Genomic DNA, 56269 nt, shown 5'->3' on the forward strand with positions numbered 1-56269 from the left:
GTCGGACTTGAGCTTGGAGAGATCGAGAGGCTTGTAGATGCCGAATTCCGTCTGCGGGCCGGCGATACGGTCCTGGCTCGGCTGCACGATGTCGAAGCCCGCGCCTTGAGTCGCGCGCAGCTTGGAGATCATCTCTTCGTTGTTGGAGGTCGTGACCTCCACCTCGATGCCGGTTTCCTTCGTGAACTCCGCGATCACGTCTGCCGGTGCGTAACCCGACCAGGTCAGGAGCCGCAGCTTCTCGGCGGCCTGGGCCGTACCGGCGATCATCAGAGCGGCGAAGGCCGTAGCCAGCTTCAGGCTGGCGCGCTTGGTCAACATTGTTCATCCTCCATGTGGACGGGCTCTTACCCTGTTCCCCAGTTGCAAAGTTATATGACAGTCAAACGACACGCTAGGGGGTCTGAAGCCGGCTCATCAACCCTTCACAGGTGACAGGGCCGGACCCCGTCGGTAAAGATAAGCTCCGCTGTTCCGGAGCCTTTTTTGCCATGCGCACCTTCTATCCCGAAATCGAACCTTACGATCACGGCATGCTCGATGTGGGGGATGGACACCAAGTCTATTGGGAGCTGTGCGGCAATCCCAATGGCAAACCCGTGGTCTTCCTGCATGGCGGCCCCGGCGGCGGCTGTTCGCCGACCCAGCGCAGGCTGTTCGACCCGAAAGAATACCGTATCCTGCTTTTCGATCAGCGTGGCTGCGGACGCTCGACGCCCTATGCGAGCCTGGAGGCCAATACCACCTGGCATCTGGTGGCCGATATCGAGCGTCTGCGGGCCATGATCGGTGTGGACAAGTGGATGGTGTTCGGCGGGTCCTGGGGGTCGACGCTCGCCCTTGCCTATGCGGAAACTCACCCCGAATGCGTGACCGAGCTCGTGCTGCGTGGCATCTTCACGCTGCGCCGCTCGGAGCTGCTCTGGTATTATCAGGAAGGCGCATCCTGGATCTTCCCCGACAAGTGGGAAGGCTTCCTCGCTCCGATCCCGGAGGAGGAGCGAGGCGACCTGATGGCCGCCTATCGCAAGCGCCTGATCGATCCCGATCCCGCCGTTCGCGCCAAGGCGGCGCGGGCCTGGAGCCTGTGGGAGGGCGAGACGATCACGCTGCTCCACAATCAGGATTACAGCGACCAGTTCGGCGACGAGCACTACGCCATCGCCTTCGCACGCATCGAGAACCATTACTTCGTCAACGAGGGATGGTTCGAGGAAGGCCAGTTGCTCCGCGATGCCCATAAGCTGAAGGGCATCCCTGGCGTCATTATCCAGGGCCGCTACGACATCGCCACTCCGGCCAAGAGCGCATGGGACCTGCACAGGGCCTGGCCGGAAGCGCAATTCATCATGGTGCCCGATGCCGGCCACGCGGTGAGCGAGCCGGGCATCACGCATCATCTCATCGAAGCGACGGATCGTTTTGCGAACCAATAAGCGTCATCCCGGGGCTGCGTCGGCAGAACCCGGGATCATTTTCAGAGTAAGGCGCTTTAATCGTCTTACGATCCCGGATCGCCTCGCGGCGTCCGGGATGACGGTGATCCGGCTTACTTCGCCGTCCAGCCGCCATCCATGGAGATGTTCGCGCCGGACATCTGGCTCGCCGCGTCCGAGCACAGGAACACGGCCATCGCCGCCACCTGATCGACCGTCACGAACTGCTTGGTGGGCTGGGCTTCCAGCAGCACGTCATTGATGACCTGCTCCTTGGTGAGGCCGCGTGCCTTCATGGTGTCGGGAATCTGCCTCTCGACCAGCGGCGTCCAAACGTAGCCGGGGCTGATGCAGTTCACCGTGACGCCATGAGCCGCGACTTCGAGCGCCACGGTCTTCGTGAGGCCTGCGATGCCGTGCTTGGCGGCCACATAGGCCGACTTGAAGGGCGACGCCACGAGGGAGTGAGCCGAGGCCGTGTTGATGATGCGGCCCCATCCGCGCGCCTTCATGCCGGGCACTGCCGCGCGGATGCCATGGAAGGCCGATGTGAGGTTGATTGCGATGATCTGGTCCCACTTCTCGACCGGGAATTCCTCGACCGGCGAGACGAACTGGATGCCCGCGTTATTGACGAGAATATCCACGCTGCCGAAGGTCTTCTCAGCCTGATGAATCATGTCGGCAATCTCGTCGCCCTTCAGCATGTTGGCCGGCGAATAAACCGCCTTCACGCCGAATTCGCTCTCGATCCCTGCGCGGGTCTTTTCGATCTCCGCCGCATCGCCGAGGCCGTTGATGACCACATTCGTCCCTTCCTTGGCGAGGGCCCGGGCGATAGCCAGCCCGATTCCGCTGGTGGAACCCGTGACGACGGCGGTCTTGGATGTCAAAGTCATGGTCTGCTCCGCATGGGCCCTCAAGGCCCGTCATGTGAGGGTGGCATAGCACGAAGCGAGAACCAGAGTTTAGTCCATAAAAAGAGGATGGGTCGCCAGGCCTACGCAGCCCGGCATGGCTGCATCCGGTGCATGGCAGGCACTCGTTCGGTACTTGCCATTGTTGCGTCACCGCTGATGTGGGATGAATGGGCCTATCTTATCGTCACTGCCACTGATGGGTGAATGGTGCAGCCCCCAAGATTCCTCCCCTGCGGCGACAGCGCCCTGACCATCGAGTTCGGAAGCACGGTGGATCCTGAGCTCAACGCCAAGGTCCTCGCTCTCGACGAAGCACTCCGTTCCCAGCCGGTTAAAGGCCTGCTGGAGACGGTGCCGACCTATCGTTCGCTGACGGTCCAATTCGACCCTGCGGTTCTGGATTATGACGCCCTCATCCGCTTTCTGACCGAGACGAGCGCAGAGCTGAAGCCCCGTGAGAGCACGGGCAAGCGCTGGCGGGTGCCGGTGGTCTATGGCGGCGAGTTTGGCGTCGATCTCGAAAGCGTCGCGGAATCGAAAGGCCTGACGCCTCACGAGGTGATCGAGATCTTTTCGAGTGCCGTCTACAGGATCTATCTGATCGGATTTATGCCAGGCTATGCCTATCTTGGAGGCCTCGATCCCCGTCTCGTGACCTCGCGCAGAACCCACCCGCGGCCGAAAGTGCCGAGCGGCGTGATTATGATCGGCGGCGAGCAGGCGGGTATCGTGCCCATGGAGATGCCGAGCGGCTGGCATCTTCTGGGACGCACGCCCGTGCGCAGTTACGCCCCGGAGCGGGACCCGACATTTCTTTTCGAAGCCGGCGACGAGATCGTGTTCGAGCCCATCGATGCCTCGCGCTGGGATGCGCTGGAAAAAGCGGCGCTCGCAGGCGAGCCCGTTGCCGAACAGGTGCGCTCATGACGAGCCTCATCGTGAAAACCTGCGGGCCGATGACGAGCCTTCAGGATTGGGGCCGCCTCGGCTATCAGCGCTTCGGCGTATCACCTTCCGGGGCCATGGACCGGCGCTGTCTTGCGGTAGCGAATGCGCTTGTCGGCAACGGACCGGAGACGGCCGCCATCGAGTTCGTCAATCTCGGCGGCACCTTCACGGTTGAGGGTGGCGAGCTGCATGTGGCGCTCATTGGCGCCGATTGCACGATGCATATCGATGATGTGCCGGTCGAGCCTCAGATATCGGCCATTCTGAAGGAAGGCCAGACGCTGCGGATCGGCCATGCGCGCACGGGGACGTTTGCTTACCTTGCAGTTGCGGGCGGTTTCGCTATCGAGCCCCAATTGGGCAGCTTGTCGTTCCATCTGCGCTCGCAACTCGGCGGCCTGAACGGGTCCGCGCTGAAAGCAGGCGACCACCTTCCCTGCGGCGATGGTGTGGGCGACCCCATGCCGATGCATCTGCCTCTTTCCATCCCCGAGGAGACAGGCCCCATCCGCGTGATGCTGGGACCGCAGGACGATTACTTCACCGAAGATGCCATCAGCACATTCCTGAACGCGGAGTTCACGATCAGCCCCCAGGCCGACCGCATGGGATTTCAGCTCAACGGCCCGCAGCTCGAACACGCGAAGGGCTTCAACATCGTCTCCGACGGCATCGTCGACGGGCATATCCAGGTGCCGGGCAGCGGCCTGCCGATCGTGCTCATGCGCGACCGGCAGACGGCAGGCGGCTATCCGAAGATCGCGACGATCATCAGCACCGATCTCGCGCGTTTCGCACAGCTGCGCCCCGGCTCGCCGGTTCGTTTTCGCGCTGTTTCACGCGAGGAGGCCGTTGCCGCCGCACGCCAGTTCAAGGATTGGATCGCCGCATTGCCGTCAGCGCTCAAGCCTCTGCGCTTCGACCTGACGACCGAGCATCTGCTCAGCACCAATCTCATCGGCGGCATGGTGGATGCGCTGGCGCAGAAGGCGCACGACCACACATCGTGAAAAAGTTTGGGGCGCTGATCCCAGCGCCCCGTTCCCTCTTACTTGGTCTTGACGCCGCTCTCATCTGAGCGATCCGCCGCGCCCGCAGCTTTCGCCTCGCGGCGGCGTTCGTGCAGGACGTATTCGGTGTAGCCGTTGGGCTGCTCGACGCCCTTGAAGATCAGGTCGCTCGCCGCCTGAAAGGCGGGGCCGTCGAAGCTCGGCGCCATTGGCTTGTAGAGCGGATCGCCCGCATTCTGCCGGTCCACCACTTCCGCCATGCGGCGCAGGGTCTGCATCACTTGGTCCTGCGTGGCGATACCGTGGCGCAGCCAGTTGGCGAGGTGCTGGCTCGAGATGCGCAGGGTCGCGCGGTCTTCCATGAGGCCGACATCGTGGATGTCCGGCACCTTSGAGCAGCCSACGCCCTGGTCGACCCAGCGCACCACRTARCCGAGAATGCCCTGSCAGTTGTTGTCSAGCTCCTGCTGCACGGCGTCAGGTGCCCAGTTGGATTGCGAGACTGGAATGGTGAGAATGTCGGAGAGTTTGGCGCGCGGGCGCTTCTTCAACTCCTCCTGACGCGCCGGCACGTTCACCTGATGATAGTGCAGCGCGTGCAGCGTCGCGGCTGTGGGCGACGGCACCCAGGCGGTGTTCGCGCCCGCCTGCGGATGGCCGATCTTCTGCGCCATCATATCCGCCATCTTGTCCGGCGCGGCCCACATGCCCTTGCCGATCTGCGCCTTGCCCGGCAGACCACAGAGCAGGCCCACATCGACATTGTTGTCCTCGTAAGCCTTGATCCACGCGGTCGACTTCATGTCGTTCTTGCGGATCATGGGGCCGGCTTCCATGGAGGTATGGATCTCATCGCCGGTGCGGTCCAGGAAGCCGGTGTTAATGAACACGATGCGCTCGGCCGCCGCCTTGATGCAGGCCTTGAGGTTGACGCTGGTGCGCCGTTCCTCGTCCATGATGCCCATCTTCAGCGTGTTGCGGGACATTCCCAGCATGTCCTCGACCGCGCCGAACAGTTCGTTGGCGAACGTCACTTCGTCCGGTCCATGCATCTTGGGTTTCACGATATAGACCGAACCCGCGCGGCTGTTGCGCGTCGGGCTCTTGCCCTTCAGGTCGTGGATCGCGATCAGCGACGTGACGGCGGCATCGAGAATGGTCTCGGGAATTTCCTGACCGGATTCATCCAGCACCGCATCGGTGAACATGTGGTGGCCCACATTGCGCACGAGCATGAGGCTGCGGCCATGCAGGCGCACCTCGCCGCCGTTTGGCGCGGTATAAATCCGATCTGGGTTGAGCTTGCGCTCGACAATGCGTCCACCCTTCTCGAATTTCTCGACCAGATCGCCCTTCATGAGGCCTAGCCAGGTGCGGTAGATCTCGACCTTGTCGTCCGCATCCACCGCCGCGACGGAATCCTCCAGGTCCATGATGGTGGAGACAGCCGATTCGATGACGAGATCGGCAATGCCGGCGGCATCGTCCGCGCCGATGGGGCTGGAGCGGTCGATCCTGATCTCGATATGTAGGTTGTTATGCCGGATCAGCACGGCGGAGGGGTTGGCCGCATCGCCCTGATAGCCCACGAACTGCGCCTGATCCTTGAGCCCGGTCTCGCTGCCATCCTGAAGCTTGACCTTCAGGGCGCCACCCTGAACGGAATAGCCGGTGGCGCTCGTGTGGCTTCCTCCAGCGAGCGGTGCCGCTTGGTCGAGCAGATCACGGGCACGGGCGACCACTTTCGCGCCGCGCACCTTGTTGTAGCCACCCGAGCGCGTGGCGCCCTCGTCCTCGGAGATCGCATCCGTGCCGTAAAGGGCATCGTAGAGGCTGCCCCAGCGGGCATTGGCGGCGTTCAGCGCATAACGGGCATTGGAGGTCGGCACCACGAGCTGGGGACCGGCGATGCGGGCGATCTCATCGTCCACGTTCTGCGTGTTGACCGAGAAATCCCCGGGCTCCGGCAGCACATAGCCGATGTCGCGCAGGAACCGCTCATACTCGGCCTGATCGAGAGGCCGCCCGGCACGGGCGCGATGATAATCGTCGATCTGGCCCTGAATCTTGTCGCGGACAGCCAGAAGCTCGCGGTCACGTGGACCAAAGTCCCGCACCAAGCCCGCAAGGCCCTTCCAGAAGGCATCGGCGGATACGCCCGTGCCATTCAGGGCCTCCCGCTCGATGAATTCGTGAAGGACCGGTGCAACCTGGAGGCCGTTCGTCTGGACGCGCGTCATTGTTCCCGCTTTCTTGGAGTGGACATTCCGAGCCTTAGCTTAAGGCGCAGCGACTAGAAATGAAGATAGTCACCCTTTCCATGAGACAAAGGACTGATGCACCGCACAAATGAAAGCAGACAACAAAAAAGCCGCCCGAAGGCGGCCTTTTGAAAATTTGGTGGAGCCAGGCGGGATCGAACCGCCGACCTCTTGCATGCCATGCAAGCGCTCTCCCAGCTGAGCTATGGCCCCATTTGAACCGCGGTGTTTGGGGCACCGCGGCCAGGCGCTGCTTCAAGCAGCGGCGTCTCTATAGTCGGGTCCGGCGCGAGGTTCAAGTCTCTTCGTCGTCTTCGAGATCACTATCGATCAGGTCCGCCACATCGTCGTCGCCCTCTTCCTCGTCCTCGAGGAAAGTGTCGTCGGTGTCGTCACCCACGTCGATATCGTCCTCGGTCGAGACGTCCTTCTCGTTCTCGCCAGCCTCAACCTCGTCGAGGGAGACCATCTCAGGGCCCGCTGCCTCGATTTCGGTATCCTCTTCCTCGACTTGCTTGCGGGCGATTGCGGGCGCAGCGACGCGGGTCAGGGCAACGGCCTGGAAAACGGTGCCGCATTTCGGGCAGACCGCAGGGTCCCTGTTGAGATCATAGAATTTCGCGCCGCAGCTCATGCACTGGCGCTTCAAGCCGAGTTCCGGTTTGGCCACGGGTGATTGCCTTCATAGAGTGAATCGTTTGGGAAGGCACCCGTTAGTCATGAGGGGAGACCTTGTCAAATAGGAAATTGCACGAGACACCCCATCAGGGCGAGCTTGCGCGTGACGGAGAGAAACCGGCGTGTTAGGAGCCCGCCTTTGGGGGAGACACCTCAAGGGTCCAAGGCCAAAGGTTCAAGGCCAAAGCTCGAAGGCAAGGAATACAAGAATGTCGCACGCGCATGGCATGGCATCGCCGGTCACCAGCAAGTCGGGAACGGCCCTGAAGGGGCGCATCCGGGTTCCCGGCGACAAATCCATTTCCCACCGCTCCATGATCTTCGGGCTCCTGTCCATCGGCGAAACCCGCGTGGAAGGCCTCCTCGAGGGCGATGACGTGCTGCGCACCGCGGAAGCCTGCCGGGCGCTCGGCGCCACCATCACCCGCGAGGCCCCGGGCCGCTGGCGCATCCAGGGCGTGGGCATCGGCGGCCTGACCGAGCCCGCAGGCATTCTCGATTTCGGCAATGCGGGCACCGGCTCGCGCCTCATGATGGGCGTGGCGGGCAGCCATCCGATCACCTCGACCTTCGACGGCGATGCCTCGCTCCGCAAGCGCCCCATGCGCCGCATCCTCGACCCGCTGGTGCAGATGGGCGTGAGCGTGGTGAGCGAGGCCGAGGGCGGGCGCGTGCCTCTGACCCTGCGCGGCCCGAAGGAAACGCTGCCCATTACCTACGAAACCCCGGCCGCCTCGGCGCAGATCAAGTCGGCGATCCTGCTCGCAGGCCTCAACTCTCCTGGCAAGACCACCGTGATCGAGCGCGAGGCGACCCGCGACCACACGGAGCGGATGCTGCGCCATTTCGGCGCCAAGGTGGACGTGGTGCCGCACGGCGAGGACGGCCGCGCCATCACCCTCCAGGGCCAGCCCGAACTGCGCGGCACGGATATCGTGGTTCCCACCGATCCCTCCTCCGCCGCCTTCCCGCTCGTGGCGGCGCTCATCACCCCCGGCTCGGACATCGTGATCGAGGGCGTAATGATGAACCCCCTGCGCACGGGCCTCATCACCACGCTTCTGGAAATGGGCGCTTCCATCGAGCGCCTGAACGAGCGCGACGAGGGCGGCGAGACCGTGGCCGACCTGCGCGTCCGGCACAGCAGCCTCAAGGGCGTGACGGTTCCCCATGGCCGGGCCCCGGCCATGATCGACGAATACCCGATCCTCGCCGTTGCCGCATCCCTCGCGGAAGGCACCACCCGCATGCAGGGCCTGCACGAGCTGCGTGTGAAGGAATCCGACCGCCTCGCCGCCGTGGCGGCGGGCCTGGCGGAGGCCGGCGCCAGCCATGAGATCGAAGGCGACGACCTGATCGTTCATGGCTCCAAGACGGTCCGAGGCGGCGGCAATCCGGTCAAGACCCATCTCGACCACCGCATCGCCATGGCCTTCCTGGTGTTGGGCCTCGCCACAAGTGAGCCGGTGACGGTCGATGACGGTGGGATGATCGTGACGAGCTTCCCCTCCTTCATCCCGCTCATGCGCGAACTCGGCGCCACGATTCAGGACTGAGGCCTTCATGATCATCGCGATTGACGGCCCTGCCGCATCGGGCAAGGGAACCCTGGGCAAGCGCCTCTCGGAGCATTTCGGCTTCGCGCATCTCGATACCGGCCTGCTCTACCGGGCGGTGGCCCGCGTTCTGCTGGACCGGGACGTCGCCCTGACGGACGAGGCTGCGGCCCACGACGTCGCCCTCAATCTCGATGTGACCCATCTCGACGATCCCCGCCTGCGCGGGGCCGAAATGGGCGAGGCCGCTTCCGTGATTTCCGGCTACCAGCCCGTGCGCGATGCCCTGCTCGCCTTCCAGCGCCAGTTCGCCGAACAGCCCCCAGGGGCCGTGCTCGACGGCCGGGATATCGGGACCGTGGTCTGCCCTCACGCGGATGTGAAGCTGTTCATCACGGCCGCCCCCGAGGAGCGGGCGCGCCGCCGCCACCTCGAACTGGTGAAGCGGGGTGAGACGACGGAATATGAGATTATTCTCAAGGACATCCGCCGCAGAGACGAGCGCGACATGAACCGCTCCACGGCGCCCCTGAAGCCCGCCGCAGATGCCATTACGCTCGATACGACTCACCTCGATGCCGACGAAGCCTTCCAGGCTGCACTCGATCTGGTGTTGGCGAAGAGGACTTAGTTGCAACTTGACCTTGCGTCAGGTTGAGAAGCTGGCACACTGACCGAACGTCCGCCTCCCGCAAGGAGATTACGATGGTTCGCTCAGTGCCTACCCATCTGGCCGCAGGACTAGCCTTGCTGTGGACTTTCCTGGTCCTGCCGCAACAGGCGCGGGCTCAAACCGAGGTCGACCTTGCCCTCGTGATCGCCGTCGACATCTCCTTCTCCATGGACACCGACGAGCAGGCGCTCCAGCGCGAGGGCTTCGCCCAGGCCTTCCGGTCTCCTCAGGTCCATGAAGCCATCCGCAGCGGCATGTTGGGCAGAATCGCCGTCACCTACATGGAATGGGCCGGATCGCCCGACCAGAAGGTGATCGTGCCCTGGACCGTGCTCGACAATCCCGAGGGCCTAATGGCCTTCGCGGACAAGATCTCCTCTACCCCCTTACGACGGGCGCAGCGCACCTCGATCTCCAGCGCTATCGATTTCAGCGTGAAACTTCTGGAAGAGAGCGGCCTTGAGGCCACGCGGCAGGTGATCGACGTATCCGGCGACGGGCCCAACAACCAGGGCCGCAACGTGGTGGAAGCGCGGGATGCAGCCCTTGCCAAGGACATCACGATCAACGGCCTGCCGATCATGCTGCGCAAGCCCGGCTATCTCGACATCCCGGAGCTCGATGTCTATTACAAGGATTGCGTGATCGGCGGGCAAGGCGCCTTCACGGTTCCGGTGAGAGATCGTGACCAGTTCATCGCGGCCATCAAGACCAAGATCCTGCTCGAGATCGCCAGTCTCACGCCCGGACAATCCCTCATCAACCGCATCCAGATCGCGCCCCGCACCAATTGCCTTGCCGGTGAGATGCAATGGCGTGACCGCTGGAGCAACTGAGCCTGATTCATGACGCAGATGACGTTGGCGCTCGTGGCCCACGACGCCAAGAAGGACGACATGGCCGATTTCGTCGCCATGTACGAAGACGACATTCGCCCCTTCACCCTCTTCGCCACCGGCACCACCGGCGGACGCATCATGGAGCGATGCCCTTCCCTTGTCGTCACGCGGCTGAAAAGCGGCCCGCTCGGCGGCGACCAGCAGATCGGCGCGATGATCGCGGAAGGCAGGATCGACGCCCTCTTCTTCTTCGTCGATCCCCTGTCACCACACCCGCACGACGTGGACGTGAAGGCCCTGATGCGCCTGGCCCTGGTCTACGACATCCCCATGGCCCTCAACCGCGCGACGGCAGGACGGCTGATCGAGTCGTTTCGAGATTAAAAGCTCAATCACAGCTACACTGAGGTGCCGCGCAAGTATCTTCCACTCGTCATCACCGGCCTTGTGCCGGTGATCCCGATGCTTTCAAGCATTGTACTCTTCCAATCGGGATGGCCGGGACAAGCCCGGCCATGACGGAGAGGGGGGGGTACTGTGAAGCGAAATATCTTAGGTCCCACGTGGCTTCGCACGTCTTGTCGGCGGCGCGGTGAGCGGGTCTTCCGGCCAGGGATGCTTGGGATATTGCCCTCGCATGTCGGCGCGCACGGCCGCCCATGAGCCGCGCCAGAATCCCGGCAGGTCGCGGGTGATCTGGATGGGGCGCTGCGCCGGCGAAAGCAGATGCAGGATCAGCGGCACGCGGCCCGCCGCGATGGTGGGGTGCTTGTCGAGCCCGAACAGTTCCTGCACGCGCACGGCAAGAACAGGCCCCTCTGCGCTGCCGTAATCGATGGGGATCTGCGAGCCTGTCGGCACCTCCACATGGGTCGGCGCCTCAGCATCGAGACGGCGCTGGAGGTTCCAGGGGAGCAGGCTGCGCAAGGCCTCGCTCAGCAGATCGGGGCCGATGTCGTTGAGACCGCTCTTGCCCACAAGGTGCGGCGCGAGCCACTCCGTTGCCGTTTCCGACAACGCCTCATCGGACAAATCGGGCCATTCATCGCCCTCGGCCTTGCGCAGGAACTGCACACGCTCGCGCCATTGCGCCAATGCCTTCGACAAGGGGAGCGCATCGAGCCCCAGCGACACGAGACCTTCCGCGAGCGCGCGCGCAGCCTCTTCCGTTGCGGGCACTTTGAGCGGACGCTCGTTGAACACGAGTGCGCCGAGCCGCCGCACGCCGCGAGCGCGTAAAGCCCGGGCCTGCCGGTCGAAAGCGACCTCGTCACTCTGTTGAATATCATCCGCGAAATGGGCCTCAATCTCTTCCATCGAAATGGGAGCCGCCGCGAGAATGCGTGCGGCTGCTGCACCGCCCGAAACCTCCGCGATGGCAAGATAGGGCTCCTTCGCGAGACGTTCGTGCGCCTCCAGCGACGCGCCCCGTCCATTGGCCATGAGATATTCGCCCGGCTTGCCGCGCGCTTTCGCGAGGCGGTCGGGATAGGCAAGCGTCAACAACGCACCGATGGAGCGCTCCTCGCCTTTTGCACCGGCGTGCCCCTTCGCCCAGTTCTCGGCCATGCGGCGCATGTCCTCCGCGCGGCGGGAGCGGTCGCGCCGAAAGCGCTCGACCCGGTCGGCGATGTCCGCCATGTCGCCGCCGAGTCCGCGCTCCACGAGCACCGCCGCCACATCCGCCGCATCGCGCGCCTGACCGCTTTCTCCGGCGACTAGGACCATTCGCGCGAGGCGCGGCGGCAGGGGCAGGTCGCGGAGGCGACGTCCCGTGGAAGTGATTCGCCCCTCACCGTCGAGAGCAGCGAGTTGCTGAAGGAGGGCTCTCGCCTCTTTCAACGCGGGAGCCGGAGGCGGATCGAGGAAGGCGAGCGTTGTCGGGTCCGTGACGCCCCAGGCGGCGCAATCGAGAAGAAGCGGCGCGAGGTCGGCCGCGAGGATTTCCGGGCGGGCGAAAGGCTCCAGCGCTCCGGTCGCGGCCTCTTCCCACAGCCGATAGCTGACGCCCGGCTCCGTTCGCCCCGCGCGGCCCCGCCGCTGATCGGCAGCGGCGCGGGAGACGCGCACGGTTTCAAGGCGCGTCAGGCCGATATTCGGCTCGTAGACCGGCACGCGAGCAAGACCCGAATCGATAACGACGCGCACGCCCTCGATGGTCAGCGAAGTTTCGGCGATGGAGGTGGCCAGCACCACCTTGCGCCGCCCCGGCTTCGCAGGACTGACGGCAAGATCCTGCTCGACCCGGTCGAGGGCGCCATAGAGCGGCGCGAGATCCACAGTGGGATCGGCGATGCGCTCGCGCAAAAATGTCTCGACGCGGCGGATCTCGCCCTGCCCCGGCAGGAACACGAGGATGGAACCGCTCTCGGCCCGAAGCGCACGGGTGACGGCATCCGTCACCTGCTCCTCGATGCGCCGGTTGGGATCACGCCCGAGATAACGCGTCTCCACCGGATAGGCGCGGCCTTCGGATTCGATCACAGGCGCATCGCTTAGAAGCTTCGCGACCCGCGCACCATCGAGGGTCGCGGACATAACCAGCAGACGCAAATCCTCGCGCAACCCGCCTTGGGCGTCGACCGCGAGGGCAAGGCCGAGATCGGCATCGAGGGAGCGCTCGTGAAATTCATCGAAGAGAACGGCGGCAACGCCTTCGAGCGAGGGATCGTCAAGAATCATGCGGGCGAACACGCCCTCCGTCACCACCTCGATGCGCGTCTTGCGGCTGACCTTGGAGCCGAGGCGCACGCGAAGGCCCACCGTTTCCCCCACGCTCTCGCCAAGCGTCCAGGCCATGCGGTCCGCCGCCGCGCGGGCGGCCAGACGGCGCGGTTCGAGCACGATGATCTTGCCGCCGTTCACCCAGGGCTCGTCGATGAGCACGAGCGGCACCCGCGTCGTCTTGCCCGCACCGGGCGGCGCCACGAGCACCGCATTGGCGCGCGCGCGCAGACTCGCCGTGAGATCGGCGAGCACGGTATCAATAGGGAGGGAAGTCTCGAAAGCGCGCATTCCGCGTGATGGCCCATGCCGGGCCGGAGGGCAAGTCGGGCCTTACACCGGGAAGCCGTAGCGGCGAAGCTCGACGGCGAGGTCGATGTCCTCGTTGGGGTAGTGGATCGCTTCCATGCCCACCTTGCGCGCGGCTTCGATATTCGGCTTCGAATCGTCGATGAAGACGCAGTCGGCAGCCTCAAGGCGATAGCGGTCGAGCAGCAGGTGATAGATGGCGGCATCGGGCTTCAAAAGCCGCTCGTCGCCCGAGACGATCACGCCGTCGAAGCCTGCGAGGAAGGGGAAGCGCTGCTGCGCCAGGACGAATTTGGGGCCTGAGAAATTTGTGATGCAGTAGTTTGGCACACCGGCATCCCGCAAGCGCTGGAGCAGCGCCACATTCTGCTCGAACACGCCGGACACGGTTTCCGGCCAGCGGTCGTGGAAGGCGCGGATGGCAGGCTCGTGCTTGGGGTGATCCTTCACGAGAAGCGCAACGGCCTCGTCCCAATCGCGCCCGCGATCCTGCTCCAGGTTCCAATCCGGCGTGCAGACATTGGAGAGGAACCACTCCATCTCCCCATGATCGTCGAAGACGCTTCGATAGAGATTGCGCGGGTCCCAGCGCAGAAGGACGTTGCCGATGTCGAAGACGACTGTCTTAGGTTTCCGATCGCTCATGTTTGCCCCTGGCTTTATCGATTCGTCTTGAGCGAATGGATATCCCCGATCCTGAACCCCGCATGAAGCTTGAGCATACGGGAAAAGCGGATGAGACCGGCAGCTCACATCACAGCCTTGCGACGTGAGCCACTTCTTCCGTTAGGAGAACCGCAAACGGATCAGCCGCCGATATTGTAAGCCGCGAGGGCCGCCATGTTGACGATGTCGTTGTCGGTCGCGCCGAGCGACACGATCTGCACCGGCTTGTCGAGGCCCACGACCAGCGGCCCCATGACCATCGCGCCACCCAGCTGCTGCAGCATCTTCGTGGAGATGGACGCGGAGTGGAAGGCGGGCATCACGAGCACGTTGGCAGGCCCCGTGAGGCGGCTGAACGGGTACTGCGCCATCAGCTCGCGGTCGAGCGCCACATCGGCGGCCATTTCGCCGTCATACTCGAAATCGAGGCGCATGCCGTCGAGGATTTTCACCGCTTCCTGGATCTTCTCCGCACGCTCCGCACGCGGATGGCCGAAGGTGGAGAAGGACAGAAGCGCGACACGCGGCTCATAACCGAGACGGCGTGCGACGCCAGCGGCTTCAATCGCGATTTCGGAAAGCTCCTGCGCGCTCGGCATCTCGTGAATCGCCGTATCCGCGACGAGAACCGTGTGGCCGCGCGCAAGGCACAGGGACACACCGATCACGCGATGGCCGGGCTTCTCGTCGATCACGTGGCGCACATCGGCAAGCGCGGTCGAATAGTTGCGGGTTGCACCCGTCACCATGGCATCCGCGTCACCCAGCGCCACCATCGAGGCGGCGAAATGGTTGCGGTCCTGGTTGATCAGGCGCTGGCAGTCACGGAACAGATAACCTTTGCGCTGCAGGCGCTCGTAGAGGAACTGCGCATAGGTGCTGTTGCGGCGCGACAGACGCGCATTGTGGATCTCGATGCCCTCGCGACCTTCGAGATCGATGCCGGCCAGAGCCGCTGTTTCGAAAATGCGTTCTTCGCGGCCCACGAGGATTGCGCGGCCGAGGCCCTGGTTCACGAAGGATAGGGCGGCGCGGATGACCCGCTCCTCCTCGCCCTCGGCGAACACCACGCGCTTGGGCATCTTGCGCACGCGCTCGAAGATGCCGTTGAGCGTACCCGCGACGGGATCGCGGCGGGCGGAGAGCTGCGCCTTGTAGGCTTTCGTATCGACGATGGGGCGGCGCGCCACGCCAGTCTCGATCGCAGCCTGCGCCACTGCGATCGGGATGGTATGGATCAGGCGCGGATCGAACGGCACGGGAATGATGTAGTCACGCCCGAAGCGCGGACGCGCGCCCTGATAGGCGGCGACCACCTCATCCGGCACGTCCTCACGCGCGAGGTCGGCGAGCGCCTGCGCCGCCGCGATCTTCATTTCCATGTTGATCGTGGTCGCCTGCACATCGAGCGCGCCGCGGAAGATATAAGGGAAGCCGAGAACGTTGTTGACCTGGTTCGGATAATCCGAGCGGCCCGTCGCGATGATCACGTCGTCACGGATGCGCGCCACTTCCTCGGGCGTGATTTCCGGATCGGGATTGGCCATCGCAAAGATGATGGGATTGGGCGCCATGGAGCGGATCATCTCGTCCGAGAACGCGCCCTTGGCGGAAAGGCCGAACACCGCATCCGCGCCCTTCAGGGCATCGGCCAGCGTGCGCGCATTGGTGTTCGCGGCATGGGCGGATTTCCACTGGTTCATGCCCTCGGTGCGGCCCTGGTAGATCACGCCCTTCGTGTCGCAAAGGATCACGTTGTTGGGCGCAAAGCCCATGGCCTTGAGCAGCTCAGTGCAGGCGATGCCGGCAGCGCCCGCGCCGTTTACCACGAGCTTGGTCTTCGCCATGTCGCGGTCGGTCAGGTGCAGGGCATTGATGAGGCCCGCCGCAGCGATGATCGCTGTGCCGTGCTGGTCGTCATGGAACACCGGAATGTCCATGAGTTCCCGCAGGCGCTCCTCAATAATGAAGCATTCGGGCGCCTTGATATCCTCGAGATTGATGCCGCCGAAGGAGGGCCCGAGATAGCGCACGCAGTTGATGAAGTTATCCGCGTCCTCCGTATCGACCTCGAGGTCGATGGAATCCACGTCCGCGAAGCGCTTGAAGAGAACCGACTTGCCCTCCATCACCGGCTTGGAGGCGAGCGCGCCGAGATTACCGAGGCCGAGGATGGCGGTGCCGTTCGAAATCACTGCCACCATGTTGGAGCGGGTGGTGTAGTCGAAGGCGAGCGAGGGGTTCTCGGCAATGGCGAGCACCGGCACGGCGACGCCGGGCGAATAGGCCAGCGAGAGATCCCGCTGGGTCGCCATGGGCTTCGTCGGAACGACCTCCAGCTTGCCGGGCCTCCCCTGGGAGTGGAACAGCAGCGCCTCCTGGTCGGTGAAGGTGGGGCGCTTGCGGGGGGCGGAGGGCTTTTCGTCGGTCATGGGGTGCTGCGGATCTCGAGAAATCGGTGCTGCCAAAGGGGCTTCGACTTTGGCCTGCGACCTTAAGGCCAAGGATTGCACGCCTCAAGACTTGTGCACACCCTACTCTTGTAGCCTATCACACGGGTGAAAGGCCGTTCCGGCTTTGCTACACAAGTGCAATGTCATCCCAAGCCCGTTACCAGCCCCCTGAAAACATCGACCCAAACGGCCCTGCCGGCGAGAAGCCCGCCCAGGACAGCAAGGTCACGCCCATGATGGCGCAGTACGTCGAGATCAAAGCCGCCAACCCGGACAGCCTTCTGTTCTACCGGATGGGGGATTTCTACGAGCTGTTCTTCGAGGATGCGGAGATCGCGAGCCGGTCGCTCGGCATCGTTCTCACCAAGCGCGGCAAGCACCAGGGGCAGGACATTCCCATGTGCGGCGTGCCCGTGGACCGGGCGGATGACTATCTCCAGCGCCTGATCGGCTTAGGGCACCGGGTGGCGGTGTGCGAGCAGACCGAGGACCCGGCGGAGGCCAAGAAGCGCGGCTCGAAATCCGTCGTGCGCCGCGACGTGGTGCGCCTCGTCACGCCGGGCACGATCACCGAGGAGCGGCTGCTCGAACCCGGCCGGGCCAATTTCCTGCTCGCCATTTCCCGCAGGCGGGTTTCAGACACGAAATGGTGTTACGGCCTGGCCGCCGTCGATATTTCCACAGGGCAATTCGTTTTGAGCGAGACGGATGCGCTTGGGCTTCCCGCCGAGATCGCCCGTTTCGAGCCGCGCGAGATCCTCATTCCCGACGTGATCCATGACGATCCGGAGCTTGCCGCTTTCTGGCGCGACACGCGGGCTTCGATCACGCCGCTCTCCCGCGAAGGGCTCGATCCCGCTTCCGCCGAGCGGCGGCTGAAGGAGCATTTCGGCGTCGCAACGCTGGATGCTTTCGGTTCATTCGGTGCCGCCGAAATCACGGCGGCGGGCAGCGTGCTTTTCTACATCGAGAAGACGCAGATCGACAGCCGCCCGGTGCTCAACCCGCCGGCACGCGACAGCGCCGGCGCGGCGCTTGCCATCGATGCGGCGACACGCGCGAATCTCGAACTCACGCGCACCCTATCCGGCGAGCGCGCGGGCAGCCTGCTCGCCACCATCGACTGCACGGTGACGCCGGGCGGCGCGCGCTGCCTTGCCGAGCGGTTGGCGGGCCCCCTCACCCATCCCGGCCAGATCCACGAGCGTCAGGATGCGGTCGAGGCGCTTGTGGACAATGGCGATCTGCGCGACCGCCTACGCCGCATTCTCAAGCGCTCTCCCGATCTGGCGCGTGCGCTCTCGCGCCTGAGCCTCGGGCGGGGCGGACCGCGTGATCTGGCCTGCGTGCGGGACGGCTTGTTCGCCGCACGCGAGCTTGGCCTTGAGTTGGCCATCGCGCCCAATCTGCCGAAGGAACTGGCGGAGGCGGCGGCCCGGTTGCAATCCCTGCGCACGGACGTGGCCGACAAACTTGCCGCAGCACTTGCAGACGAGATTCCGCTGCTCAAGCGCGATGGTGGGTTCATCCGTAGCGGGTACGACGCCAATCTCGATGAGCTGCGCGAATTGCAGCAGGATTCCCGCCGCTTCATCGCAGCCCTTCAATCGCGCTACGCGAACGACACCGGCTGCCGGACCTTAAGGGTAAAGCACAACCACATGATCGGCTACTTCGTGGAGGTGCCGCAGAATGTGGGCGAGGATCTTTTGAAGGAGCCGTGGAAGGACACCTTCATCCACCGTCAGACCATGGCGGGCGCCATGCGCTTTTCCACGCAGGAGCTGGGCGAACTTGAGTCGAAGATCGCCTCGGCCTCCGATCGCGCCTTGAAGATCGAACTCGGACTGTTCGACGAGATGGCACAAGAGCTTCTCGACCTGTCAGGCGAAGTGGCGTCAGCTGCGGAATCCATCGCCGTGATCGATGTGACCGCCGCCCTTGCCGATCTCGCCATGCGTCTCGACTGGACGCGGCCCATTATCGACATCAGCCTTGCCTTCAGCATCAAGGGCGGACGCCATCCCGTTGTCGAAGCCGCCCTCAAGCGCGAAGGCACGGCTTTCATCGCCAACGATTCCGATCTCTCGGGCAAGGATGCGGGCTGCATTCTCCTGATCACCGGCCCGAACATGGGTGGCAAGTCGACATATCTGCGCCAGAACGCGCTCATCGTCGTGCTCGCGCAGATGGGCTCCTTCGTGCCGGCGAAGGAGGCGCATATCGGCGTGGTCGACAGGCTGTTCTCCCGCGTGGGCGCCGCCGACGATCTCGCGCGCGGCCGCTCGACCTTCATGGTCGAGATGGTTGAGACGGCGGCAATCCTGAACCAAGCCACATCGCGCTCCCTCGTCATCCTCGATGAGATCGGGCGCGGCACGTCCACCTTCGACGGTTTGTCCATCGCCTGGGCGGCCATCGAGCATCTTCACGAAGCCAATTGCTGCCGCGCTTTGTTCGCCACCCATTTCCACGAACTGACCGCATTGTCCGAACGGCTGGCGCGCATATCGAACGCGACGCTCAAAGTGACGGAGTGGCACGGCGAGGTAGTGTTCCTGCACGAGGTCGTACCCGGCGCCGCCGACCGCTCCTATGGCCTCCAGGTGGCGCGCCTCGCCGGCCTGCCCTCGGCGGTGGTCGACAGGGCGAAGACGATTCTGGGCGAGCTGGAGAAGTCGGATCGGGAGCGCCCAAGGCGCGCTTTGGTGGACGATCTTCCGCTCTTTGCGGCACCTGTTCGCTCCGAGCCTGCGCCCGCACCGAAGCAGGATCATTTACGCGAAGCGCTCGACGGCCTGGACCCAGACCAGATGACGCCTCGGGAAGCGCTCGATGCGCTCTACCGGCTGAAGGCGCAGAGATAAGGGCGATCAGGACAGCGAGGAGCTGTCCTCACGGTTCTTTTCGCCGAAAGGGATGAAGGTCATCCGATGTGGATCCTTGCCCTCATGCTCCTGGCCTGCCGTGACATAGGCCAGAGCCTCCTTCACGCCGCGCTCCGTATAGGGCTTGGCGATCACGCCGCGCGCTCCGGCGAAATCCTCCGGGATGCGCTTGGCATTGGCGGTCATGAACAGGACGGTGACCTGCTGTTCGGACAGCGCCCGCGCCGCGTCGATGCCGGTCAGGCCATCGGAGAGATGCACATCCACGAATGCGAGTTCGGGCGAGAATTCCTTGGCGAGGGCGACGGCTTCAGTGGACGAGGCGGCGATGCCGACAACGTCGTGCCCTGAATCCTGCAACAGGCTTTCCAGCTCCAGGGCGATCAGAAACTCATCTTCCACAATCAGGATGCGCAAAGGCCTACCCTTACTCAATCGAAGTCTCCTCCGCATCCACGGGCATGAGGATTGCAGCCCGTGTACCTGGATCCATATCGCGCCAAGTCAACTGTCCTTTCAGTTGCCGGGCCAACATTTCGATCAAGGTTTTTCCGAAGCTTCCCTCGGGCGCAGAAGTTTGGCGAAGCCCGATGCCGTCATCCGCGACGACGATTTGCAGTTTTGTTTCAACGCGCTCGACCTGAATTGTCAATCGCCCGCCGCGCCCGCCGGGAAAGGCGTGCTTGATGGCATTCCCGATCAGTTCGTTGAGCAGAAGCGCCAGTGGCGCTGCCTTCGCGGCCGGTAGGTTCACAGAAGCCAGATCGAGGTGGAGCGCGACCTGCCCTTGGGGCAATGCTGCTACGTGCTCCTCGGCCAGCTCCTGGGCGAAGTCGGCCAGGTTGAAGCTGCTGACATCCTCCGAGGCATAGAGAAGGCGGTGAGCATGGGAGAGCGCGCTCACCCGCTCGGCCATGTCCTGAAGGATCTGACGCGTGCCGGGATCGCGGCTGCGGCGGCCTTTCAGCAGCACGAGCGAAGCGATCATCTGGAGGCTGTTCTTGACCCGGTGCTCGACCTCATGGAGCAAAGTGGTTTTCTCATCGAGAGCGATCCTCAGATCGTGGGTGCGCTCCTCGACGAGTTTCTCCAGGGCCTCCTTCGCATCGGTGAGATCTCGATCTTCCTGAATTTTCGCGCTGATGTCGTTCTGGAAGCAGATGAAGCAGCGCAGATCGCCATTGCCGTCGCGGACGGGGCCTGCCGTCATGGCGTTCCAGAAGGGCTGCCCGTTCTTGCGGTAGCACAGGAGCTCCGCCTTGATGCAGCGTCCGTCATGCAGGGCTTCCAGCACGGCCGATGCGGCCTCCTGATTGGTCTCCGGCCCCTGCAGGAACCGGCAGCTGCGCCCGAGCGTCTCATCGGGCGCATAGCCCGTTAGGCTGTGGAAGGCATCATTGGCGAAGACAATGGGGAGTTCGTCCTGATGCGGGTCGATCATCAGGATGGCCGTGGGAGCCGTTTGGAGCGCTGTTTTGAAGAACGCATCGGAGCCGGCATCTCTCTGCCGGTCTTGGCTTGAATCAAAGGCCTGATGGGGCACCGGTATCACAATCTCAACACACAACTTTTCAGGATCATGGAGCCTCTGGCCTGCGACATCTCGATATGGAATTGTCCCGCGCCATGCTCGCTTCCCCTCGGTGATCGGCCCAATACCCTTTTCGAGCTTCGAAGCACGACCAGCCAATAGTGGGTCCAACGTCAACGTGGCACGAGTGTTCCGTTTATTGCCCTTATGAAATCGCTGCACCTCCTTGGAGCAACAGAAACACTATCACGTTCTACAAGAGCAGGTTAAAGTCGCGCCCTCTTGGGGAGGAACGATTCCGATGGTCATGCGCGTGTCTACTGTTGCCTTCGAGGGGATCGAGGCGCGCGTGGTCGACGTCCAAGTTCAGATTTCCGCCGGCGCGGTCGCATTTATGATCGTCGGACTTCCCGACAAGGCGGTGGCGGAATCCCGCGAGCGGGTGCGCTCGGCCCTGATCGCCTCGGGCCTCGCCCTTCCCTCCAAGCGGATCACCGTCAATCTGGCCCCCGCCGATTTGCCGAAAGAGGGCAGCCACTACAACCTCCCCATCGCGCTCGGCGTCATGGCGGCCATTGGGGCGATTCCCGGCGACGCGCTGAACGGCTTCACGGTGCTGGGCGAACTGGCGCTCGACGGCTCCATCACCTCTGTGGCGGGCGTGTTGCCAGCGGCAATGGCGGCCTATGACCGCCAGAACGGGCTGATCTGCCCGGAGGCCTGCGGCTCGGAGGCTGCCTGGGCGAGCCAGGATATCGAGATCCTGGCTCCGCGCTCGCTGATTCAGCTCGCCAATCACTTCAAGGGCACGCAGGTCCTGAGCCGGCCCGAGCCCGCGATCATGCCCACTCCCGGCGCCCTGCCGGATTTGCGCGACATCAAGGGGCAGGAAAGCGCCAAGCGCACCCTCGAGATCGCGGCGGCCGGCGGCCATAATCTCGTAATGAACGGTCCCCCCGGCGCCGGCAAGTCCATGCTGGCCCAACGCCTGCCTTCCATCCTGCCGCCGCTCTCGCCCCGCGAATTGCTGGAGGTCTCTATGATCCAGTCGGTGGCGGGCCTCCTGGCGGATGGCGCGCTCTCGAACAGGCGTCCGTTCCGCGCGCCGCACCACTCGGCGTCCATGGCTGCACTCGTCGGCGGCGGTCTCAATGCGAGGCCTGGCGAAGCCTCGCTTGCCCATCATGGCGTGCTTTTCCTCGACGAGTTGCCGGAGTTCCAGCCGCAGGTTCTCGACTCGCTCAGGCAGCCCCTTGAGGCGGGCGAAATCCTGATCGCCCGCGCCAATCACCGCGTTACCTATCCGGCCCGGTTCCAGCTGGTGGCGGCCATGAACCCCTGCCGTTGCGGACAGGCGACAGAGCCCGGCTATGTGTGCCGCCGCCAGCCGAATGAGCGCTGCATCGCGCAATACCAGGCCCGCCTCTCGGGACCTCTGCTCGACCGCATCGACTTGGCGATCGAGGTGCCCGCCGTGACGGCGGCCGATCTGATCCTGCCGCCGCCGGAGGAGGGCTCGGCCCAGGTGGCAGCCCGTGTTGCCGCCGCGCGCAAGCGGCAGGAACAGCGCTATGCCGCGCTCAATCTCGCAGGCATCACCACGAATGCCGCCTGCCCGCCCGCACTTTTGGAAGAGATTGCCCAGCCGGATGCGGACGGCCTGTCGCTGATTCGCGATGCCGCCAACGCCATGCGCCTGTCGGCGCGCGGCTTCCATCGCGTCCTGAAGGTCGGGCGGACTCTCGCGGATCTCGATGGCGAGGAGCGTGTCCGGCGCATTCACGTCGCGGAGGCTCTCTCTTACCGCGCCCACAGCGACCGCAGATCGGCCGCTTGAGAATTTTAGCCGGATAATCCATTCGAGCCTTGTGATATGATCCGACGTCCGCGATATACGTTGTCACAAAACGGTGTGATACCACGGCTATGCCAAGGTTAGCCGGAAAGCGAAAACACCGGCGGACCCGAAGAGACGCCACCTGCGAGATTGCGATGAGCACCTCTGGCCTGAACGAACCCGCGACCTCTCTCACCCCGGAACGCTCCGTTTTGGCGAGCGGACTCGGCAAGCTGCTTCCCGGTACCGGACGCCTCGTCCGCAATTACGGAAATCTCGACCCGGTGCTGGGCCGCATCGGATCGCTGGAAGTGCGTCTCGCCACGACAGCCAAAGAGATCAGGAAGGCGCAGCAGCTTCGCTACAAAGTCTTCTACGAAGAGATGTCGGCGGTGCCCACCCGGACAGCCCTGCTCTCCCGTCGCGATGTCGACGATTACGATTACATCTGCGACCATCTTCTCGTGCTCGATCACGATGCGAAACCAAATGCCCTCGGCACGAAGAAACCCAAGGTCGTCGGCACCTACCGGCTTCTTCGCCAGGACGTGGCGGAACAGCACGAAGGATTCTACACGCGCGGCGAATACGACATCGCGCCGTTGCTGAAGGCTCATGCGGGATCGCGCTTCCTCGAACTCGGCCGCTCCTGCGTTCTGGAGCCCTATCGTAACAAGCGCACGGTCGAGTTGCTGTGGCACGGCATCTGGACCTATGTGCTGCATTACAAGATCGACGTGATGCTCGGATGCGCGAGCCTTGAGGGCACGAACCCGCAGGACCTCGCGCTGCCTCTCAGCTTCCTGCATCATTATGCGGCGGCACCGGAGACGTGGCAGGCCAGCGCCTTGCCGGAGCGCTTCACGCGTATGGATCTTCTGCCCAAGAATGCTGTCGATCCCAAGGCCGCCTTGCACGCCCTGCCGCCGCTGATCAAAGGCTATCTGCGCCTCGGCGCGACCTTCGGCACGGGCGCGGTGATCGACAGGCAATTCGGCACCACGGATGTGCTGGTGATTCTACCGGTCTCAGCGATCAACCCGCGCTACATCGATCATTTCGGCCCCACTGCCAATCGTCACGCGGCGTAGGTTTTGCTCGCCGAGCCGGACAGGGCGCGGCTCCATTCCGCGCGAACATCCTGATCGACTTCGTGTGGCTGGCGCGTTTGCGCGTGAGCCATGATCGCATCGTGCGGGAGCAATCGCCCGATGGCCCAGACCGCCATGGCGCGCACGAGCGGCGATGGATCATCGAGCAGGCGCACGGCCTCCTCGGACAATCCCGCATCTCCCGAATTGCCGATAGCGATGAGCACGTTGCGGATGAAGCGGTCACGCCCCGTGCGCTTGATCGGCGTTCCGGCGAAGCGCTCGCGGAATGTGGGATCGTCGAGACGCGCAAGCTCCGCGAGCGGCAAGGCGGCGAGATCGTCACGCTGCATGAGACGCGCTTCACGGCCCGCTTGCGCGAACTTGTTCCACGGACAGACGGCAAGGCAATCGTCGCAGCCGAAGATGCGATTGCCGATCCCTTCGCGCAGATCCTCCGGGATGTGCTCCTTGTGCTCGATGGTGAGATACGAAATGCAGCGCCGCGCATCGATCTGGTACGGCGCGGGAAAGGCATTGGTCGGGCACACATCGAGGCAGCGGCGGCAGGAGCCGCAATGGTTGCTCTCCGGCTCGTCCACCGGCAGTTCCGCCGTGGTGAAGATGGCGCCGAGAAACAGCCAGTTGCCGAACTCGCGCGAGACGATGACAGTATGCTTGCCCTGGAAGCCGAGCCCTGCCGCTTCCGCGAGGGGCTTTTCCATCACGGGCGCCGTATCGACGAACACCTTTACGTCCGATGAGGCTTTCGACGCGAGGAAGCCCGCGATCTCCTTGAGCTTGCCCTTGATCACATCGTGATAGTCGCGGTTGCGGGCATAGACCGAGATCGAGCCGCGATCCTTCATCGCGAGAGCGGCGAGCGGATCATCCTTGGGGCCGTAATTGAGGCCKAGCAGGATGATGCTGCGCACCTCGGGCCAGAGCGCGCGCGGATCGGCGCGGCGCTCCGCCGTTTCGGCCATCCAGTCCATGGAGGCGTGATGGCCCGCGTCAATCCAGGTCTTCAGGCGCTCGGGCGCGAGCGGAATGGAATCGGGTGCGGCGATGCGCACGGCGTCGAAGCCGATCTGCTTCGCCCGCTCGACGAAGGCGTCCTTGAGCTTCTGGCCGCTCAGAAGTCCAGATTGTCGTAATGGTCCACCGGCGCCATCCCCGGAACCCGGTCGGCCAGGAGCGCGCGAAAGGACGGCCGGGATTTCACCCGGGCGTACCAATGCTTCGCTGTTTCGTCCTCGTCCCATGGCACGTCGCCGAGATAATCCACCACCGAGAGATGGGCAGCCGCCGCCAGATCCGCATAGGTCATCTGGTCGCCGGCCAGCCAATTCCGCTTGGAAATCAGAAAACCGATATATTTCAGGTGATATCGCACATTGGTGCGCGCGGCGCGAATCGCGCTCATGTCCGGCGGGCCGCCGCCAAGATCGGCGGGCATGAAGCGCTTGTAGATTTTCTCCGTCGCCAGATAACCCGACACTTCCTCGTGAAACTTGTACGAAAACCAATCTAGCAGGCGGCGCACCTCGACCCTTTGCCTGGTTTCCTGAGGCAGGAGCCTGCGATCTCGAAGCGTTTCGCCCCGCGTATCGTCCAGATAATCGGCGATCCCCCGCGCCCCGGCGACGGCCAGCCCGTCATCCTCCACCAGCAGCGGCAAATTGCCCGCCGGGTTGAGTTCCAGGAATGGAATCCGCCGATCCCACGGCTTTTCCTCGACGAGGTCCGCCTCAAGGCCCAGCTCCGCCAGGGTCAGGCGAGCAAACCGCGAATGCGGGCAAAAGGGATAGGAATGCAGGGTGGCCATGAATTATGTCAGACGCGAAACAGGCGGCGAGAATAAGGCCGTGCTTCGTTAAGGAGCGGTAAGGAATTTTGGTGAATCTCATGCTCCAGACGCATGCGGATGGCTTTGCCGACGCAGAGCTTTCTTGACATGTCCGTGAGCGCCCCTGCATCTGGCGCCGATTTTAGGATTTTCAACGATGGCGAACATCATCGAGGCGCTCTTTCTCGGCCTCATCGAGGGACTGACCGAGTTCCTGCCCGTCTCCTCAACGGGCCATTTGCTGCTGATAGGGCATTTCCTCGGCTTCGAATCCACGGGCAAGACCTTCGAGGTGCTAATCCAGCTCGGCGCGATCCTGGCGATTCTGTCGGTCTATTTCAACAAACTCTGGACCATCGCCAAAGCCCTGCCCCACGATCCGGACCCCCGGCGCTTCGTGATCGGCGTGGTGATCGCCTTCCTGCCCGCAGCCCTCATCGGCGCGGTGCTGCACGGCTTCATCAAGGAAGTGCTCTTCGACCCTTGGATCGTCTGCATGACCCTGATCGCCGGCGGCTTCGTGCTTCTGATGGTGGACCGGATGCCGCTGACGGTGACCCAGGAGGATGCGACCCGCTTCCCCCTGCCCATGTATCTCAAGATCGGCTTCCTGCAGTGCCTCGCCATGGTCCCTGGCGTGTCGCGCTCAGGTGCCACCATCGTGGGCGCCATGCTGATGGGCGCCTCCAAGCGCGCGGCGGCGGAATTCTCGTTCTTCCTCGCCATGCCCACCATGGCCGGCGCCTTCGCCTACGATCTCCTCAAGAACTACAAGTTCCTCTCGGCGAACGACGTGACCATCATCGTGGCGGGCTTCATCACCGCCTTCATCGCGGCGCTCGTGGTGGTGAAGACCCTGCTCGACTACGTCTCCCGCCACGGCTTCACGCCCTTCGCCTGGTGGCGGATCATCGTCGGCGCGGCGGGCCTTGCCGGCCTCATCGCCTTCGGGTGATCGATGTTCCAGCGCGATGAAGCCCTCGCTCTTTCGATTGCCGGCGTGATCGCCCTTCTGGTCGTAGCCTTCGCCGTCTTCGTTGGCGTGGTTACGCCCGCCTCCAAGGGTTCCACCCGCGCCGGCCAGCCCACCTGCTCCGAATGGACGGACGGCTGCATCGTCTGCRCCCGCCGGCCGGAAGGGCTGGCCTGCTCGATGCCGGGGATTGCCTGCGTCCGCAAGGAGCCGCGCTGTTTGAAGCCTTGAAATCAGGGAATCGTCTTGTCCGGGAAGCGGCAGAGGTCGTTGACCGGGCAGCGCCAGCATTCGGGCCGACGTGCTTTGCAGATGTAGCGGCCGTGTAGAATGAGCCAGTGATGGGCGTGGAGCCGGAACTCGTCCGGGATCAGCGCCTCCAGCGCCACCTGCGTTTCCAACGGCGTCTTGGTGCGCACCAGCGGCAGACGGTTGGCGACGCGGAAGATATGCGTATCGACGGCGACGCGCGGATCGCCGAAGGCGATGTTGACGACGACGCTCGCGGTCTTGCGCCCGACCCCCGGCAACGTCTCCAGGATCTCGACGGAATTGGGCACCTCGCCGCCAAACTCATCGACGAGCCTTTTTGCCGCCGCGATGACGTTCTTCGCCTTGGTGTTGAAGAAATTCAGGGTCTTTACGTGCTGGCGCAGCCCGTCCTCCCCTAAAGCCAACATCCTCTGCGGCGTGTCGGCGATGGGGAAGAGATCCTTCGTCGCCTTGTTGACCCCAACGTCGGTGGATTGGGCCGAGAGAGCAACTGCGACCAGAAGCGTATAGGGATTGGTGTAGTTCAGCTCACCCTTCGGTTCAGGATTGGCCGCATGAAGCCGCTGGAAAACCTCGAGCATCGTGGCGCGGTCGAGAAGTTTCGGCGCACGGGCCTTGAGCGCTTTCGCGGTAGCCTTCGCGGGAATGGCTTTGGGCTTGGAACTGCGACGGGAGGACGGCTTCAGATCGGACATTTCTGCGTTATATCTGGACCATGGCAGTCAGCAAGGTGACAATTGGCGAAACGGGCCGGTTCGAGCAGCCGGTGTTCTCGGCCGTCATCCGCCCCCACCGCTCATTGAGCCCGCAGGGCTTCCGCATTCTCATGATGCTGGTCTGCGCTGTCTCTGTCGTCGCGAGCCTGCCCTTCATCGTCATGGGCTTCTGGCCGGTGGCCGGCTTCTTCGGACTCGATTTTCTCGGCCTCTACATCGCCTTCCGCGTGAGCTACCGCCAGGGCCAGGCCTTCGAGCTTATCGAGCTGACACCTATACGCCTGCTGTTCAAAAAGGTCAGCGAGCGCGGCGAAACCCACGAGTGGCAGTTCAACCCGCTCTGGACCCGCCTCGACCGGGAGACCGACGACGAGTTCGGCCTCCAGAAACTGGAGCTCGCCTCCCGCAACGAACGCGTCGTCATCGCCCGCGACCTGTCCCCGCCGGAGCGGGAGACGCTGGCGGAGGCGATCAGCCGGGCGCTGTCGGATGTGAAGCGAGGTTATTGAGCAGGATGCAGATTGGCTGTCCGCTCATCGCTGTCACGATATTCCAGCCACGCCTGCCGTAAAATCTGCACCGACGACGACAAGAAGAGCCCAGCCATCAGGGCGGCCACGGCGAGGTCCGGCCATGCGGTGGCGGTGCCCCAGACGCCCAGCGCCGCGATCATCACTACCACATTGCCGATGGCATCGTTGCGGGAGCAGAGCCAGACGGAGCGCACATTGGCGTCGCCGTCCTTGTAGCGCATCAGCAGCAGGACCGAGGCGAGGTTGGCGGCAAGCGCCAGCAGGCCGATTCCGCCCATCAGCTCGGCTCGGGGAAGGCCGAGAACAAACGTCTGATAGAGTGTCGAACCGAAGACCCACAGGGCCATCAGGCTCAAGGAAAGCCCCTTGAACAAAGCCGCCGTGGCGCGGATGCGCAGGCTCGCGCCGATCACCGCGAGACTCAGGCCGTAGGTGACCGTATCGCCGAGGAAATCGAGGGCATCCGCCTGCAGGGCCTGCGACCGGGCCATGTGTCCGGCCACCATTTCCGTCACAAACATCGCCGCATTGAGCGCGATCACGGTCCACAGGATGCGCTTGTAGCGCGGGTCCACACCGTCGAAGACCGGCACGCCGCCGTGACAGCCGCAAGCACCCTCCGCCTCATGCTTATGCGCCTCTGCGGGATGAGAATGCGCGTGGGCCTCTGCATGAGCGTGGTTGGAGCAGCATTCATGAGCCATCGCGACGTCCTCTTATCTTGCTCTTTTCTTGATCCTGCGACGAGCCTACAATCTCTAGCGACTAGAGGTTCAAGCGAAAAATGATGTCGATCGGAGAATTGTCCCGCCGCACCGCCGTGAAGGTGCCGACCATCCGCTATTACGAGCAGGTCGGCCTGATGCCCTTAGCCCCGCGGACGGAAGGCAAGCAGCGGCGCTACGGCGTGTCGGAGGTGTCGCGGCTCAATTTCATCCGCCATGCCCGCGAGCTCGGTTTCGAGGTCGAGGCCATTCGGGAATTGCTGGCGCTGAACGAAAAGCCCGATCAATCTTGCGCCGAGGCCGACCATATCGCCCGCAGGCACATGGTCGAGGTCGAGCGGCGCATCGCGCAGCTGACGGCCCTGCGCACAGAGCTGGAGCGGATGGTGGACGAGTGCAGCCATGGCCGGGTCGGCGAATGCCGGGTCATCCAGGTTTTGGCGGATCACGGCCAATGCGGGCACGAGCATCACTGACGGCGGCACAGCACAGAAATCGGGTGTCGCTCTGTCCTCACCCCGGTAGGATGAGGCAACAGAGGTATACGACCATGCTCGATACATTACGCAACATCACCATCGAACCCGGCGCGATCACGCTGCCCGATGAGCCGCATGCGGATTATGAACGCGTGCGTCGGATCATCGCCTATATTTCGGAGCGTTGGCGCGAGCAGCCCTCGCTGGAGGCCATTGCCGACCATGTGGGGCTGTCTACCACCCATGTGCATCATCTCTTCAGGCGCTGGGCAGGCCTGTCGCCCAAGGCCTTCCTCCAGGCCCTCACCCTCGACAACGCCAAGGCGCTGCTGACCGATTCGGCGAGCGTGCTTGACGCCACCTACGAGGTCGGGCTCTCGGGGCCCGCGCGGCTGCACGATCTGTTTGTCACCCACGAGGCTATGACGCCGGGCGATTACAAGGCGGGCGGCTCAGGCCTGACCATGCGTTACGGCTTCCACCCCTCCCCCTTCGGCGAGGCGATCCTCATCGTGACGGAGAGGGGATTGGCTGGGCTCGGCTTCGTGGATGATAGCGACCGGGAGGCCGCACTCGCCGACATGACCCGGCGCTGGCCCAAGGCGCAGTATGTGGAAGATAATGCCGCCGTGGCGCCTGTGGCGAAGCGCATCTTCAACCCTTCCCAGTGGCAGGCGGAGCAGCCTCTGCGGGTGGTATTGATCGGCACGGATTTCGAGGTGCGGGTCTGGCAGACCCTGCTGCGCATCCCCCGCGACAAGGCCACCACCTATTCGGACATCGCCCGCCATATCGGCAACCCCGCCGCCTGCCGGGCGGTGGGGGCGGCGGTGGGCAAGAACCCCGTCTCCTTCGTGGTCCCCTGCCACCGCGTGCTCGGCCGCTCGGGAGCCCTCACCGGCTATCATTGGGGCCTCACCCGTAAGCAGGCGATCCTGGGGTGGGATGCGGGACGGGGTCTGGCTGGAAGCGAGGCTTGAGGACTAACGCTGTTTCTGCAGGCTATGGCTCACTCTCGAGCTGGTCGTCGAGAGTCTGGCCGGATGGATTGCGGCGTACACTTGTGCCAGCGTCTCTGAGCTTCCGCCTCGCCTTCTTTCCCGAAGCATACGGCGTTTCCGGCCGTTCCGCTAAGCCATAGGTGAAGAAATTGCGATTGTTCGCAGGCTTCTTCATCAGCCGTAGCGCGGCAGGCCGCATCTGCCTTTTCCCACAGATTTAGCATTCGAGGGATCTGCTCCCCATCAGGAACGGGGCAGCGAACGAGCGTTTGGACTGGGCGCTTCCCCAGGCTTTTCTTCCAAACGGACATCCGATCCGGTCCCAGCATCTCGAAAACCATCCGATCCTTGTAATGATCGGCTCCCTCGAAATCACAGGTCATGTCGATCGCAAACTTCGAGCCGGTTCGCTGAATACGGTTGAAATCACAATGAAGGACATCCTGACCGTCTGATAACGACCGCTCCTGCAGGGACATGAAGCTTTCATCGCCTGACGACACATCGCAAAAGAAGTTCTCAGGTCCCCACTTCCCCTCATAAGGCCGAAGCCAGTCTCCTTCATAAGGCGCAGCCTGCAAGGCCGAAGCCACCAAGAGGGCAGCAAGGAAGATCAAGATTTTCATTACATCTCCTCCTGCTGGGCAGCAGGATTTCCAGCCCCCTCGGGACTCACCAAAAGCAGGCGATTTGGATCGAGGGGATGGCGAGCCCCGCTTAGGGCCTCACCATCGCGGCGGCGTCTCGCATGAAAGGCGCCGCATTCAGGGTTCCGTCCAGGAGGTCAAAGCCGATCACGAGATAGGCGACAACGGCACAGGGCAGCCCAATCCCCAACAGGAATTTCCAGATTGCCACCCGTTCGAAAGATTGCACGAACCGGATAACATCGAAGAGCGCGAAACCCGCCAGCAGGGCGATCAAAGCCGCCACGATGATCTCATCCATAGCGTTCTCCCTGGCTTGAGCGATTCATCAAAAGACACGTTATCTTATATCAATAATTGAGCCGGTGCGATACCGCACCTCGGCGCAGATCCGTTATGCCAAAGACACAACTGCAAAGCTTTTTGGATTATTCCGCAAAGAATGCGGATGTTGGGCGTCAACTCACGAGTTCATCCGTGGATCGGGTTTAACGCGCCAATCAGGCTAGGATCTCAGCGCCTGAATAACAATTGAAGCAACCTTAGAGAGTATAGACTACTTCACCAAAAGTTCTATGGCTAAAGATATAAGCAAAATTGCCGCCACTGATGGCCAAAACCAATTCATCGCATAAGATTCAGAGAACCGCATTACGTCGATAATCGTGACGCCTGATAATAAAACCAACAACACGATGACAATAACATACTCCATATCGACCTCCCAATACTGTAACATGATAAGTGTGTGCTATTACGCGATTTATACCGATATATCGGTGCAATTACGCACGTTAGGGAAGGTAGTCGCGAGAAACTTGAATCAAGAGGGTAATTTCCTCCGCTCCGCCCTATTGCAGCCTTGCAACAGCGCCCGATCCCGATGAAATGCGGCCAACAAGAGCTCAGGATCGTCTTGCGGCGCTCAAAAGCCCTTCTTATATCAGCGCCAGCAGGGTACGCCCCGATAGGGTCGGGCCTGTAATGTCATCAACATGTAAGCCATGGGCCGGGCCGCTTCGGGGCTCGGCGGTCTGCTTGAAAGTGAGGGATCCCGCCATGGGTAAAGTTATTGGTATCGACCTCGGCACCACCAACTCCTGCGTCGCTGTCATGGAAGGCTCGACGCCTAAAGTCATCGAGAACTCGGAAGGCACCCGGACGACTCCGTCCATCGTGGCCTTCACGGACGACGGCGAGCGCCTCGTCGGCCAGCCGGCCAAGCGCCAGGCGGTCACGAACCCGTCGCGTACGTTCTTCGCCATCAAGCGCCTGATCGGGCGCACCTTCGACGACCCCATGACCAAGAAGGACATGGGCCTCGTTCCGTATCACATCATCAAGGGCCCGAACGGCGACGCTTGGGTCGAGGCCGACGGCAAGCAATATTCGCCGTCGCAGATCTCCGCCTTCACCTTGCAGAAGATGAAGGAAACCGCGGAGGCCTATCTCGGCCAGCCGGTGACGCAGGCCGTCATCACGGTTCCGGCCTACTTCAACGATGCCCAGCGTCAGGCCACCAAGGACGCCGGCAAGATCGCCGGCCTCGAGGTGCTGCGCATCATCAACGAGCCGACCGCTGCTGCCCTGGCCTACGGCCTGGACAAGAAGCAGACCGGCATGATCGCGGTCTACGATCTGGGCGGCGGCACCTTCGACGTGTCCGTTCTCGAGATCGGCGACGGCGTGTTCGAGGTGAAGTCCACCAACGGCGACACCTTCCTCGGCGGTGAAGACTTCGACATGCGTCTCGTCGAATACCTCGCGGCCGAGTTCAAGAAGGAACAGGGCATCGACCTGACGAAGGACAAGCTTGCCCTTCAGCGCCTGAAAGAAGCGGCCGAAAAGGCCAAGATCGAGCTGTCCTCGGCCTCCCAGACCGAGATCAACCTGCCCTACATCACGGCGGATGCCTCCGGTCCGAAGCACCTCGCCCTCAAGCTCTCGCGCGCCAAGTTCGAGCAGCTCGTGGACGATCTCGTGCAGAAGACCATCGAGCCCTGCCGCAAGGCCCTCAAGGATGCCGGCATCAACCCTGGCGATATCGACGAGGTGGTCCTGGTCGGCGGCATGACCCGCATGCCGAAGATCCAGGAAGTGGTGAAGCAGTTCTTCGGCAAGGAGCCCCACAAGGGCGTGAACCCGGATGAGGTCGTGGCCATCGGCGCCGCGATCCAGGCGGGCGTGCTCCAGGGCGACGTGAAGGACGTTCTGCTTCTCGACGTGACCCCGCTCTCCCTCGGCATCGAGACGCTCGGCGGCGTGTTCACCCGCCTGATCGAGCGCAACACCACGATCCCGACGAAGAAGAGCCAGGTCTTCTCGACCGCGGAAGACAACCAGAACGCGGTGACCATCCGCGTCTTCCAGGGCGAGCGTGAAATGGCGGCGGACAACAAGCTGCTCGGCCAGTTCGACCTTGTCGGCATTCCGCCCGCACCGCGCGGCGTGCCGCAGATCGAAGTGACCTTCGACATCGACGCGAACGGCATCGTGAACGTTACGGCGAAGGACAAGGCCACGGCCAAGGAGCACCAGATCCGCATCCAGGCTTCCGGCGGCTTGTCGGATGCCGACATCGAGAAGATGGTGAAGGACGCCGAGGCGCACGCCGACGAAGACAAGAAGCGCCGTGAGACGGTCGAGGCGAAGAACCAGGGCGAAAGCCTCGTTCACGCCACCGAGAAGTCTCTCACCGAGTACGGCGACAAGGTCTCCGAGTCCGACAAGCAGGGCATCCAGACCGCTATCGACGCGCTCCGGCAGGCTCTGGCCGGCGAGGACGCCGAGGTCATCAAGGCCCGCACGACGGACCTGATGCAGGCTTCCATGAAGCTGGGCGAGGCCATGTACGCGGCGCAAGCTGCCGCTGGCGAAGGCGGCGAGCAGCCCGAGGGCGAGAGCGCTCCGAAGGACGACGTGATCGACGCCGACTTCCAGGAAGTCGACGAAGACGACAAGAAGAAGCGCGCTTAAAGGTATGAGCGCCTTTTAAGAAATTCGGCACCCGGCATTTGACTGCCGGGTGCCGTTTTCATGACAAGAGCTTGCAACAACAATGATCGACCAACCGACCCAAAGCCGCGAGGCACGCACCAGACGATCGAGTGCCGCCAGCCGCATCGAGCGCCAAGGTCGGATTGCCAACAAGAGGGAGCGTCCGAACGCTCCCAGGGGCGCCTGAAATGTCCAAGCGCGATTACTACGAAATCCTCGGCGTCGCGAAGACCGCGACCGATGCGGAGATGAAATCCGCTTTCCGGAAACTTGCGATGCAGTATCACCCGGATCGCAATCCGGGCGACCACGAGGCGGAAGTCAAGTTCAAGGAACTCAACGAGGCCTACCAGACCCTCTCCGACGGGCAAAAGCGCGCGGCCTATGACCGCTACGGCCACGCGGCCTTCGCCAATGGCGGCGCGGGCGGACCGGGCTTCGGCGGCGATTTCTCCGACTTCATGTCGGACATCTTCGAGAATTTCTTCGGCGATGCCGGGGGCGGCGGGCGCGGACGCGGCGGCGGCCGCAGCAGCGGGCGCGAGCGCGGCGCGGATATGCGCTACAACCTGGAAATCAGCCTCGACGAGGCCTTCCACGGCAAGACCGCCGAGCTGAAGATTCCCACCTCTATCACCTGCGAATCCTGCTCGGGGAGCGGCGCAAAGCCGGGCTCGAAGCCCAAGACCTGCCCCACCTGCGCTGGCGCCGGCCGTGTTCGCGCGACGCAAGGGTTCTTCTCCATCGAGCGCACCTGCCCGAACTGCCATGGACGCGGTGAGGTGATCGACGATCCTTGCGCTTCGTGTGGCGGCGCAGGCCGCGTGACCCGCGAGCGCACGCTCTCGGTCAACATTCCGGCGGGCGTCGAGGACGGCACGCGCATCCGCCTTGCGGGCGAGGGCGAAGCCGGGCTCCGCGGCGGGCCTGCGGGCGACCTCTACATCTTTCTTTCCTTAAAACCCCACCCGTTCTACCAGCGCGATGGAGCGGATTTGTTCTGCCGCGTGCCGATCTCCATGGTGACGGCGGCGCTCGGTGGCGAGCTCAACGTGCCCACCATCGGCGGCCCCGAGGCCTTGGTGAAGGTGCCCGAGGGCACCCAGACCGGAAAGCAGTTCCGCCTGCGGGGCAAGGGCATGCCGGTGCTCCGTTCGCGGGATGTGGGCGACCTCTATATTCAGGTTGTTGTGGAAACCCCGCAGAAGCTCACCAAGCGCCAGCGCGAGCTTCTGGAAGAGTTCGACAAGGAGTGCTCCAAGGAAAACCATCCTGAAAGCTCGGGCTTCTTCTCGCGTTTCCGGGAGTTTCTGGATGGCCTGAGCGGATCAAGTTAGCTTGACGGTCGTTTCCTTTGAGTTCTAAACAACAATGTGATCCGCCCGCTTGAGGGGTCTTCCCAGTGCATCAGTCGTTCCAACGGCCCACGACCCGGAAAATCCCTTTCAAGAAAGATCGCTTTCAGGATGAGGCGCGTTTCTTGCGCTCCTGGCTGGAACGCCCCCTCGCCATCGGCGCGATCACCCCTTCGGGAAAAGCCCTGGCGCGGACCATGGCGTCCTATGTCGATCCCCGCATTCCGGGCCCCGTGATCGAGCTTGGCCCCGGCACGGGCCCGGTGACCGATGCGCTGATCCGGCGCGGTGTGGAGCAGGAGCGCCTGATCCTCGTCGAGTTCAACCCCGAATTCTGCCAGCTCCTGAAGCGCCGCTTTCCGAAGGCGACAATCATCCAGGGCGATGCCTACGACCTCCAGGAGACACTCTCCAGCCTTCTGAAGGAACCGGCCGCCGCCACCGTGTCGAGCCTGCCGCTTTTCACCAAGCCTATGGACCAGCGCCTGGACCTGCTGGAAGCGGCGCAGGAGCTGATGCATCCGAGCGCGCCCTTCATTCAGTTCACCTATGCCGTCGTGCCGCCGATTCCGGCGCGCTTGAACGACTACAAGGCCAAGGCGTCCAACCGTATCTGGCGCAACCTCCCCCCTGCCCGCGTGTGGGTTTACAACAAGGTCCAGAATCCATGAGCCAGCCTGTGTCTCCGTCGACGAAACCCGTTTCGGCCGGAGATATTCGCGACAGGCTCATCATTGGACTTGATGTTCCAAGCGTCGAGGAAGCGCGCTCCATCGTGTCGCGCATCGGCGATGCGGGCACCTTCTACAAGATCGGCTATCAGCTGGCCTATGCCGGCGGCTTCGAATTCGCCCGCGAGCTGATCGGCCAAGGCAAGAAGATCTTCCTCGACCTCAAGCTCCACGACATCGGCAACACGGTGGAACAAGGCGTGCGCTCCATCTCGCGCATGGGCGTAACGTTTCTTACCGTGCACGCCTATCCGCAGACCATGCGCGGGGCCGTTGCCGGCAAAGCCGGATCGGACCTGAAGATCCTCGCCGTGACCGTGCTCACCTCCTACGACGACAACGATCTCGTTGAGGCAGGCTACGCTCCCGTCGCGGCAGCGGATCTCGTCGCCAAGCGCGCGGAGCAGGCCCGCGACATCGGCATCGACGGCATCGTCTGCGCAGCGACGGAAGCGCAGCGCGTGCGCACCATCGTCGGCCGCAACCGCCTCATCGTGACACCGGGCATCCGCCCGGCAGGCGCGGATGCGGGCGACCAGAAGCGCATCGTCACGCCCGCCGAGGGCATCCGGCTCGGCGCCAACCACCTCGTCGTCGGCCGCCCCATCGTGAAGGCCGCCGATCCGCGAGCAGCGGCGGAAGCCATCGTGCGCGAGATCGCCGAGGCCTGATCTCGTGAGCATCCCGATGCGTGCCACGGGACTTGACGACGCAGCTTCGCTATCGTTCGCTGCGCACCCCATCCAAAAGGAGACCTTCATGCCCAAAGGCTATGTCATCGCCCGCGTCACCGTCACGAACCCGGAGGCTTATGCGGAATATGCCAAGGGCGCGACGGCGGCGATCAAGCAATATGGCGGACGCCCGCTGGTGCGTGGGGGTGCCTACGAGGCACTGGAAGGCGAGGCGCGAGCGCGCAACGTGGTGATCGAGTTCGACACGGTCGAGCAGGCCCGGACCTATTACAACTCTCCCGAATACCAGGCCGCCAAGGCCAAGCGCGACGGCGCCTGCGTGGCGGAGTTCGTTCTCGTGGAAGGAGCGGAGTGATGGCGAAGGGATATTGGATCGGCCGCGTCGATGTTTCCAACCCGGATGCTTACCAGAACTACGTGAGGRCCAATGCCCTGCCCTTCGCCAAGTTCGGCGCGAAATTTTTGGTGCGCGGCGGCGCCTACCGCGTGGCGGACGGCGAAGCCCGCGCCCGCAACGTGGTGATCGAATTCCCGTCCTACGACGCGGCGCTGGCCTGCTGGGACTCGCCTGAGTATCAGGCCGCGAAAGCCGAGCGGGACGGCCATGCGGTGGCCGATATCATCATCATCGAGGGCTACGAGGGCCAACAGCCGGGCTAGTGTCCTAAGCAATGGCTGGGAACAGGCCCGGCCATCACGCTTCTCAGCCACCCCTCAAGCCGCTATATCCTGATCCCGTAACAACAGGAGATCGAGCATGAGCGAAATGCGACTTGTCGTGGTCGGTGCCGCCGGACGCATGGGGCGCATGCTCATCAAAGCTGTGGCGGAAAGCGGCGGTTGCCGGTTGACGAGTGCCATCGAGCGTGAGGGCTCGACGGCTCTCGGGCAGGATGCGGGCTCTCTCGCAGGCCTGCAACCGCTTGGCATTCCGGTAACGGATGATCCGCTCACCGCCTTCGCCCAGGCCGACGGCGTGCTCGATTTCACCTCTCCCGCCGGCACCGTGTCCTTCGCGGCTCTCGCGGCCCAGGCGCGCATCGTGCATGTGATCGGCACCACCGGCTTGGCAGAAGAGGATTTCACGAAGCTGGAGGCCGCCGCGCGGCATGCGCGCATCGTCCAATCGGGCAACATGTCGCTTGGCGTGAACCTGCTCGCCGGCCTCGTGCGCAAGGCGGCGGCGACTTTGGGCGAGGATTTCGACATCGAGGTTCTCGAGATGCACCACCGCATGAAGGTGGATGCGCCCTCCGGCACCGCGCTTCTGCTGGGAGAGGCCGCCGCCGAAGGCCGCCAGATTTCCCTTAAAGAGCGCTCGGTGCGCAGCCGCGACGGGCATACCGGCGCGCGCGTTCCCGGCGATATCGGCTTTGCGACCCTGCGCGGCGGCTCCGTGGTGGGCGAGCACTCGGTGATCTTCGCCGGCCAGGGCGAGCGCCTTGAACTTGGTCACCGTGCGGAGGATCGCGGGATCTTCGCGCGCGGCGCGGTGAAAGCCGCGCTCTGGGGCTTCGACAAGAAGCCGGGCTATTACACCATGGCCGATGTGCTAGGCCTCAATCAGCTCTAAAACACCTGACGAACCAATCTGGAGACGACCCGATATGAACCGCCTTCTCGTCCTTGCGCGCCACGGCCAAAGCGAATGGAACCTCAAGAACCTGTTCACGGGCTGGAAGGACCCTGGCCTCACCGATCTCGGCATCGAGGAAGCCCGCGCGGCTGGCCGCCGCCTCAAGGAGATGGGCGTTCAGTTCGACGTGGCCTTCACCTCGGATCTCGGGCGCGCCCAGCGCACCTGCAAGCTGATCCTTGAGGAGATCGGCCAGCCCGACCTGAAGACCATTGCCGATCAGGCCCTGAACGAGCGCGATTACGGCGATCTCTCGGGCCTCAACAAGGATGATGCCCGCGCCCGCTGGGGCGAGGATCAGGTTCATGTCTGGCGCCGTTCCTACGACGTGCCGCCTCCCGGGGGCGAGAGCCTGAAGGATACGGTCGCCCGTGTGCTGCCCTACTACATCCGCGAGATCCTGCCCCGGGTCATGCGCGGCGAGCGCGTGCTCGTGGCTGCCCACGGCAATTCGCTCCGCGCCCTCGTGATGGTGCTCGATGGCCTGACCTCCGACACGATCCCCAGCCTCGAACTCGCGACCGGCATCCCGCTGGTCTACGACCTCAACGATGACACCACTGTCGCCAGCAAGAAGGTGCTGGAGGCTTAAGCCTCTCACACCTGCTTTCACGTCATGGCCGGGCTTGTCCCGGCCATCCACGCTTTAGGAAACATTGCGGTCCAAGACGTGGATCCCCGGGCCAAGCCCGGGGATGACGAATGGAACGGTCCGGTTCAATATCCCATCAATGACCGCCATCACCCTCGCACCCGGCCTCGTCTATTACCCCGATTATCTGGACCGCCCGGCCCAGGAAGGGCTTCTGCAAACGCTGCGGGAGATCACCAAGGCCGCGCCGCTTTACACCCCGCGCATGCCGCGCACGGGCAAGCCGTTTTCCGTCCGCATGACCAATGTCGGGCGGCTCGGATGGGTGTCGGATGTGGACGGCTACCGCTACCAGCCCACGCATCCCGACACAGGAAAACCCTGGCCCGCCATGCCGGATCAGGTTCTCCGGGCGTGGGAGGAGCTGAGCGGCTACCCGCAGGCGCCCGATGCCTGCCTGATCAATTTCTACGAGCCTACCGCCCGCATGGGCATGCACCAGGACAAGGACGAGAAGGAGTTCGCGGCTCCTGTGGTCTCCCTGTCGCTGGGCGATACCGCCCTGTTCCGCTATGGAGGCCTGGATCGCAAGGACCCGACCAAGTCCGTGAAGCTGCGCTCCGGTGACGCGATCGTGTTCGGCGGCCCCGCGCGGCTGATTTATCATGGCATCGACAGGCTCATGCCGGGCACGTCGGACCTGCTGCCGCAGGGCGGACGGATTAACCTGACCTTGCGCAAGGTGGAACAGGCGCTTTAACCTGCGTCAGATGTTCTCGAAGGGGCACCCATGAAAGCTCTTGTCGCCGCCGTTTTCGGCTTCACCCTGTCCATCCAGGCCGCTTTCGCGGCGGAGCCGGTGTTTCCGCCGGCCTCGCGCATCGGCATCGTGCCGCCCAAGGACATGGTGGTCTCAAAGCGCTTCTCCGGGTTCGAGAACGAGGAGCGCGCCGCCGCCATCACCTTCGCGGAAATGCCGGCCCAGGCCTTCGACCAGCTGTCGTCCGGCCTGACGAAGGAAGCGCTCAAGCGGCAAGGCCTCGACGTGAAAACCCACGAGACCCTCAAGCTCGGCTCGAAAAGCGGCATTTTGGTCGGCGGGACCATGACCGGGCCGGTGACGGGCCGCAAATGGCTTCTCGTGGTCAAGGATGCCGACGTGACCGGCCTCGTGATCGCGCAGGTGCGTGGCGGACAGGACGGCTACAGCGATGCGCAGATTCGCGACGCCTTGAAGAGCGTGGCGCTCAGGGGCACGGTCTCCCTGGAGGAGCAGGTCTCGGCCCTTCCCTTCCGCATCAACGATAAAGCGGGCTTCAGGCCTGTGCGGGTGCTCGCCGGCAATTCGATCCTGTACACGGACGGGCCACAGGACACGATCAAGGCGGTGGAGCAGCCGATGGTAATCCTCGCCGCAGCCCTGCAGCCGGCCCCGCCTCCCGGCGAAGCCCGGAACCAGTTCGCGCGGGCGGCCCTCAACTCAAACCAGATCCTGAAGGATATCCGCATCGAGCGCTCCGAGGCTTTCCGCCTCAAAGGGCAGGACTGGCACGAGATCGTAGCCCGTGCCAAGGAGGCCGCGAGTGGACAGGACATCGTAGTCATGCAGTCGATCCAGTTCGACGGGAGCCGCTATGTGCGCATGGTGGGCATGACGCGGGCCGAGCAGCGGGAGCAGAACCTGCGCCGCTTCCGCGCCGTGGCGGACGGGCTGGAGATCATCAGCCAGTAAGGGTGGATTAATCCCGGGCCGGAAAAGCCGGCAGGGACCAGCCGCGCAGGAGCGCCAGCGCCCTCAAAGTGAAGGCGGCGGCAAAGCCTGTCGCACCGCTCCAATAGGGATCGAAACCCAAGGCCTGCAGGGCGACCGTGACGCCAGCCCCGAGAGCCGCCGCTGTCACGTAAATCTCCTGGCGCAGCACCAGCGGCGTGATGCCCGCGAAGATATCGCGGATGATGCCGCCGAAGGTGGCCGTGATCGTGCCGAGCGCGATGGCGGACAGGGGCGGCACGCCGGCAGCCAGGGCCTTGGTGGTGCCGGTGACGGCAAAAAGGGCGAGGCCGAGGRCATCCGCCCAGAGAAGCACGCGCCCCCGCCGCCCGCCTTCGAGAGCGCCCACCCGTCTCGGGCCCAGCATGAAGACGATCTCGGCCACGATCACGCAGACCAGCACATCCGTGGGGTCCCCCACCCAGAAAACCGGCCTGATGCCGATCAGCAGGTCGCGCACGGTGCCGCCCCCCACGCCGGTCAGCGTGGCGAGCAACGCGAATCCGAACGGGTCCATGCCCTTGCGGGCCGCCATCAATGCGCCCGTGAGGGCAAAAACAGCGACGCCGATCGTCTCGAACGGAAGGTACGGGAGGAAACTCAAGGAAGGTCTGGCCCTTTGGAGCGGACGGCAAAGCCCTCCTCCCCGTCATGGCCGGACATATCCCGGCCATCCCGCTTCGGAACGGCGCCGCACTCTACCAATCGGGATCATCGGCACAAGGCCGGTGATGACGTGGGAGGGTGTCTCTACAGAGTTGCCATCCCGGACGGCGCAGCCGATCCGGGATCGTGTGCAGGATAAGGCGCAGTGCACCCTCTCCCGCAGAGGGGAGAGGGGAAGAAAGGCAGCATTCAGCCGATCAGAAGAGCTTAACTTAAGAAGCCGAGGAGTTGTCCGCCGTTTCGCCGTTGGCAGCCTTCGGGCCGCCCTTGGCGACGCCGACGAGGGCCGGGCGCAGAACACGGTCGCCGATGACGTAGCCGGACTGGACGACCTGGACCACCGTGCCGTTCGGCACGTCGGGATTCGGCACCTCGAACATGGCCTGGTGTACGTTGGGGTCGAACTTCTGGCCCTCTGGGTCGAGCTTCTTCACGCCGTGACGCTCAAGGTTCTTGAGGAGGTCGCGCTCGGTGAGGTCGATGCCCTCGATAAGGCCCTTGAAGGCGCCCTCGGCGGTGCTCAGGTCCTCCTTCGGCACGCTCTCGATGGCGCGGCGCACGTTGTCGGCCACATTGAGCATGTCGCGGGCGAAATTCGCCACCGCATAGGTGCGGGCATCCGCCACCTCGCGCTCCGTCCGGCGGCGAAGGTTCTCCATGTCGGCCATCAGGCGCAGGAGCTTGTCCTTCAAATCGGCCTTCTCGGCCTCGAGAACGGCCACCGGATCGGCCTGGGCTGCGGCATTCGCCGCCGTGTCAGCGCCGTCGGCAGGGTCGGACTGAGGGTTCATGGCTTGGTTTTCCGTGTCGTTCGGATTCATATCGATCAACTAAGGTAGGGAAAGGGTCAGGGCACATATCAGGTCGCAGCGCTCACAAATCAAGCGCTGCGGCGCTGGAGCGGCTCAGCTTCCTCCGTCTTGAACACATCCAGCAGGGTGCGGCGGATGGTGGATTGGCGGCCCGCATGGGTGACCTTCGTGCCGGTCAGGTCCGTTACATAGAACACGTCCACGGCCTTTTCGCCGAAGGTGACGATGTGGGCCGAGGCGATGTTGAGGTTGAGCTTGCCCAGCGCCGTCGTGAGGTCATAGAGCAGCCCCGGCCTGTCGAGGCCCGAAACCTCGATGACAGTCTGGCGGCTCGACAGGGAATTGTCGATGGTGACCTCCGGCGGCACATGGAAGGCCTTCGGGGAGCCTTTCGACGGCTTCTTGCTCTCCACGAGGTCGGCAATCCTCACCTCGCCCTTCAGGGCCCGCTCAATGGCCTTCGCCACGCGCTCGGCACGGCGCAGCTCGTCCTCGTCGCGGTCGAAGGCGCGGGAGAGGACGATGGTGTCCAAAGCCATGTCGTCCGCGGTCGTAAAGATCTGCGCATCGACGATGTTGCCGCCCGCCGCCGCGCAGGCTCCGGTGACGATGGCGAGAAGGCGCGGATGATCGGGAGAAAGGACGGTGAACTCGGTCACGTCCCTGAACTGATCGGTCTCGTAGGACGTGGTGACCGTGCGTCCCTCCTTGTCGGCATCGTGCACGAAATGCGCTTGCTTCAGGCGGCGCACCTCATCCGTTTTCAGCCAATAGGCCGGCGTGTGGCGCGCCGCATAAGACTCGAATTCCGCATCCGACCATTTCGGCAGGGCAGCACGTAGCTGCTGCTGCGCCAGATGCACCCGGTCGGAGCGCGCGACATCCGCCGCACCACCGCCGAGCAGCACCTCGGTCTCGTAATAGAGCGTACGCAGGAGTTGGCCTTTCCAGCCGGTCCATGTGCCGGGCCCGACGGCCTTGATGTCGGCGATGGTGAGCACGAGCAGGAGCTTCAAGCGCTCCATGGTCTGCACCACATCGGCGAAGTTCTTGATGGTGGCAGGATCGGAGAGGTCGCGGCTCTGCGCCGTGTTCGACATGAGAAGATGGTGCTCGACGAGCCAGGCGACGGTGTTGGTTTCCGCATCCGACAATCCGAAACGCGGCCCGAGCTTTCGCGCGATCACCGCGCCGGCTTCCGAATGATCCGCCGGCCTGCCCTTCGCGATGTCGTGCAGGAACACGGCGACATAGAGCGCGCGGCGGTTCTGGATGGTGCCGAAGATCTGGTTGGCCAGCGGATGCTCGCTGCCGAGCTGCCCCGACTCGATCTCCGTGAGCACGCCGATGGAGCGGATGAGATGCTCGTCCACCGTGTAGTGATGATACATGTTGAACTGCATCATCGCGACGATGCGGCCGAAATCCGGCACGAAGCGGCCGAGCACGCCCGCCTCGTTCATGCGCCGTACTACGACTTCGGGTGCGTTCTTCGAGGTGATGATGTCGAGGAAGAGCTTGTTCGCCTCCGGATCGTTGCGCAGGCTGTGGCCTATGAGCTTCAGCGAGCGCGTGGCGAGCCGCGTCGCATCGGGATGAATCGCGAGATTGTGCCGGTCAGCCAACCAGAACAGGCGGATCAGGTTGACCGGATCGCGCTCGAATGCTTCCTCGCTGCTCACATTGATGCGGTTGTTGTCGATGATGAAATCATCGCCCTCCAACGCGCCGCCGCGACGGCGGCGGAAGCGCCCGAACACACGGTCGAGAACGGGACGGCGTTTCGTCTGGCGCGCTTCGAGTTCGGCGCAGACGATGGCGGTGAGATCGCCCACATCCTTCGCGATCAGGAAGTAGGACTTCATGAAGCGCTCGACCGCCGACAATCCACCGCGCGGCGCAAAGCCGATGCGGTCGGCAATGACGCGCTGAAGATCGAAGGTCAGGCGCTCCTCGGCACGGCCTGTCGCGAAATGCAGATGGCAGCGCACGCGCCACAGAAACTCTTCGCAGCGCTGGAAAAGCTTGAACTCCTGCTGCGTGAACAACCCCGCCTTCACGAGTTCCTTCGGCTTCTTGACCTGATAGACGTACTTGCCGATCCAAAAGAGCGTGTTGAGATCGCGCAAGCCGCCCTTGCCGTCCTTCACGTTCGGCTCGACGAGATACCGCGAGGCACCGGCCTTCACGACACGGGCATCACGCTCTTTCAGCTTCGCATCCACGAACTCGGCAGGCGAGATTGCGACGATCTCCTTGTCGAAGCGTCGCACAAGATCATCGAAAAGCGCGCGCTCTCCGAACAGGAAACGAGTTTCGAGGAGAGCGGTGCGGATCGTCATGTCGGCATTCGCCTCGCGAATGCACTCCTCCACAGAGCGCGTGGCATGCCCCACTTTAAGCTTCAGGTCCCACAGCACATAGAGCATCGCTTCGACGACGCTCTCGCTCCAGGCGGTCTGCTTGTAGGGCAGGAGGAACAGCAAATCGACATCGGAGCCCGGAGCCAGGGTTCCGCGCCCGTATCCGCCCGTCGCCACCACGGCAAGATGTTCGCCGCTCGAAGGGTTCTCCACGGGGTAGAGAAACCGCACCACCGCATCGTGCACGATGCGCACCAGCTCATCCATATGGGTGGAGAGGTAATGGGCGCAGACCAGACCGTCCTCGGTGTCCAGAAGCTGTTGCTCCGCTTTCGCCCTGCCCTCCTCCAGGTAGGTCTTGAGATCGGGCACGAGTCGGGCTCGCAGCTCGGCCGCATCGCTGATGGGCTGCTCGCTCAAGGTTTGCAGGATGCTGTCAGGATGCTGGGACGCCATGGAACAACCGGTTCAGAGATCCGTTTTGGCTTATCACCCCAGGCCCATTCGCCCAAGGGCGGAGTGGTCGCATCCGGCAAACCGGAAATATTGTTCTTTATAAGAAATATTGTTTGACGTAAGAAACGCTTCGTCCTACAAAAAAGACACGCGCCGATTTGAGCATGCAGCTTGCGGGCGCGAAACAAGTGCAGCTAAAGCGTTGGGCGCTCAAGGCCACACGGCCCAAGCCCCATGCGCCAAACATGGGACTTTAAAATGAGCCTGACCCGCCGTCTTCTCCTCGCCGCGTCGCTGGCCACCGGCCTCACCTCCTTCGCCACTGGGGCCTTTGCCCAGGTGAAGGAAATCAAGATCGATTTCGCCACCTACAATCCCGTGAGCCTCTTGCTCAAGGATAAGGGCTTCCTGGAAAAGGAACTCGCGAAGGATGGCATTTCCGTGCGCTGGGTGCAGTCGCTCGGCTCCAACAAGGCGCTCGAGTTCCTGAATGCCGGCTCGATCGATTTCGGCTCCACGGCCGGCGCCGCCGCCCTGATCGCCAAGATCAACGGCAACCCGATCAAGTCGATCTATGTCTATTCCCGCCCCGAATGGACCGCCCTCGTCACCCGCAAGGACACCGGCATCACTAAGGTCGAAGACCTGAAGGGCAAGCGCATCGCGGTGACCCGCGGCACCGATCCGCACATCTTCCTCGTGCGCGCCCTGCAGGATGCCAAGCTTACCGAGAAGGACGTGAAGCTCGTTCTGCTCCAGCACCCCGACGGACGCACCGCCCTCGAGCGCGGCGACGTGGATGCCTGGGCCGGCCTCGATCCGCTGATGGCGGCTGCCGAGGTGGACAGCGGCGCGCAGCTGTTCTTCCGCAATGCCGGCGCCAATACTTGGGGCGTGCTGAACGTCTCCGAGGCTTTCGCCAAGGACAATCCGGAACTCGTGAGCCGCGTGCTGAAGGCCTACGAAGAGGCACGCAAATATGCGCTTGCCAACCCGGCCGAGCTGAAGAAGACCCTCGTGACCTACACCAAGCTCGCCGAGCCGGTGATCGAGCGTCAGCTGGAGCGGACGGAATTGACCCATTCCTCCATCGGCCAGGCGCAGATCGACACCATTCTTGCCGCGGGCATCGCGCTTCAGCAGGCCGGTGTGATCCCTGCTGAGACGAACGTGAAAGCTGCCGTCGACTCGCTGATCGACCAGCGTTTCGCCACAGCGTCCCGCTAATGACTTCATCGCGGGAGAGCGCCGTGACGGGCCCAGCCACGAGTCAGATCTCGAGCCAGGCCTGGTCCTCCCAAACGGGTGCCGCCGCTCTCGCGGCCCCTAACTCAGCCGAGAAGCACCGCGCCTTTGACTGGCGCGTCCTTCTCGGCTTTTTATTGCCTATCGCCGTCGCCTTCCTCTGGGAGGCCACTGTCCATTTCGGCCTTGCCCAGGGCCGCCTCGTTCCGCCGCCGAGCCGCATCTTCGCGACGCTCTGGGCGCTCGCGGAAACGGGCGAATTGTGGACCCATGTGTGGACCACCCTGTGGCGCGTGCTCTCCGGTTTCATCATCGGCGCCGCCGCCGGCATCGTGTTCGGAGCGCTGTCGGGCTCAAGCCAGACCATGAGGCGTCTGCTCGATCCTACGCTTCAGGCCCTGCGCGCGATTCCCTCCATCGCCTGGGTGCCTTTGTTCATTCTCTGGCTCGGCATTTTCGAGGCATCGAAGATCGCGCTGATCGCGGTCGGCGTGTTCTTCCCGGTCTATCTCGGCATCGCGGGCGCGATCCTCTCGGTCGACCGCAAGCTCGTCGAAGTCGGCCACGTGTTTCGCCTGTCGCGCTTCAAGCTTGCCAAGCGCATCCTGCTGCCCGCCGTTCTGCCCGAAGCGGTGATCGCGCTGCGCTCGGGGCTGGGCCTCGGCTTCATGTTCGTGGTCGCGGCGGAATTCATGGGCGCGTCGGAAGGCCTCGGCTACCTGCTCGTCGACGGACAGCAGATGGGCAAACCCGACCAGATTCTCGCCGCCATCATCGCCTTCGCGCTCCTCGGCAAGCTCGCCGACAGCCTGCTCGTCCACGGCACGAAGCCGCTCGTGCGCTGGCAGGACACGGTGCGGGAGAGACTTTGATGCTTGCCCTCGAACATCTCTCCAAGACCTATGCCGACGGCACGCGCGCCCTCTCCGACATCAACCTCGTCGTCCGCGAGAGCGAGATCGTCGCGCTGATCGGCGGATCGGGTTGCGGCAAGACCACGCTTCTGCGCCTCATCGCCGGTCTCGACCGCGCGAGCGCGGGACAGATCAAGCTCGACAACGAAGTGCTCACAGGCCCGCACCCGGCAGTGGGCATCGTGTTCCAGGAGCCGCGCCTCCTGCCGTGGCTGTCGGTTGAAGACAACATCGGCTTCGGCATCGAGGACCTTCCCACTTCCGAGCGTAAAGACCGCGTGGCTCATGCCCTCGACAAGATCGGCCTGAGCGAACATGCCAAGCGTTGGCCGCGCGATCTGTCGGGTGGTCAGCAGCAGCGTGTGTCGATCGCCCGCGCCTTCGTGACGAACCCGAAAGTCCTGCTGCTCGACGAGCCGTTCTCGGCGCTCGATGCCTTTACCCGCGCCAGCCTGCACGATCATCTGCTTAGGCTCTGGGAGGAGACCCGCCCCACCGTCGTGCTCGTCACGCACGACGTGCAGGAGGCGGTGACGCTCGCCGACCGCGCCGTCGTCATGCAGCCGAAGCCCGGCCGCATCTTCGATGAGTTGCCACTTACCCTTTCGCGTCCGCGCGACAAGACCGGCCTTCCCTTCGAGACCTCGGTGCGCCGCATCTTGACGGCTCTCGATCATTCCCTCAAAGCACCCCAGCAGCAGCCTCAACGCGAACGCGACCGACAAGCCGCCGCGTTGTGGTGGTAACTCAAGCCAAGGACATCATCATGGACGTGACCGCACTCCGCGCCCTCCAGGCGCCGTTGAAGGATCAGTATCGCAACGATCCGGATTCCGCCGTGATCACCCTGAAGGCACAAGGCACGCTCGACGACCAGCACATCGCGTGCAAGGTCGAGACCGGCCGCGCGCTCGCAATCGCCGGTCTTCACCCCGCATCCGGCGGCTCCGGCGCGGAGCTGTGCTCCGGCGACATGCTGCTCGAAGCGCTTGTTGCCTGCGCTGGCGTGACGCTGAAAGCCGTGGCCACCGCCCTCGAAATCGATCTGAAACACGGCGCGGTAAAGGCCGAGGGCGATCTCGATTTCCGCGGCACGCTCGGCGTCGACAAGACCGCCCCCGTCGGCTTCCGAGACATCCGCCTGTCATTCGAAGTCGATACCGACGCGCCGCAGGAGAAGATCGACCAGCTGCTCAAGCTCACCGAGCGCTACTGCGTCGTGTTCCAGACGCTGAACAACAAGCCCGAATTGAGCGCGACGCTGACGCGCAAGTAAGCTTCTGCTGTCAATTCCCTGCCACCAGCGTGCGCGGCGCGCGGCTGATGGCGACAGCTGCGCCGTTACGCACTTCCTGCACGGTGAGCGCGCGGTCGTTGGTGCCGTCGGGATTGAAGCGGAATACACCGTCCGCGCCGGCAAAGCCCGCCGGATTGGTCAGCACGCCGTCCGCATAACCTTGAGGCCCCTGCATGCGCGCGAGTGCGGCGGCGAGCGTCACCGCGTCGTAGGACAAGGTAGCGAGGCGAATGGGATCGGTGTTGAAGCGCTCGCGATAGCGGGCGGCGAAATCCTCGAAACCGCGATTGTCGGGCGCCGCGAACCAGCCGCCCTGCAAGGCCGGTAGAGCAAACACGCGCGGCTCGTTCCAGAGCCCGGTTCCCATGGCCTTCACGCGATCTCCATTGAAGCCGATGGTCTGCAATGCCTGCGTGACGGCGGGCAGGCCGTCGCCGCCATCGGGCAGGAACAGCGCATCCGCCTGCGGAGCGGGACCGCCGATGACGCGCGCGAGCCGCTGCACGGCTCCCATGGGCTGGCCTGCGGGATAGCGCTCGACCGCGACGAGGCGAATGCCCTGGTGCGCCGCCACCTGCTGCAACCGCGCTTCCGCCACGCGGCCGTAAGTTGTGTCGGGGATCAAAGCCACCATGGAGCGGCGGCCCTGAGAGGCGGCGTAGGAAACGATGCGGTCGACCTCCGCCTGCACCAGGAAGCTCAGGAGATAGATGCCTGGCGTCGCGACGCTCGCATCCGTCGAGAAAGCAATAACCGGCTTGCCGCTTTGGCGCGCCACCTGCCCCGCCGCCTGCACGGAACCTGCAAAAAGCGGGCCGATGATGAGCTCAGCGCCCTCGGCCACAGCCTGACTCGCGGCGCTCTGCGCGCCCTCGGGCGTGCCGCGATCGTCCTTCACAAGCAGGGTGATATCGGTGTTCTGGAATTCGGCGAGCGCCATTTCGGCGGCGTTGCGCATGCTCTGCCCGGCCATGGCGCCCTGCCCCGATCCGCTGAGGGGCAGGATTAGAGCAACCTTCACAGGACCGTTGCCGATGGCCGTGCCACCACTCATCGGCCCTGCGGCTCCCGGCGGCGTGCTCTGCACCGAACCGGAGGGCATCGGCGCACCGACATCCGCCGTGTAGAGCGGCTGTGCCTGGGACGCGGCTGGTGCGCGGCTTACCTTGCGCGGCGATGTCGAGCGGCTCGAACCGACGCAGCCGGATAGAACGAGCGCTCCGGCGACGACAAGAGCCCAGGCGGCCCGGCTTTTCAGGCCCGCTGCGGCACGAAACGATGGCGCCATCTCCGTCCCCTTGGAACATCAGGCAGGATGGCGAAGAACTTGGCAGCAAAAAGTAAATATTGTTTCCAAGTTTCAAAAGCCTCAAAGGCCGGCTTTCGCGACGGCGGGGCTTTATGCGACAGTGCCGGGTAATGACGCAGAGAATCGACAACCGGACCCGGCGGCGAGACGCTTCCGAGAAAACCGCCACCTTCACCGCCTTCGGCCTCGCAGCCGAGGCCAAGCCGCTTTCGCCGGGCCTCTACGTGGTCGCGACGCCCATCGGCAACCTGCAGGACGTGTCGTTCCGCGCGCTGAGCGTGCTCGCCGCGTCCGATGCGGTGCTTGCCGAGGATACGCGGGTCACGAAAACCCTGCTCGCCCATTACGGCATCACCACGCCGCTCGTGGCCTATCACGAGCATTCCAACGACGCGGTGCGCGAACGCATGGTCCACCGCATCCGCGAGGGACAGGCGCTGGCGCTCGTCTCCGATGCGGGCACGCCGCTCGTGTCCGATCCAGGTTATAAGCTCGTGCAGGCGGCCATCGAGGAAGGGCTTCCGGTCACGCCCATTCCCGGTCCCTCCGCCATCCTGACCGCGCTTGTCGTATCGGGCCTGCCGACGGACCGCTTCTTCTTCGAAGGCTTCCTGCCCTCGAAAAGCGGCGCGCGGCGCACGCGCCTTGCCGAGATCGGCACGATCCCCGGCACGCTGATGCTCTTTGAGGGCCCGCACCGCCTGCCCGAAATGCTGGCCGATGCCGCCGATGTGTTGGGCGAACGGCAGGCCGTGGTGGCGCGCGAACTCACCAAGATGTTCGAAACCATCCGGCGCGGCACGTTGCCGGAACTGGCGGCGCAATTCGCCGAAGAAGGCCCGCCGAAAGGCGAGATCGTCGTGCTGATCGGCGAAGCGACGAAGGCCATGCATGTGGCGAAAACCGATGCAGCCCTCGACGGCAAGCTCGAAGCCGCGTTGAAGAACCATTCGATCAAGGACGCCGCAGCCCTCGTCGCATCCGAACTCGATATGCCGAAGCGCGAGGTCTATGCCCGYGCGCTCGCGCTCGCCAAGAAGGACACATGACCAGCGCGTTTGATCGCCGCCGCGCCACATTCCTGCGCGGCCACAGGGCCGAGACCATCGCGCTTCTGTATCTCATCATGAAGGGCTACCGGCCCGTTGCGCGCCGCTATTCCGCGGCAGGCGGCGAGATCGATCTGATCATGAGGCGCGGCAGCACCATCGCGTTCGTGGAGGTGAAGGCGCGCGGAACGATGGACGATGCGCTCATCGCCATCACCGCCACGAAACGCCAACGCTTTTCACGCGCGGTACGCAGCTGGTTGTCTCGCCATACATGGGCCGAGGGCATGACATGGCGCGCAGATGCGGTGTTCATCGCGCCGAGGAAATGGCCACGACATATTGCATCGGCGTTCGAATTGGAGATGCTTTGAGGCATCGCGCCTCGCGTCATAGACGGACTTGCCCGTCTATCTCTGCTGACGCCCCACTGCCCTCATCCTGAGGAGGTCAGGCAGTGACCGTCTCGAAGTAGGCTCCAGTGCTCTCTGGACGCTCCTTCGAGACGCCGCTTGCAGCGGCTCCTCGGGATGAGGACAGAGAGATGGAGATCGCTCTTAAATTCAGTGCCAACTGCATCATTCTCGAAGCATCCCTAAGCCGCCAGCTTGCGCTGATCCCTCACCGACAACCGGATGATGCGCGCGAGTTCCTGCACGATGTGATCGCCGCCGTTTTTCGGCAGGTAGAGATTGACCATGAAGGGCGGCAGCGGCGGCAGGCCGCTATCGGAGCCAAGCACTTCCAATCCGTTCGGCACGGTAGATGCCATCCACGCCATGACGGCAATGTCGGCGGCGATCGTCGCGACCTGCGCCGAGGTATTCGTGGCGTCGAACGCCGAGCGCCATTCGATGCCGGCCTTTTGCAGGGCCTCGCGGATCGGCGCGCGGAAGGCGCAATCCGAACAGCCGATGGAAACGGGCAATGGGCGCTGCCATGCCGCCTCCCCGCCCCGCGCGCCGACCCAGACGAGCCGGTCCATGACGAGGTTCTCGCCCTCGGCATCGCAGGCGAGTTCGGTCGCGAGAACCACATCTGCCTTGCCGGCCGTCAGCTTCGCCCGCAGCTCGGCCGTCGAGCCGCTGACGAGCGTGATCCGCACCCGAGGATAGCTGCGCGCGAAATCCTTCAGGAAGGTCGGCAGGTAGGTGGTGATGATGTCGCTCGGGATGCCAAGGCGCACCTCGCCCTCGAATTCCGGCGTGGTCATCTCGGTCCAGATCTCGTCGTTCATCGCCAGCATGCGCTTGGCGCGCCCGAACAGTCGCTCGCCCGCCTTGGTCAGGGCCACGCCCTTCCGGTCTCGGACGATGAGCTCTTCCCCCAGGTTCTCCTCCAGCCGCTTGATCTGCTGGCTGACGGCGGCCTGGGTGAGGTTGAGAATGCCCGTGGCGGCAGTCATACCGCCCGCATCCACTACGGCGACGAAGGCTCTCAGAAGGCTGACATCGAGATTGCGGGTCACAGGCACCTCAATAACAAATCGTTATGTTCAGTATTATGAACATTCGTTTCACTTATGCAAGGGGCAGACCCATACTCCTTCTCATCCAGTGAAGGAGATCGTCATGTCCAGCCTTTCCAGCGCCTTTGAATGGAGCACCGAGCAGACCAGCCGGAAGCCCAACGCCGTTCTTGGTCTCATCGGCGCTATCGTGCGGGAAATCCGCCTTCGCCGCGCCCTGCGCGATGTCGGCGCGCTCGATGATTCTGCTTTGCTCGATATGGGCATCAGCCGCGGCGGCATCGAAGATGCGGTTCGGCATGGCCGGAATTAGGATTTCTCCGGTGGCGCGAACACCGTCACGGCCCCGGGCCTGATTGAGAAATGGGCCGGGGTCTGGGTGACGATCTCGCCATCTGCATTGATCGGCCTCGGCTTGTGGGTGCGGATATCGAATTCCTTTGCCCGCACGGCACGGACCTCCCGCCAGGCCCCGTGCCGTCCGTGCCGGAAGGAGCGGGCCATGAATGCCAGCTTCCAGGCGCGGTTCAGTTCGAGGCTGTAGAGATCGAGGTGCTGATCGTCGATGGCTGCATCCTGCTCCACCGCATTGCCGCCGCCGTAAAAGCGCCCGTTGCCCACCGCGATCTGCAGGGTCCGCACGCGCACGTTCTCCGTTTCACTGCGGATCGTGGCGCGAAAAGGCCGGGCCTGGGACAGAACCTTCAACGCCACCATCGCATAGCCCAAACGGCCATAACGACGCTTGATATCCCGTGTGAGTTGCTGCGCCAACTCGGCGGAAAGACCGACGCTCGCCACGTTGAAGAACGGCTCTCCATTGACGATGCCGAGGTCGATTTCGCGCGTGAGGCCATCGGCGATGACCTGGGCAGCGCCGTCGAGATCGAAGGGAATGCCGAGCGTGCGCGCCAGATCGTTGGCCGTGCCCAACGGCAAGATGCCGAGAGGCAGGCCGGATTCGATGACGCCGAAGGCCGCCGCGTTCAGGGTGCCGTCGCCGCCGCCGACGATGGCGCAATCGGCATCCTTGGCGTGCTTCACGATCAGTGGGGACAGATCCTCCCGGCGCTTGCAATCCAGGTGGATCGTCTCGATTCCATGGGCCTCAAGGCGTTCCATGGCCATCTCGCGCTGGGTGGCGCCGCTGCGGCTCTTGGCATTGACGATGAGGAGGGCGCGACGTGACATGGCCTATCACATGGAAAAGCTTGAGCGGAAGTACAAGGGGGGCGGGACGCGGCAAGCGCGGCCATGTGATAACCTTGAGCCCGCCATTTCGTTCACTCGGATCACAAGAAGAGTTGCCATCCTGAATTTTCAGGCCAATAACCCTGCTTCCCACGGAGACCGATCCATGACCCTCACCGTTGCGATCCAGATGGATCACATCCGCAGCCTCAAGATTGCGGGCGATACCGGTTTTGCGCTGCTGCTCGAAGCCCAGCGGCGAGGGCATAACATTCTGCACTATACCCCGGACCGCCTGAGCCTGCGCGACGGAGTGGTGACGGCGATGGCCGAGACCATCGAGGCGCGCGACGTGGAAGGGGACCATTATACGCTTGGCACGCCGCAGCGGGTCGATCTCTCAGACGTCGACGTGGTGCTCATGCGCCAGGACCCGCCCTTCGATCTGGCCTACATCACCGCCACGCATTTCCTGGAGCGCATTCACCCGAAGACGCTTGTCGTCAACGATCCGATGCATGTGCGCAATGCGCCGGAAAAGATCTTCGTCACGCAATTCCCGCATCTCATGCCGCCGACGCTGATTTCGCGCGACAAGGAGGAGATCGAGGAGTTCCGCCGCGAGCACGGGGACGTGGTGATGAAGCCGCTTTACGGCCATGGCGGCGCGAGTGTGTTCAAGGTTGGCCGCGAGGATCCGAATTTCGGCTCGCTATTCGACCTGTTCTCCAACCTGTTCCGCGAGGCCTGGGTGATCCAGCGCTTCCTGCCGAAGATCACGGAAGGCGACAAGCGCATCATCCTCATCGACGGCGAAGCGGCAGGCGCGGTCAACCGCGTTCCGGCCGCCAACGATATCCGCTCCAACATGGTGCGCGGCGGGGCTGCCAAACCCACGGATCTGTCGCCGCGCGAGCGCGAAATCTGCGAGACCATCGGCCCCGATCTCAAGCGCATGGGCCTCATTCTCGTCGGCATCGACGTGATCGACGGCAACCTCACGGAAATCAACGTCACCGCGCCGACAGGCATCCGCGCCATCAAGCGCCTCGGCGGGCCGGACCTCGCGGTGGATGTGTGGGATGTGATCGAGTCGAAGATTCGTCGCTGAAGGCGACGGATCTCGTCTTTAAACCGGTCGGCGTGCCAAGGCGAGCACCGCTCCAAGCCCGCACATGACGAAGCCGGAAGTTTCGCGGATGCGCCGGATGATTTTCGGCCTGCGCGCAAATCCGTCGCGGGCGCGTGCCGCCATGAAGGCAACAACCACATCGACGAGGGTATTCAACGTCACTGACACGAGGCCCAGCACGGCGAACTGAAGCGCGACATTGCCCTGAGCGGGGCTAACGAATTGCGGAATGAAGGCAAGGAAGAAGGCTGCCGTCTTGGGATTCAGGGCCTCGACCAGGATGCCCTCGCGAAAAGCCTTCCACGCCCCGGTGGTCGTCACGTTTGATGGCGCATCCACCTTCGCTTCCCGAATGGTCTTGTAGCCGAGCCACACCAGATAGACGGCGCCCGCGAGCTTCAGAAGCGTGAAAGCCTCGGCGCTCGCCATGACGAGAGCGGAGACGCCGAGCGCGCCGGCAACGATATGGACACAGCCGCCGAGACCGGTGCCGAAGCTTGAGGCGACGCCCTCGGCATAGCCACCGGCCAAGGTGCGGGCCGCGACGTAGAAAATACCCGGCCCCGGCGTGATCGCAATGAGCAGGGCGGCGGCCAAGAACAACAAGAAGCTACTGAGTTCGAACATCAACGATAACCTCTAAAAGTGCCCTTCAAGCTTGCATGCACGGCTTGTCATGTCGAGACGAGGCCAAGACCTTACGCGGCCAGTTCCGCGATCACCGCATTGAGCACAGGCGAACCCTTCGGCGTCACGGCGATGCGCGTGCCGTCGATACGGATGAGGCCCTCTTCCTTCAGAATGCGCACGCGCCGCTCGTTCAGAGATTTTCCCGTAAACGCCTCGAAGCGGCGCGCATCGATGCCTTCTTTCAGGCGAAGGCCCATGAGCAGAAACTCATCGCCTTCAGCCTCCGAGGTCAGCACCTCCTCGTCGATGACACCGTGGCCCTCGCGCTCGACAAGCTCCAGCCATGTTTCGGGGTGCTTTTCCGTTGCGGTGGCAAGGCGCGCGTTGCCGGTGACGAGGCGTCCATGCGCGCCGGGGCCGATGCCGGCATATTCGCCGTAGCGCCAATAAAGCAGGTTGTGCTGTGATTCCGCACCCGGCCGCGCGTGGTTCGAGATCTCATAGGACGGGAGCCCGTGCTTCGCGCAGGTCTCCTGCGTGATGTCATAGAGCGCGCGGCCCGTCTCCTCGTCCGGCACTTTGATCTTGCCGGCATCGTAGAGCCGCTGGAACCAAGTGCCCGGCTCGATGGTGAGCTGGTAGAGCGAGAGATGCTCAACCGCATGGCCGATGGCCCGCTCCAGCTCCGAGCCCCATTCCTGCGGCGTCTGATCGGGACGGGCATAAATGAGGTCGAAGGAATAGCGCTCGAAAATGGAAGCCGCGATCTTCACCGCCGCCAGCGCCTCATCGACGGAATGCATGCGCCCCAAGCGCTTCAGGTCGGCATCGTTGAGCGCCTGGACGCCGAGCGATACGCGGTTGATCCCGGCCCCGCGATAGCCGCGAAAACGTTCCGCCTCGACGCTGGTGGGATTGGCTTCCAGTGTGACTTCTGCCTTCGG

The 56269-nt window shown here is 63.7% G+C and carries 56 protein-coding genes and 1 tRNA gene (2 of these 57 only partly in view); 33 read left to right on the plus strand and 24 right to left on the minus strand.

Going from position 1 to position 56269, the window contains the following annotated elements:
- Positions 1-321, minus strand: partial view of an extracellular solute-binding protein gene (locus ACXJKO_RS02005; protein WP_457089403.1) — the 5' portion only. The gene continues 753 nt to the left of window position 1, outside the view; the window shows 321 of its 1074 coding nt (coding positions 1-321); the start codon lies at positions 319-321; its stop codon lies beyond the left edge, outside the window.
- Positions 322-491: 170 nt separating this feature from the next.
- Here ACXJKO_RS02005 and pip point away from each other — a divergent pair, with 170 nt between their 5' ends.
- The gene (gene pip / locus ACXJKO_RS02010) at positions 492-1436 is read left to right on the plus strand and encodes a prolyl aminopeptidase (protein WP_457089404.1); all 945 of its coding nucleotides are present in this window, start codon (positions 492-494) and stop codon (positions 1434-1436) included.
- 113 nt (positions 1437-1549) lie between these two features.
- Here pip and ACXJKO_RS02015 read toward each other — a convergent pair whose 3' ends face one another.
- The gene (locus tag ACXJKO_RS02015) at positions 1550-2335 is read right to left on the minus strand and encodes a 3-hydroxybutyrate dehydrogenase (RefSeq protein WP_457089405.1); all 786 of its coding nucleotides are present in this window, start codon (positions 2333-2335) and stop codon (positions 1550-1552) included.
- 225 nt (positions 2336-2560) lie between these two features.
- Here ACXJKO_RS02015 and pxpB point away from each other — a divergent pair, with 225 nt between their 5' ends.
- Both pxpB and ACXJKO_RS02025 read left to right on the plus strand, forming a co-directional pair.
- Positions 2561-3283 carry a 5-oxoprolinase subunit PxpB gene (pxpB, locus tag ACXJKO_RS02020; RefSeq protein ID WP_457089406.1) on the plus strand — a complete coding sequence of 241 codons (723 nt, stop codon included), beginning with the start codon at positions 2561-2563 and terminating at the stop codon, positions 3281-3283.
- The gene (locus tag ACXJKO_RS02025) at positions 3280-4314 is read left to right on the plus strand and encodes a 5-oxoprolinase subunit C family protein (protein WP_457089407.1); all 1035 of its coding nucleotides are present in this window, start codon (positions 3280-3282) and stop codon (positions 4312-4314) included. Before pxpB ends, ACXJKO_RS02025 begins: the two co-directional genes overlap by 4 nt.
- 38 nt (positions 4315-4352) lie before the next feature.
- Here the strand turns inward: ACXJKO_RS02025 and ACXJKO_RS02030 are convergent, their stop codons facing one another.
- From ACXJKO_RS02030 to ACXJKO_RS02040, 3 genes are all read right to left on the minus strand, one after another.
- Entirely contained in the window at positions 4353-6554 is a 2202-nt protein-coding gene (locus tag ACXJKO_RS02030; RefSeq protein ID WP_457089408.1) for a malate synthase G, read from the minus strand.
- 158 nt (positions 6555-6712) lie between these two features.
- Positions 6713-6788 (minus strand) — tRNA-Ala (locus ACXJKO_RS02035).
- A gap of 82 nt (positions 6789-6870) precedes the next feature.
- Positions 6871-7245, minus strand: coding sequence for a TIGR02300 family protein (locus ACXJKO_RS02040; RefSeq protein WP_457089409.1), 375 nt, complete (start codon positions 7243-7245; stop codon positions 6871-6873).
- 217 nt (positions 7246-7462) lie between these two features.
- Here ACXJKO_RS02040 and aroA point away from each other — a divergent pair, with 217 nt between their 5' ends.
- The 4 genes from aroA to ACXJKO_RS02060 all read left to right on the plus strand — a co-directional run bounded on the left by aroA (position 7463) and on the right by ACXJKO_RS02060 (position 10705).
- Positions 7463-8809: a 3-phosphoshikimate 1-carboxyvinyltransferase gene (gene aroA, locus ACXJKO_RS02045; RefSeq protein WP_457089410.1), complete on the plus strand. Its 1347-nt coding sequence runs from the start codon at positions 7463-7465 to the stop codon at positions 8807-8809.
- Positions 8810-8816: 7 nt separating this feature from the next.
- Positions 8817-9440 carry a (d)CMP kinase gene (cmk, locus tag ACXJKO_RS02050; protein WP_457089411.1) on the plus strand — a complete coding sequence of 208 codons (624 nt, stop codon included), beginning with the start codon at positions 8817-8819 and terminating at the stop codon, positions 9438-9440.
- 74 nt (positions 9441-9514) lie between these two features.
- Entirely contained in the window at positions 9515-10318 is an 804-nt protein-coding gene (locus tag ACXJKO_RS02055) for a DUF1194 domain-containing protein (RefSeq protein WP_457089412.1), read from the plus strand.
- Positions 10319-10327: 9 nt separating this feature from the next.
- Positions 10328-10705: a methylglyoxal synthase gene (locus ACXJKO_RS02060; protein WP_457089413.1), complete on the plus strand. Its 378-nt coding sequence runs from the start codon at positions 10328-10330 to the stop codon at positions 10703-10705.
- 168 nt (positions 10706-10873) lie between these two features.
- Here ACXJKO_RS02060 and hrpB read toward each other — a convergent pair whose 3' ends face one another.
- The 3 genes from hrpB to ACXJKO_RS02075 form a co-directional block, all read right to left on the minus strand.
- On the minus strand, positions 10874-13336 hold the full coding sequence (hrpB, locus tag ACXJKO_RS02065; RefSeq protein ID WP_457089414.1) for an ATP-dependent helicase HrpB: 2463 nt from the start codon (positions 13334-13336) through the stop codon (positions 10874-10876).
- A gap of 42 nt (positions 13337-13378) precedes the next feature.
- Positions 13379-13999, minus strand: coding sequence for an HAD family hydrolase (locus ACXJKO_RS02070; protein ID WP_457089415.1), 621 nt, complete (start codon positions 13997-13999; stop codon positions 13379-13381).
- Between the two features lie 161 nt (positions 14000-14160).
- Positions 14161-16452, minus strand: a complete 2292-nt coding sequence (locus ACXJKO_RS02075; protein WP_457089416.1) for an NADP-dependent malic enzyme — start codon at positions 16450-16452, stop codon at positions 14161-14163.
- A gap of 161 nt (positions 16453-16613) precedes the next feature.
- Between ACXJKO_RS02075 and mutS the strand changes: the two genes are divergently transcribed.
- Complete coding sequence (gene mutS / locus ACXJKO_RS02080; protein WP_457089417.1) at positions 16614-19340, plus strand: DNA mismatch repair protein MutS; 2727 nt, start codon at positions 16614-16616, stop codon at positions 19338-19340.
- 6 nt (positions 19341-19346) lie between these two features.
- Here mutS and ACXJKO_RS02085 read toward each other — a convergent pair whose 3' ends face one another.
- Together ACXJKO_RS02085 and ACXJKO_RS02090 are read right to left on the minus strand one after the other, a co-directional pair.
- Positions 19347-19796: a response regulator gene (locus ACXJKO_RS02085; protein WP_457089418.1), complete on the minus strand. Its 450-nt coding sequence runs from the start codon at positions 19794-19796 to the stop codon at positions 19347-19349.
- Positions 19789-20904 (minus strand): PAS domain-containing protein, encoded by a 1116-nt coding sequence (locus tag ACXJKO_RS02090; protein ID WP_457089419.1) that lies wholly within the window; start codon positions 20902-20904, stop codon positions 19789-19791. Before ACXJKO_RS02090 ends, ACXJKO_RS02085 begins: the two co-directional genes overlap by 8 nt.
- A 289-nt stretch (positions 20905-21193) precedes the next feature.
- On the opposite strand from ACXJKO_RS02090, the gene ACXJKO_RS02095 reads away from it, so the two are divergent.
- Both ACXJKO_RS02095 and olsB read left to right on the plus strand, forming a co-directional pair.
- The gene (locus tag ACXJKO_RS02095) at positions 21194-22729 is read left to right on the plus strand and encodes a YifB family Mg chelatase-like AAA ATPase (RefSeq protein ID WP_457089420.1); all 1536 of its coding nucleotides are present in this window, start codon (positions 21194-21196) and stop codon (positions 22727-22729) included.
- A gap of 155 nt (positions 22730-22884) precedes the next feature.
- Positions 22885-23820 carry a l-ornithine N(alpha)-acyltransferase gene (gene olsB / locus ACXJKO_RS02100; protein WP_457089421.1) on the plus strand — a complete coding sequence of 312 codons (936 nt, stop codon included), beginning with the start codon at positions 22885-22887 and terminating at the stop codon, positions 23818-23820.
- On the opposite strand, the gene queG is transcribed toward olsB, so the two are convergent.
- Complete coding sequence (gene queG / locus ACXJKO_RS02105) at positions 23808-24959, minus strand: tRNA epoxyqueuosine(34) reductase QueG (protein ID WP_457089503.1); 1152 nt, start codon at positions 24957-24959, stop codon at positions 23808-23810. The genes olsB and queG overlap by 13 nt on opposite strands.
- Positions 24956-25648, minus strand: a complete 693-nt coding sequence (locus tag ACXJKO_RS02110; RefSeq protein WP_457089422.1) for a glutathione S-transferase family protein — start codon at positions 25646-25648, stop codon at positions 24956-24958. Before ACXJKO_RS02110 ends, queG begins: the two co-directional genes overlap by 4 nt.
- A gap of 178 nt (positions 25649-25826) precedes the next feature.
- On the opposite strand from ACXJKO_RS02110, the gene ACXJKO_RS02115 reads away from it, so the two are divergent.
- Together ACXJKO_RS02115 and ACXJKO_RS02120 are read left to right on the plus strand one after the other, a co-directional pair.
- Complete coding sequence (locus tag ACXJKO_RS02115; RefSeq protein WP_457089423.1) at positions 25827-26624, plus strand: undecaprenyl-diphosphate phosphatase; 798 nt, start codon at positions 25827-25829, stop codon at positions 26622-26624.
- Between the two features lie 3 nt (positions 26625-26627).
- Positions 26628-26873: a hypothetical protein gene (locus ACXJKO_RS02120; protein ID WP_457089424.1), complete on the plus strand. Its 246-nt coding sequence runs from the start codon at positions 26628-26630 to the stop codon at positions 26871-26873.
- 2 nt (positions 26874-26875) lie between these two features.
- On the opposite strand, the gene nth is transcribed toward ACXJKO_RS02120, so the two are convergent.
- Positions 26876-27610: an endonuclease III gene (nth, locus tag ACXJKO_RS02125; protein WP_457089425.1), complete on the minus strand. Its 735-nt coding sequence runs from the start codon at positions 27608-27610 to the stop codon at positions 26876-26878.
- A 35-nt stretch (positions 27611-27645) separates the two neighbouring features.
- On the opposite strand from nth, the gene ACXJKO_RS02130 reads away from it, so the two are divergent.
- A complete protein-coding gene (locus tag ACXJKO_RS02130; RefSeq protein ID WP_457089426.1) occupies positions 27646-28140 on the plus strand; it encodes a DUF2244 domain-containing protein in 495 nt (164 codons plus the stop codon).
- Here the strand turns inward: ACXJKO_RS02130 and ACXJKO_RS02135 are convergent.
- Positions 28134-28868 carry a cation transporter gene (locus tag ACXJKO_RS02135; RefSeq protein WP_457089427.1) on the minus strand — a complete coding sequence of 245 codons (735 nt, stop codon included), beginning with the start codon at positions 28866-28868 and terminating at the stop codon, positions 28134-28136. The two genes, ACXJKO_RS02130 and ACXJKO_RS02135, sit on opposite strands and share 7 nt — an antisense overlap.
- Before the next feature lie 80 nt (positions 28869-28948).
- Here ACXJKO_RS02135 and ACXJKO_RS02140 point away from each other — a divergent pair, with 80 nt between their 5' ends.
- Together ACXJKO_RS02140 and ACXJKO_RS02145 are read left to right on the plus strand one after the other, a co-directional pair.
- The gene (locus ACXJKO_RS02140) at positions 28949-29365 is read left to right on the plus strand and encodes a MerR family transcriptional regulator (RefSeq protein ID WP_457089428.1); all 417 of its coding nucleotides are present in this window, start codon (positions 28949-28951) and stop codon (positions 29363-29365) included.
- Between the two features lie 74 nt (positions 29366-29439).
- The gene (locus tag ACXJKO_RS02145) at positions 29440-30348 is read left to right on the plus strand and encodes a methylated-DNA--[protein]-cysteine S-methyltransferase (protein ID WP_457089429.1); all 909 of its coding nucleotides are present in this window, start codon (positions 29440-29442) and stop codon (positions 30346-30348) included.
- 29 nt (positions 30349-30377) lie between these two features.
- Here the strand turns inward: ACXJKO_RS02145 and ACXJKO_RS02150 are convergent, their stop codons facing one another.
- Positions 30378-30995 carry a hypothetical protein gene (locus ACXJKO_RS02150; RefSeq protein WP_457089430.1) on the minus strand — a complete coding sequence of 206 codons (618 nt, stop codon included), beginning with the start codon at positions 30993-30995 and terminating at the stop codon, positions 30378-30380.
- A gap of 91 nt (positions 30996-31086) precedes the next feature.
- On the minus strand, positions 31087-31317 hold the full coding sequence (locus ACXJKO_RS02155; RefSeq protein WP_457089431.1) for a hypothetical protein: 231 nt from the start codon (positions 31315-31317) through the stop codon (positions 31087-31089).
- A 758-nt stretch (positions 31318-32075) separates the two neighbouring features.
- Here ACXJKO_RS02155 and dnaK point away from each other — a divergent pair.
- From dnaK to ACXJKO_RS02205, 10 genes are all read left to right on the plus strand, one after another.
- Positions 32076-33992 carry a molecular chaperone DnaK gene (gene dnaK, locus ACXJKO_RS02160; RefSeq protein WP_457089432.1) on the plus strand — a complete coding sequence of 639 codons (1917 nt, stop codon included), beginning with the start codon at positions 32076-32078 and terminating at the stop codon, positions 33990-33992.
- A gap of 209 nt (positions 33993-34201) precedes the next feature.
- Positions 34202-35350: a molecular chaperone DnaJ gene (gene dnaJ / locus ACXJKO_RS02165; protein WP_457089433.1), complete on the plus strand. Its 1149-nt coding sequence runs from the start codon at positions 34202-34204 to the stop codon at positions 35348-35350.
- 65 nt (positions 35351-35415) lie between these two features.
- A complete protein-coding gene (locus ACXJKO_RS02170) occupies positions 35416-36039 on the plus strand; it encodes a class I SAM-dependent methyltransferase (protein ID WP_457089434.1) in 624 nt (207 codons plus the stop codon).
- Positions 36036-36770: an orotidine-5'-phosphate decarboxylase gene (pyrF, locus tag ACXJKO_RS02175; protein ID WP_457089435.1), complete on the plus strand. Its 735-nt coding sequence runs from the start codon at positions 36036-36038 to the stop codon at positions 36768-36770. The genes ACXJKO_RS02170 and pyrF overlap by 4 nt, the downstream gene beginning before the upstream one ends.
- Positions 36771-36858: 88 nt before the next feature.
- The gene (locus ACXJKO_RS02180; RefSeq protein WP_457089436.1) at positions 36859-37149 is read left to right on the plus strand and encodes a DUF1330 domain-containing protein; all 291 of its coding nucleotides are present in this window, start codon (positions 36859-36861) and stop codon (positions 37147-37149) included.
- Positions 37149-37454 carry a DUF1330 domain-containing protein gene (locus ACXJKO_RS02185; protein WP_457089437.1) on the plus strand — a complete coding sequence of 102 codons (306 nt, stop codon included), beginning with the start codon at positions 37149-37151 and terminating at the stop codon, positions 37452-37454. Before ACXJKO_RS02180 ends, ACXJKO_RS02185 begins: the two co-directional genes overlap by 1 nt.
- Positions 37455-37560: 106 nt before the next feature.
- Positions 37561-38367 carry a 4-hydroxy-tetrahydrodipicolinate reductase gene (dapB, locus tag ACXJKO_RS02190; RefSeq protein ID WP_457089504.1) on the plus strand — a complete coding sequence of 269 codons (807 nt, stop codon included), beginning with the start codon at positions 37561-37563 and terminating at the stop codon, positions 38365-38367.
- 34 nt (positions 38368-38401) lie between these two features.
- The gene (locus ACXJKO_RS02195; RefSeq protein ID WP_457089438.1) at positions 38402-39022 is read left to right on the plus strand and encodes a 2,3-bisphosphoglycerate-dependent phosphoglycerate mutase; all 621 of its coding nucleotides are present in this window, start codon (positions 38402-38404) and stop codon (positions 39020-39022) included.
- Positions 39023-39161: 139 nt separating this feature from the next.
- The gene (locus tag ACXJKO_RS02200; RefSeq protein WP_457089439.1) at positions 39162-39782 is read left to right on the plus strand and encodes an alpha-ketoglutarate-dependent dioxygenase AlkB; all 621 of its coding nucleotides are present in this window, start codon (positions 39162-39164) and stop codon (positions 39780-39782) included.
- Positions 39783-39812: 30 nt separating this feature from the next.
- Entirely contained in the window at positions 39813-40754 is a 942-nt protein-coding gene (locus ACXJKO_RS02205; RefSeq protein ID WP_457089440.1) for a hypothetical protein, read from the plus strand.
- Between the two features lie 7 nt (positions 40755-40761).
- Here the strand turns inward: ACXJKO_RS02205 and ACXJKO_RS02210 are convergent, their stop codons facing one another.
- The 3 genes from ACXJKO_RS02210 to ACXJKO_RS02220 form a co-directional block, all read right to left on the minus strand.
- Positions 40762-41397, minus strand: a complete 636-nt coding sequence (locus tag ACXJKO_RS02210; RefSeq protein WP_457089441.1) for a trimeric intracellular cation channel family protein — start codon at positions 41395-41397, stop codon at positions 40762-40764.
- 274 nt (positions 41398-41671) lie between these two features.
- The gene (gene grpE, locus ACXJKO_RS02215) at positions 41672-42280 is read right to left on the minus strand and encodes a nucleotide exchange factor GrpE (protein WP_457089442.1); all 609 of its coding nucleotides are present in this window, start codon (positions 42278-42280) and stop codon (positions 41672-41674) included.
- 59 nt (positions 42281-42339) lie between these two features.
- Entirely contained in the window at positions 42340-45090 is a 2751-nt protein-coding gene (locus ACXJKO_RS02220) for a [protein-PII] uridylyltransferase (RefSeq protein WP_457089443.1), read from the minus strand.
- Between the two features lie 258 nt (positions 45091-45348).
- Between ACXJKO_RS02220 and ACXJKO_RS02225 the strand changes: the two genes are divergently transcribed.
- The 4 genes from ACXJKO_RS02225 to ACXJKO_RS02240 are packed head-to-tail and all read left to right on the plus strand — an operon-like array spanning position 45349 to position 48525.
- Positions 45349-46317: an aliphatic sulfonate ABC transporter substrate-binding protein gene (locus tag ACXJKO_RS02225; protein WP_457089444.1), complete on the plus strand. Its 969-nt coding sequence runs from the start codon at positions 45349-45351 to the stop codon at positions 46315-46317.
- Entirely contained in the window at positions 46317-47207 is an 891-nt protein-coding gene (locus ACXJKO_RS02230) for an ABC transporter permease (protein WP_457089445.1), read from the plus strand. Before ACXJKO_RS02225 ends, ACXJKO_RS02230 begins: the two co-directional genes overlap by 1 nt.
- Complete coding sequence (locus ACXJKO_RS02235; RefSeq protein WP_457089446.1) at positions 47207-47995, plus strand: ABC transporter ATP-binding protein; 789 nt, start codon at positions 47207-47209, stop codon at positions 47993-47995. Before ACXJKO_RS02230 ends, ACXJKO_RS02235 begins: the two co-directional genes overlap by 1 nt.
- A gap of 20 nt (positions 47996-48015) precedes the next feature.
- Entirely contained in the window at positions 48016-48525 is a 510-nt protein-coding gene (locus ACXJKO_RS02240) for an OsmC family protein (protein WP_457089447.1), read from the plus strand.
- 10 nt (positions 48526-48535) lie between these two features.
- On the opposite strand, the gene ACXJKO_RS02245 is transcribed toward ACXJKO_RS02240, so the two are convergent.
- Positions 48536-49834: a penicillin-binding protein activator gene (locus ACXJKO_RS02245; RefSeq protein ID WP_457089448.1), complete on the minus strand. Its 1299-nt coding sequence runs from the start codon at positions 49832-49834 to the stop codon at positions 48536-48538.
- 131 nt (positions 49835-49965) lie between these two features.
- On the opposite strand from ACXJKO_RS02245, the gene rsmI reads away from it, so the two are divergent.
- Both rsmI and ACXJKO_RS02255 read left to right on the plus strand, forming a co-directional pair.
- Positions 49966-50904: a 16S rRNA (cytidine(1402)-2'-O)-methyltransferase gene (gene rsmI, locus ACXJKO_RS02250; RefSeq protein WP_457089449.1), complete on the plus strand. Its 939-nt coding sequence runs from the start codon at positions 49966-49968 to the stop codon at positions 50902-50904.
- The gene (locus tag ACXJKO_RS02255; RefSeq protein WP_457089450.1) at positions 50901-51278 is read left to right on the plus strand and encodes a YraN family protein; all 378 of its coding nucleotides are present in this window, start codon (positions 50901-50903) and stop codon (positions 51276-51278) included. The genes rsmI and ACXJKO_RS02255 overlap by 4 nt, the downstream gene beginning before the upstream one ends.
- Positions 51279-51499: 221 nt before the next feature.
- On the opposite strand, the gene ACXJKO_RS02260 is transcribed toward ACXJKO_RS02255, so the two are convergent.
- A complete protein-coding gene (locus ACXJKO_RS02260; RefSeq protein WP_457089451.1) occupies positions 51500-52372 on the minus strand; it encodes a LysR family transcriptional regulator in 873 nt (290 codons plus the stop codon).
- Positions 52373-52475: 103 nt separating this feature from the next.
- On the opposite strand from ACXJKO_RS02260, the gene ACXJKO_RS02265 reads away from it, so the two are divergent.
- Positions 52476-52685, plus strand: coding sequence for a DUF1127 domain-containing protein (locus ACXJKO_RS02265; protein ID WP_457089452.1), 210 nt, complete (start codon positions 52476-52478; stop codon positions 52683-52685).
- Here the strand turns inward: ACXJKO_RS02265 and ACXJKO_RS02270 are convergent.
- Entirely contained in the window at positions 52682-53563 is an 882-nt protein-coding gene (locus ACXJKO_RS02270) for a lipid kinase (RefSeq protein ID WP_457089453.1), read from the minus strand. The two genes, ACXJKO_RS02265 and ACXJKO_RS02270, sit on opposite strands and share 4 nt — an antisense overlap.
- Positions 53564-53729: 166 nt before the next feature.
- Here ACXJKO_RS02270 and gshB point away from each other — a divergent pair, with 166 nt between their 5' ends.
- Positions 53730-54674 (plus strand): glutathione synthase, encoded by a 945-nt coding sequence (gshB, locus tag ACXJKO_RS02275; RefSeq protein ID WP_457089454.1) that lies wholly within the window; start codon positions 53730-53732, stop codon positions 54672-54674.
- Between the two features lie 18 nt (positions 54675-54692).
- On the opposite strand, the gene ACXJKO_RS02280 is transcribed toward gshB, so the two are convergent.
- Both ACXJKO_RS02280 and hemW read right to left on the minus strand, forming a co-directional pair.
- Complete coding sequence (locus ACXJKO_RS02280; protein WP_457089455.1) at positions 54693-55322, minus strand: LysE family translocator; 630 nt, start codon at positions 55320-55322, stop codon at positions 54693-54695.
- A gap of 71 nt (positions 55323-55393) precedes the next feature.
- Positions 55394-56269: the 3' portion of a radical SAM family heme chaperone HemW gene (hemW, locus tag ACXJKO_RS02285; protein ID WP_457089456.1), read on the minus strand. Its footprint extends 285 nt past the window's final position; only the last 876 of its 1161 coding nucleotides appear in the window; its start codon lies beyond the right edge, outside the window; its stop codon occupies positions 55394-55396.

This window comes from Microvirga sp. P5_D2, from assembly GCF_054049475.1.

Bases quoted from the DNA above. Each gene is read 5' to 3' on its own strand.
- ACXJKO_RS02240 (WP_457089447.1), top strand. From the start codon at position 48,016: ATGGACGTGACCGCACTCCGCGCCCTCCAGGCGCCGTTGAAGGATCAG.
- ACXJKO_RS02235 (WP_457089446.1), top strand. From the start codon at position 47,207: ATGCTTGCCCTCGAACATCTCTCCAAGACCTATGCCGACGGCACGCGC.
- ACXJKO_RS02155 (WP_457089431.1), bottom strand. From the start codon at position 31,317: ATGGATGAGATCATCGTGGCGGCTTTGATCGCCCTGCTGGCGGGTTTC.
- ACXJKO_RS02140 (WP_457089428.1), top strand. From the start codon at position 28,949: ATGATGTCGATCGGAGAATTGTCCCGCCGCACCGCCGTGAAGGTGCCG.
- ACXJKO_RS02225 (WP_457089444.1), top strand. From the start codon at position 45,349: ATGAGCCTGACCCGCCGTCTTCTCCTCGCCGCGTCGCTGGCCACCGGC.
- ACXJKO_RS02245 (WP_457089448.1), bottom strand. From the start codon at position 49,834: ATGGCGCCATCGTTTCGTGCCGCAGCGGGCCTGAAAAGCCGGGCCGCC.
- ACXJKO_RS02230 (WP_457089445.1), top strand. From the start codon at position 46,317: ATGACTTCATCGCGGGAGAGCGCCGTGACGGGCCCAGCCACGAGTCAG.
- ACXJKO_RS02055 (WP_457089412.1), top strand. From the start codon at position 9,515: ATGGTTCGCTCAGTGCCTACCCATCTGGCCGCAGGACTAGCCTTGCTG.
- ACXJKO_RS02265 (WP_457089452.1), top strand. From the start codon at position 52,476: ATGTCCAGCCTTTCCAGCGCCTTTGAATGGAGCACCGAGCAGACCAGC.
- mutS (WP_457089417.1), top strand. From the start codon at position 16,614: ATGTCATCCCAAGCCCGTTACCAGCCCCCTGAAAACATCGACCCAAAC.
- pip (WP_457089404.1), top strand. From the start codon at position 492: ATGCGCACCTTCTATCCCGAAATCGAACCTTACGATCACGGCATGCTC.
- ACXJKO_RS02255 (WP_457089450.1), top strand. From the start codon at position 50,901: ATGACCAGCGCGTTTGATCGCCGCCGCGCCACATTCCTGCGCGGCCAC.
- ACXJKO_RS02115 (WP_457089423.1), top strand. From the start codon at position 25,827: ATGGCGAACATCATCGAGGCGCTCTTTCTCGGCCTCATCGAGGGACTG.
- dapB (WP_457089504.1), top strand. From the start codon at position 37,561: ATGCGACTTGTCGTGGTCGGTGCCGCCGGACGCATGGGGCGCATGCTC.
- ACXJKO_RS02015 (WP_457089405.1), bottom strand. From the start codon at position 2,335: ATGACTTTGACATCCAAGACCGCCGTCGTCACGGGTTCCACCAGCGGA.
- ACXJKO_RS02135 (WP_457089427.1), bottom strand. From the start codon at position 28,868: ATGGCTCATGAATGCTGCTCCAACCACGCTCATGCAGAGGCCCACGCG.
- aroA (WP_457089410.1), top strand. From the start codon at position 7,463: ATGTCGCACGCGCATGGCATGGCATCGCCGGTCACCAGCAAGTCGGGA.
- olsB (WP_457089421.1), top strand. From the start codon at position 22,885: ATGAGCACCTCTGGCCTGAACGAACCCGCGACCTCTCTCACCCCGGAA.
- pyrF (WP_457089435.1), top strand. From the start codon at position 36,036: ATGAGCCAGCCTGTGTCTCCGTCGACGAAACCCGTTTCGGCCGGAGAT.
- ACXJKO_RS02060 (WP_457089413.1), top strand. From the start codon at position 10,328: ATGACGCAGATGACGTTGGCGCTCGTGGCCCACGACGCCAAGAAGGAC.
- dnaJ (WP_457089433.1), top strand. From the start codon at position 34,202: ATGTCCAAGCGCGATTACTACGAAATCCTCGGCGTCGCGAAGACCGCG.
- ACXJKO_RS02025 (WP_457089407.1), top strand. From the start codon at position 3,280: ATGACGAGCCTCATCGTGAAAACCTGCGGGCCGATGACGAGCCTTCAG.
- nth (WP_457089425.1), bottom strand. From the start codon at position 27,610: ATGTCCGATCTGAAGCCGTCCTCCCGTCGCAGTTCCAAGCCCAAAGCC.
- ACXJKO_RS02220 (WP_457089443.1), bottom strand. From the start codon at position 45,090: ATGGCGTCCCAGCATCCTGACAGCATCCTGCAAACCTTGAGCGAGCAG.
- gshB (WP_457089454.1), top strand. From the start codon at position 53,730: ATGACCCTCACCGTTGCGATCCAGATGGATCACATCCGCAGCCTCAAG.
- ACXJKO_RS02205 (WP_457089440.1), top strand. From the start codon at position 39,813: ATGAAAGCTCTTGTCGCCGCCGTTTTCGGCTTCACCCTGTCCATCCAG.
- ACXJKO_RS02075 (WP_457089416.1), bottom strand. From the start codon at position 16,452: ATGACCGACGAAAAGCCCTCCGCCCCCCGCAAGCGCCCCACCTTCACC.
- ACXJKO_RS02195 (WP_457089438.1), top strand. From the start codon at position 38,402: ATGAACCGCCTTCTCGTCCTTGCGCGCCACGGCCAAAGCGAATGGAAC.
- ACXJKO_RS02095 (WP_457089420.1), top strand. From the start codon at position 21,194: ATGGTCATGCGCGTGTCTACTGTTGCCTTCGAGGGGATCGAGGCGCGC.
- ACXJKO_RS02110 (WP_457089422.1), bottom strand. From the start codon at position 25,648: ATGGCCACCCTGCATTCCTATCCCTTTTGCCCGCATTCGCGGTTTGCT.
- cmk (WP_457089411.1), top strand. From the start codon at position 8,817: ATGATCATCGCGATTGACGGCCCTGCCGCATCGGGCAAGGGAACCCTG.
- ACXJKO_RS02200 (WP_457089439.1), top strand. From the start codon at position 39,162: ATGACCGCCATCACCCTCGCACCCGGCCTCGTCTATTACCCCGATTAT.
- dnaK (WP_457089432.1), top strand. From the start codon at position 32,076: ATGGGTAAAGTTATTGGTATCGACCTCGGCACCACCAACTCCTGCGTC.
- ACXJKO_RS02180 (WP_457089436.1), top strand. From the start codon at position 36,859: ATGCCCAAAGGCTATGTCATCGCCCGCGTCACCGTCACGAACCCGGAG.
- hrpB (WP_457089414.1), bottom strand. From the start codon at position 13,336: ATGCGCGCTTTCGAGACTTCCCTCCCTATTGATACCGTGCTCGCCGAT.
- ACXJKO_RS02070 (WP_457089415.1), bottom strand. From the start codon at position 13,999: ATGAGCGATCGGAAACCTAAGACAGTCGTCTTCGACATCGGCAACGTC.
- ACXJKO_RS02145 (WP_457089429.1), top strand. From the start codon at position 29,440: ATGCTCGATACATTACGCAACATCACCATCGAACCCGGCGCGATCACG.
- ACXJKO_RS02150 (WP_457089430.1), bottom strand. From the start codon at position 30,995: ATGAAAATCTTGATCTTCCTTGCTGCCCTCTTGGTGGCTTCGGCCTTG.
- grpE (WP_457089442.1), bottom strand. From the start codon at position 42,280: ATGAATCCGAACGACACGGAAAACCAAGCCATGAACCCTCAGTCCGAC.
- pxpB (WP_457089406.1), top strand. From the start codon at position 2,561: ATGGTGCAGCCCCCAAGATTCCTCCCCTGCGGCGACAGCGCCCTGACC.
- ACXJKO_RS02270 (WP_457089453.1), bottom strand. From the start codon at position 53,563: ATGTCACGTCGCGCCCTCCTCATCGTCAATGCCAAGAGCCGCAGCGGC.
- ACXJKO_RS02280 (WP_457089455.1), bottom strand. From the start codon at position 55,322: ATGTTCGAACTCAGTAGCTTCTTGTTGTTCTTGGCCGCCGCCCTGCTC.